Source organism: Sphingobium sp. WR1, from assembly GCF_059693745.1.
This window is the reverse complement of sequence record NZ_JCATID010000012.1, coordinates 55,980-111,484: the sequence shown is the minus strand read 5'-3', so window position 1 is coordinate 111,484 and position 55,505 is coordinate 55,980. Positions and strand designations below refer to the sequence as shown.

The following is a 55,505-nucleotide window of genomic DNA, read 5'->3' as shown; positions in this document are numbered from 1 at the left end:
ACTGCGCTTTGCCGACAGCGGCCTGTCGATACGGGCGGGCGTCGACAATATCACCGATCGGCGCGTCATCACGGCGGGCTATGACGCCTCGACCAGCTTCGGCTTTACCGAAGCCTATTATTCGTCACCCCGGCGCTACAGCATCACGCTGGCCTGGCGTCGCTGACCGGGCAACCCGCCACGCAATTCCGGGGCGCTGCGCATCATGACCGATGATGCCGCCTTCGCCGACCTGCTCGAAACCCTCTATGGCGGACTGACCCGCTCGCCGCCGTGGGACGCATTCCTTCGCGACCTGGCCACCGCGACCGACACCACATTTGCAACGTTGCTCATCGGCAGGGGGTGCGCCGGCATCGACGCCCATGTGACGCCCGGCGCAGATCCCGACCGGACCCAGGAATATCGGGACATTTCAGAAGCCGATCCCTTTGTCGGACTGCCGGAGGGACAGGTCGTTTCCTTCAACGATTTCGTGCGCCATATTCCGGCCCGCTTCCGCCACTGGATGGACGTGGCGCGCACCGGCCAGATATTAGGCGTCGACCTGCATCGGCCGCCCAATACCGCCGTGCGCCTGCGCCTTACGCGCGATGATAGTCGCGAGGATTTCGGCGAGGATGAGAAGGCGTTGCTGACACGCCTCATCCCCCATTTGCGGATCGCGCTCGACCTGCACGCCCGGCTCACCACCACCCAGGCGGAAAGCCAGCTGTTCAGCGGCGCGATGGCCGATCTGGCGGTTGCGACCCTGATCCTGGATCGCGACGGCCGGATCATGCGGCGCAATGCCGTCGCCGCGCGGATGCTGGAGGATGGCGGCATCATCGCCGACCGGAACGGCCGGCTGGAGCCGCGCACCGGCGCGGCCACCGCCACGATCGCCCGTATACTCGCCGCCCCGCCCCCGGCCGGCGAGGAAAGCCTGTTCGAGATCGCTACCTCCGACGGGACCGCCCTGCATGGCCGCGCCCGCGCCGTGCCTTCGCCAGCCTATGGCGACGGCGCCTGGCTGGCGCTGTTTCTCACCGACCCAAGCCGCGCGGCCGGGCCGTCGGGCGAAAGCCTGCGCGACCGTTTTCAACTGACCCGGGCGGAGGCCGCGCTGGCGGTGCAATTGCTTGAGGGCACTGCGCTCGCCGACGCAGCGAGCGCGCTCGACATCGCCTACAACACGGCCCGGTCGCATCTGCGCGCGATCTTCGCCAAGACGGGGACGCATCGGCAGGTCCAGCTCGTGACCCTGCTGCGCAGCCTGGACAGCGACCTGGACAATTAAACGCGCTGCCGCCGCCAGGCCATCGTCAGGCGACGATGGCGGGATGGGGAATGCGCGGTTCGCCCAGCATGGGACGATAGGAGGGCGGAACGCGCCCGCCCGCCTCGGTGATGCCGTAACGTTGGGCGATCTCCGCGGTGATGAGCGTCTGGCCGTTCAGTTCGTCGCGGTCTGGATCGTCATGGATCGCGGCGATGACCCGGCCGTTAAATTCGGGCGTTTCCGCGTCGGCCATGAATTTTTCATATTGGTCGGGATGATCGGCCAGGGTCTGGGCGCTGCGCTCGGTCATCAGCGGCCCCATCCAGAGCGCGATCGCCGCAACCCCCGTCCCCCGGAAATCGACGCCCATGTCCGCGGCGAACTTGTCCACCCCCGCCTTCTGCGCGCCATAGGCCGCGCCGTGCATATAGCAGACGGACCCGAAGGAGGAGGTGAAGGCGACAAGCCCGCTTTTCGCCGGCACCATCATCCGCGCGGCGTGCCAGCTCGCCAGATAATGGGAGCGCAGGCCGACACCCAATATGTCGACCAGCCCGGTCGATTTTTCCCAGAAGGGGCCGGGCTTGACCAGATCGTCATGCAGGGCGGCGACATTGTTGACGAGAATGTCGAGCCGCCCGCTTTCGCTGCGCACCTGGTCGAACAGCGCGGCGATGGCGGCGTCATCGCCATGATCGACCTGCACCGCCCGCCCTTCGCCCCCAGCCGCATCGACCTGCGCCGCGGTGGAGCCGATCGTGCCGGGCAAGGTCGCGTCTCCTTCCCGAACCGAGCGGCCGGTCACATAGACGCGATAGCCCTTTTCCCCCAATGCCACCGCGATTCCACGGCCCGCGCCCCGGCTGGCGCCGGTGACGATCGCCACCGGACGGTCATTCCTGTCCATTCGTCTGTCTCCTTCAGGCGGCGGCGCTGTCGGCCCGCTTGTCGAGCGTCACATGCATCCCATTGGCGCGCTTCTGCATATCCGGCGCCTTGTCGCGCGAATTGTAGAATTGCTTGTACCAGATGCGGACCTTGCCATAGGGACCGTCATTGGGAACGACCATCGGGTTGAGGCAGGCGCGCTTGTTCTGCCAGATTTCGACGTCCTGAGCGAAAGCCAGGCGGCTCCCTTCCTGATATTCGAGCGCGGCGGCGCGCAGATCGTCCGTCACCGGCGTCGACCCGTCATTCACCTGCACCATCAGGCCGTGCCACACCCGGATCTTGCCATCCTCGATCGGCGTATGGGTGATCATGATGAAGCTGTTGAAGGTGCCCTCCATCTCCGACTGGAGGATCGACGGCCCAGTATACCAGGTATCGAGCGTCAGCACGTCTTCAGGGTTCAGCGTCAGCGTGCGATGGCCGGCCGCATAATATTGATGGACGATATGGTCCTTGAACTCATTAGCGAAATATACGAAGTCCTTCGCTCCGTGGATCGGCACGAAATGGCCATAGTCGGCCATGTTGTCGACCACTTCGATCGGATGGATATCGAGATCGCCCATATAGTCGATCTTCCAGTTGACCCAGCCGGGCGCGTCGAAATGGCCGCCGAATTCGGGCAGATCGAAATTCGGCTCCAGACCTTCTGGATCATACCACATCCAGATGGTGCCGGCCCGTTCGATCACCGGAAAGGTCTTGAGCTTCGCCGCCTTGGGCACGAAGTCGGAATAGGGAATATTCTTGCAACCGCCGTCCGGCCCGAATTGCCAGCCGTGGAACGGGCAACGGATCGAATCGCCCTCGATCTGCTCGCCATCGCGGACGATATAGGAGGTCGTGTTCTTCGCCAGATGCGCGCCCATATGCGGGCAATAGGCTTCCACCACATAGGGCGTGCCGCTTTCGCCGCGATACATCACCAGATCCTGGCCGAAATAGCGCATCGACCGGGGCGTCATCGTCGCCTCGGCGCTTTCGCCGACCATGAACCAGCCGCGCGGAAATTCGAACTCACCCAGACGATAGTCCGAAGACGTTGCCATGATATAATCCTCTCGCTTACCGCGACAAACTAGCATGATGGATCGCTCAGCGCCAGCCCGCGCAGATCATTCACGCCAAAAATCTTGCATCCTACTACGCAAATCGTCATTTAAATGGCAATATAATATGAAAATCGCGTGATACATTGAAAAGATTTCGTGCTCTGGCCGAACATGCCGCATGGCCGTGACGACGCCTCCACGTCAGGACAAGACCAGCACACCCCCCTTGTTCAGACTGCATATATGCGTAGATATTTTATAATATTTTACGTTTTTACACATTATATAGTCAATAATAAGCGAATTTACGTATTGATCAAGCTGGTTCGTTATCCTATCAAAGCGCCTTGAAGCCAGAACGCCTCAAAACGGCGCGCAAAACGGCGGTGAAGGCGCGGCATGGCGCCGCCGCCCCCATCGAGGAGAGACGCCATGCTGCTGAAAGACAAGGTCGTGATCGTCAGCGGGGTCGGCCCCGGCATGGGCCAGGCGCTGGCCCGCATTGCCGCGGCCGAAGGCGCGTCGGTCGCGCTCGCGGCCCGCAACCAGGCCTTCATCGAACAGGTCCGCGACGACATTCTGGCCAAGGGCGGCAAGGCCATCGCCGTCCCCTGCGACGTATCCGACGACGCCCAGTGCGTCGCGCTGGCGGAACGGACAGCCGCCGAATTTGGCGGTCGGGTCCATGGCCTGGTCAACAGCGCCTATTATCATGGCGACTGGAGCTTCATCGAGAATAGCGATCCCGCCGACCTCGCCAAGGCGTTCGACGTCAATTGCCTGGGCGCGCTGCGGCTGACCCGCGCCTGCATCCCCTATCTGCGCGACGGCGGGGCGGTGGTGAATGTGTCGACCATGGCCACGGTGCGCCCCTTTGGCGGCGAATATGGCATGGAGATGGGCTATGCGGTCGCGAAGGGCGCGCTCAACACGCTCGGCAAATATATGACGACCGACCTTGGCCGCTTCGGCATCCGCGTCAACACCTGCCGCATGGGCTGGATCCATGGGGAACCGGTGGAGGGGCATATCCAGTCGCAGGTCGACAACGGCATGAAGCGCGAAGACGTCATCGCCGGCATCATCAAGGATATTCCGATCGGCGTCATCCCGCCGGAGGATGACTGCGCCCGCGCGGTATTGATGATGCTGTCCGACTATAGCCGCGTGGTCAGCGGCGCTTTGCTCGACGTCAATGGCGGCCACTGGATGGCGCCATGAACAGGACGGAAAACACTGTCCCGCAGGACCAGATCGCCACCCTGCTGGACGAGCGCGCCATCGTGCGGAACCTGTCGCGCTTCGCCCGCATCCTCGATGGCAAGCAATGGGACGAGCTGAGCGAGATATTCGCGCCTGACATATGTTTCGACTATGGGACGGGGCGGGATGAACAGGGCATGGCCGCGCTGACCCGCAACATGCGCCGCTTTCTCGACCGATGCGGCGGCACCCAGCATCTGATCGGGAGCATCCTGGTCGACATTGACGGCGATCGCGCCACCAGCCGGGCCTATGTTCAGGCCCGGCACCAGCGGATCGATGATCCGGCGGGGCCGATCTTCGATTCCAACGGCGAATATGTCGACCAGTGGGAAAGGCGTTCCGAAGGCTGGCGCATCGTGCGACGCGACGCGATCTGGGCGGCGCATAGCGGCGACCCCGCCATCCTGCCCGCGGGGAACGCCGATCTGGGCTGATCCCCTATTCGACCGCCTGCGCGAAAGGCAGGCATAGGCTGTCGAAGCCCAGCATATGCGCCACCCGGCCCAGCCCGATCCATGCCGCGACGCTGTGCGCCAGGTCGACGATTTCCGCATCGGTAAACAGCGCGTGGGCGCGTGCCCAGAAATCCTCGTCCTCGGCGATGATTTTCGGCTGCTGCGCGAAGCGTTCGGCAAATTCGATCGCCATGCGTTCGCGCGGGCTGAACAGGGGTGACGTGCGCCATTGTTCGACGGCGGCGTAAAAGGCCTCGTCAGGCGCAGGGCCATTGTCGGAAACCAGATGATCGGGCCGCACTCCGGTTGCCGCAAACATCGACGGCGCATCCTTTGCCGCGCGAAATTGCTGGCAAATGATGCAGCCGTTGATCTGCGCGATGCGCGACCGCGCGCCCTCAAACTCCCGCAGCGACAACAGGCTGTGCTGATAGACGGCCTTGGAGAAAAGATCGGCCGCCGCCATGATCTGGCGACCATGCACGCGAGCAGCATAGCCATAGGGGTCGGCGGCGTCCTCGTCGGGAATGTCGATGCGGATCATGACCGTTGCTCCATCACATCCTGTATCGAGGGAATGGGCGGCATGGCGGGCACATTATGGGCATAGCCCATTTCCTCGACCCGTTCGGCAATACGCCAGCCGTCGGGCGTGCGCACCAGCCGGTCGCGATACCAGAGGCCGATGAAGAAGACCTGATCGACACCGTCATCGCCTCGATAGGTCATGGGATTGAACAATATCGTCCGACAGCGCGCAGCGTCCCCGTCCAGCTCCAGCCTGGAGGTTGCGACCATATGCTGATAGACGGGAAAGCGTTCCATCGCGACCGGGAGCCATGCCTTGATCTGGACCACGCCGCCCCTGGCTCCGCCCGTTTCGCTATAGTCGATCACCGCGTCGGACGTGAAGACATCGTCCAGCGCGTCCCAATCCCGCTCGTCGATCGCATGGCTGTAGCGCGACAGAAGATCCTGAATCTCCAGCCGGTCGGATATATGCTGAAGCGACAGCATCATGCGTTCTCCTCTCTTTTTGTCAATTTATAACCTTATTTGATTCGCGATATGGATAATATATCTCATATGATCCTTGAAATGCGTAGCCGTAAACGCAATCATCGATTCAGAATCACGATAGGGAGGAGAGGAACGATGCGTCTGGACGGCAGGATCGCGATCGTGACCGGCGCGGCTTCCGGCATCGGTCAGGCGGTGGCGAAAAGGCTTGCGGCCGAAGGGGCCACCATCGTCATCGGCGATCGCAATGTCGCCGGGGTCGAGAATACAGCCGACGCGATCGGGCCAGTCGCGACCGCGATGGCGCTCGACGTGGCCGACGAAACCTCCTGTCGCGCGCTGGTGGACCGGACGATCAGCCTGCATGGCGGCCTCGACATTCTCTGCAATATCGCGGGCGTGCTCGATTTCGGTCGCTTCGCCGATATCGACCGGAGCCGGTGGGACCGGGTGATCGCGGTCAACCTGACCGGTGTCTATCATATGTGCCACGCGGCGATGCCGCACCTGATCGAACGACGCGGCAATATCGTCAACATGGCGTCCGCCGCGGGCCTGGTCGGCGTACCCTATAATGCGGCCTATAGCGCGTCGAAACATGGCGTGGTCGGCCTGACCCGCGCACTCGCGCTGGAATTTTCCGGGGAAGGCGTGCGGGTCAACGCCGTCTGTCCCGGCGGCGTCGCCACGCCGATGGTGCAGCAGGCCCCGCCCGCCAATATCGACTGGCAGATGGTGATGCGCTCGGCCTCCTGGCTGGACGGCGGGGAGATGGCGGTGCCGGAGGATATCGCCGATATGGTCGCCTTCCTCGCATCGGCCGAAGCGCGACGCATCACCGGCGCGACCTTCGCCGTGGATGGCGGTCTGACGGCGGGCTGAAGCCCGCCGCGGTGTCGGCACGATAAGGCCGGAGGCCTGGTGAAGCCCCCGGCCCTCCGGCCTGCGCCCGCCTGCCCCGATCAGCCGCCGCCGAAGCTATATTTGACGCGCAGGCCATACATGCGCGGTTCGCCATAGAGCGTCGACTGATACAGCAGGGCGCCGGACTGATAGACGTCCGTATTGGAGATGCGATAGAGCTTGCTGGCGAGGTTGGTAGCAAAGAGGCCAATATCGAAGCCCGATCCCCCGACCTTGCGCCAGTCGAGCGAGACGTTGAGCAGGCCGAACGCCTCAAGATAGGCGCCGGGCTGGTTCTCCGGCAGATTGACCGCCTCGGTGAACTGGCGCGAGGTGTGCGAATAATTGGCGTAGAAGGCCAGCGTGCCCATATCATGCGCCAGCGGCTGTTCGGCCGACACATGGAAACTCCATATATAGGGCGAGACATATTGGAAGGGCAGGCAGGAGGCATCAGCCGTTCCGCCCGGCGCCACGACGCCGTTACAGGCGACCCCACCTGTCGCAGTCACATATTGATAGTCTTTATATTTGGCGTCAGTGTAGCTGAAGTTTCCGCCGATTTCGACGCCGGGGAAGGGCCGCATCGATGCTTCGACCTCTATGCCCTTGATCCGCGCATCGGCATTGAGCGTCCGCGCGCCGCTGGCTCCCGTCGCGGCATTGAAGTCGCCGGACGCCCGCTGGATGCCCTTATAGTCGGTGGTATAGCCCGCGACGTTCAGGCGGAAAGGCACCGATCCCAAACGGAAATCGGTCTTCACGCCCGCTTCCCACACCGTCACTTCTTCCGGGCCGAAGGAGCGCGTGTCCGGCTGCCCATTCTGGCCGAAAAACACGGCATAGGGATTGAAACCGCCCGCCTTGTAGCTGTGGCTGAGTTTGCCATAGAGCAAGATGTCGCGCGTGACCTTGTAATCCAGACCGACCAGCCAGGACGGCGAACTGGAACGCTGCGACCCCGAAAAGCGGCAGTCCGCCAGCGCCGTGCCCACCGGCACGATCAGACTGCTGTCCTTGCCGCAGACCACGAACCCGGCCGGCAACAGGCTGCTGAAATTATACTGGGTCGAAAAGCCATAGACATGGTCCCAGGTCTGACGATAGCCGCCAGTTGAAGTCCATCGGGCCGCTGGTCGAAATAGAAGCCGCCGATCGTCCAGGTCAGATTATCGTCGAGCATCTTGCCCTGCAATTGGAGTTCTTCCGACCAGACGCGGAGATTGTCGCGGGGCAGTTCGCTCGACAGGGTGGGGAAACTGTAGGTTACGGGCGTGCCCACGCCGGGCAGTGTGACGACGCCGGGCGCGGGCAGCACGCCGGGGTCGATGTCATGCTGCTGGAGCACGGTCGCGTCGCCATCATAACGATAGCCGACCTTCATCTTCTGATAGCTGACGATATTGCGCAGCGTGATTTCGTCCGACAGTTCGATATCGGTGGTGTTGCTGATGCCCCAGGTCTGGGTCTTGGCAAAGGTATCGGTCGAAAAGCCTGTCTTGCGCGGCCCCCATGCATCGGCCTGCGCGGTGGTGGCGCGATAGACGTCGCAGGAATAGCCACCGACCGTGCCGACCGGCAATTCAGCGCACAGACCCAGCCCGGCCATCGCCGCAACGTTGAAACCTTTGTGAACAAGGCCCGCGCCATTATTCTTCGAATGGGCGCCATAGGCCATGGTGTAGTTGGTAATGCTATCGGTGGGCTTGAAGAGAATGCCGATACGACCCGAATACCAATGTTCGTTGTCGCGATCCTTGTTCCACACGACGTCGCGCGTATAGCCGTCGCGATCGTGATAGGCGCCGACGACGCGGATCGACAGCTTGTCATTGACCGGCAGGTTCAGCGCGCCTTCGACATATTGCCGATCGTAATTGCCATATTCGCCCTTGATCCAGCCGCCAAATTCCTCGCCCGGCTTCCGGGGCACCAGCAGGACCGCCCCGCCGGTGGTGTTGCGGCCGAACAAGGTGCCCTGCGGCCCCGAAAGCACCTGCATATTTTCCAGATCGATGAAATTGCCCGGACCGCCCTGCTGGCTGAGCGTAATCCCGGCCGGCAACGGCACCTCGTTCATATAGACGACGACGCCCGGCGACGCCTGGAAGGTCGCGCCCTGGCCACGAATGGTGAAGGAATTGGAATCGCGCGAACCCTGCCCATTGGGGCCGACGACCATCGACGGCACGCTCGCTTGCAGATCCTGTTCCTTGTTGACACCCTGTTGCTCCAGGCGCTGGGGCGACAGCGCGGTGATAGCGATCGGCACGTCCTGGCCGCGCTCGGCGCGCCGGTTGGCCGTGACGATGATCTCGGTCATGCCGACCTGACCGGCCTGGCCCGCGGTCTGATCGGGCGCCGGATCGGCCGCCTGCGCCATGGCCGCACCGGGGAACAGCAGCGCCGATGGGGCGACCCCGGCGAGAAACCATAAGCCGTGGCACAAAGCCCGCCATGATGTGTCAGAATGCATGTCTCTCTCCCAATGTGCCCGATCTGCCGGACCGGATCGTTATGGGGTTCGCATATCATTGGCGGAGAAGGACGCGCCGGGCAGCGGAACGGTGCGCGAAAACGCCCGCCCGCCATGCCGATCGCGAATGCCGTCAGCCCTCTCACCATTTATTTTTATACGCGATGCAAACCGCTTCCTGAGAGATGCCGCATATGCAGCCCCTTGTCAAAGCCAATATTAAAAAATAAGGCGCAAAATACGGAATTTTACATTATAAGGTTGCCATATGCATATAATATTACGTAAGTTGATACGCAATAAGCCGATCGGGCAGGGTGAACTGGGAGAAGGACATATTCATGCTTGACCGCGAAACCCTGCTGCAACAGGCACGGGACCGGGCGGGGCTCGACGATTTCGGCGACCTCTGGTTTCTCGAACCGATGGATCGCTATCTGGAATCGTCCAATGGCGAAGGCCGGTTGACGCCGGCCGGTCGCGATTCCACCACCGAAGTGATCGTCAAGGGGCTGGTCAGCCGCCTGCGGATGGTCGATGACATCAAGCGTCACCCTGAGATACTGGACGAACAGGTCGAGGTCGCGGGCATCATCCTGGGCCTGCCGCGCACCGGCAGCACGATTTTTCAGCGGCTGCTGGCCAGCGCGCCGGGCATGACCGGCTTGCGTTGGTATGAGGCGCAAAATTTTGCGCCCTTCCCCGGAGAGGAACGCGGCAATCCGGTCGAGCGTCGCGCCTATGCGCAGGCGATGATCGACGGCTGGCTGCAACTGGCGCCCGAACTCGCCTCCATCCACCCGCTCGATCCCGACGCGCCGGATGAGGAAATATTGGTGCTGGGCCAAATGTTCGTCAGCACCATGGTGGAGGGGATGAACTTCGTGCCCGGTTTCACCCGCTGGCTGAACGGCTACGACCAGTCGCGGGGCCATGAGGATTTGAAAACGATCCTCCAATATCTGCAATGGCAGGACCCGTCACGGCGCGGCGCGAAATGGATCCTCAAAAGCCCGTCCAACATGCCCTATGCGGAACTGGCTGCAAACGCCTTTCCCGATGCGCTGCTGATCATGACGCATCGCGATCCGTTGCAAACGGTGCCGTCCTATGTGTCCATGCAGGCGGCGCTCTACAAGTTGAGCGCGACGGTGAGCGATAGCGATGTCGGCGCATTCTGGCTGTCACGCCTCACCGAATGGATGCAGATGTTCGAAGCCGCTCGCGCGCGCATCGGCGAGCATCGCTTCATCGACATCGACTATCGTGAAGTCGGCCGCGATCCAATGGCGCAGGCGCAAAGGGTTTTGTCCCGCATCGGCATTGCAATCGACGACCGGCTGGAAGCGGCCCTGACCGAATTTCTCGCGGGCAACGGACGTGAACAGCGTCCGATGCACGACTATGCGCCGGAACGGTTCGGGCTGGACGAGGAAGCGATCAAGCGCGCCTTCGCCGGTTATCGGGAACGCTACATCCTCTGAGGCGCGTCAATGAAAGCCCTGCCGGAACTGGCGCGGAGTGAGGCCGGTCGCGCGGCGAAAGGCCGCGCTGAAGGCGCTGGCGGTCGCAAAGCCCAGCGTCTGCGCAATCCGGTTCATCGGCAAGGCGCCCGCGCGGATCATGTCCTGCGCCCGTTCGAGCCGAATGGTCGCGGCATGATCGGACAGGGCCGCCCCGGTCGTCGTCGCGAAGGAGCGGGAAAGATGCGAACGGCTGATTCCGCATAGCGCCGCCAGCGCCTGCGTCGTCGGCCATTCCCCGTCGCTGGTGCGCAATGCGTTCTCAATCCGCGCCAGTTGCCACGGAGCAAGCCCGCCCTGCGCCGTATCGGCCGGTCGCGTGCGCCGGAACATGCGCCCCAGATCCACCATGAGCAAGTGAATCAGCGCGTCGATCGCCATGGCCGATCCGAAACCGGGCGACACGGTTTCCTGCTTCAGCCGATCCGCCAGCACCATGATGGCCGGTGAGGTGATCGCGGCGCAGCGACTGAGCCGCCGGCTGTCCCATTCGGACAGGCCGGTCGCGCACGCGAAGCGCACCGGATCGAAGCGACAGGTCAATATTTCCAGCACGCCGCCATCCCCGCGCGAATGCATGGCAATGCCGCCCGGCCGCAACATCAGGCGGCCGACCCGATGCCGTCGCCGGTCGCCCAGGTCGAACATGATCTCGCCTTGCGTCCCTTCCGCGCGGGGCATGGTGACGGACAGGATCGGCGCATCGTCCAGTTCCCACATCTCATTGGGACGCGGCAATTCATAGCGGCGCAGTTCGACGCGCGCAGCGGAACTGTCCGCCGCCGCCAGCACCGTCCAGCGCGGGACAGGGGACGAAGGCGCCGTGCGCAGATCGGTCGGGATATTTTGCGTCACATCCAAACGATAATCACACGGGGACGACAGAACAAGCTCTGGATTTGCGTAATATATACCGCCATCAACAACGCAATAATTGAAGGATGGAGAGGATGGAAAGCGGCACGATGCGGCTGGCCCGCATATATGGTCCGGGCGATGTCCGACTGGACGAGGTGGCGATACCCCGTCCCGGCGCGGGCGAGGTGCTGGTCCGGATCGCAGCCTGCGGCATTTGCGGCAGCGATCTTGGCTATATCGCGCAGGGCGGTCTGGGCGGGGTCGAACCGTTGCGGGAACCCCTGCCGATCGGCCATGAATTTGCCGGCACCATAGAAGCGATCGGCGGCGGCGTCGAAGGGCTGGCGATCGGCCTGCGTGTCGCGGTCAATCCCGACCATGGCTTTATCGGCGGCGGCGGCCCGGACGGCGCGATGGCGCCCTTCATCCTGGTGCGGGACGCGCGCATCGGTGAAACCCTCTTTCCCCTGCCCGAAACCGTCGGCTTTGCACAGGCCGCACTGGCCGAGCCGCTGTCGGTCGGCCTCCACGCGCTGAAGATCATGCATGTCGGACCAGGGGACAAGGTCGCGATACTGGGCGCGGGACCGATCGGCCTCTGCACCGTCGCGATGCTGCGCCATAGGGGCGTGACCGACATCGCGATTTTTGATCGGGCGGACAGCCGGCTGGAGCGCGCCCGCGCGCTGGGCGCCACCCTGGCCTGCAATGTCGCGACGGAAAGCATGACCGACGCGCTCAGCCGCAGCCATGGCGGCGGCGAGCGGTTCGGCGCGCGCTTTGTCGGCACCAATGTCTTTGTCGACTGCGCCGGCGCGCCCGCGGCGCTGACCGAAGCGCTGGGCATCGCGCCCTATCGCGCGCGCATCGCCATCGTCGCCCTGTATAAAAAGCCCGTCCCGATCGATCTGTGGCGAATAATGGCCAACGAAATCCAGTTGTGCGGGTCGATCGCCGTCGACCGAGCGGCCGAATTTGCCGAGGCGCTGGCCATGATCGCCCAGCCCAGCGCCGATCTGGCCCCGCTCGTCAACCATCAGTTCGCCTTCAGCGACTTTCATACCGCGCTGGCGGTCGCGGCTGACCCGGACCGGTCGGCCAAGGTCATGCTGACATTTGCAGAGGAGGCCGCATGAGCGCGCCGCAGGACATCATCATCGACGATCTCGCGCAACCGCGCCTGACGCCCGCCATCATCGCAGCGCGCCGGGGACCAGCGGATTTTGACGAGCATATGGGCGTGGACGCCATTCTTTCCCGCGCCACCGATCTGACCGGCGGCCTCACCGATTTCGGCGAGGATACTGGCTTTCGCGAGCGGCTGGCCGTGGTGCTACACGCGCTGACGGAGGATGACGGGCTGACGCGCGGCGGGCGCATCACCATCATCGATCATGCCATCCGGGTGATGGCCAATCGGCTGCGCATCGAGGATCTGGTGAAGCGGCATCCCGAAATTCTGGATATCCCGATCAAAAAGCCGCTCATCATCGCCGGACTGCCGCGATCGGGGACGACCCATCTGGTCAACTGGCTGGCGCGCGACGAACGGCTGCGATCGCTCAGCCTGTGGGAATCGGAGGAGCCGGTGCCGAGTGCGCCGCCCGCCGCGCCGGGGGAGATGGACCCCCGCGTCCGGCGCAGCGCCGAATTCTGGGGCCATTTCGAATCCATGCTGCCGCACATGACGGCGATGCACGGCATGGAAGCCAGTTCGATCCATGAGGATAATGAACTGCTCTACATGGATATCAATTGCTATAGCTGGGAATTCCAGACACGCCTGCCGCGCTGGATCGACCATTATTTCGCGCATGATCGCACTCGAAGCTATCTGTACGAAAAAAAGGTGCTCCAGGTGCTGACCTGGTTCCGCGGCCCCAATCGCTGGATCCTGAAATCGCCGCAGCATATGGAGAATCTGGCGCCGTTGAAGGCGGCCTTCCCGGACGCCACGCTGGTCATAACCCATCGCGACCCGGTGGCGGTGTTGCGATCGCTGACCACGATGCTGAGCTATGGCGACCGCATCCGCCGCGATCCGGTCGACCCGCCGGGGCTGGCGCGGCACTGGATCGCGCGGATCGAACGGCTGCTGCGCGCCTGCATCGAACAGCGCGCGGCATGGGGACCGGACCAGTCGATCGACCTGCCGTTCCACGATTATATGGCCGATCAGACCGGCACGATGCGGCGCATCTACGACCTCGCCGGCCTGCCGCTGACGACGGAGGCCGAAAGCGCCCTGCTCGGCTATCTCGCGCATAATCCGCGCCATGCCCAAGGCCGGGTGATCTACGATCTGGAAGGCGTGTTCGACGTCGATGTAGCGGCGCTGCGCGACCGCTTCGCCTTTTATTACGACCGCTTCCCCGTCAGACAGGAGAAGGACGCATGACCGCGCGCGACAAGGCCGCTCAGCGCCTGCTTTCCGGCACGGCATGGGAGGATTTCTGCGAGACGCTGAAAATCGCGGGCCGCATGATCGACCATTATGGCGACCAGCCCTCCGACCTCGACCGCGCCGAATTCTACCGCTTTCTCAGCCGCCTGACACGGTCCGGGCTGGAACGGCTGGTGGAAAATGCCGAGCCGACCCGGCCCCGGCTGCGCGACATGGTCTGGCGCCAGTCGATCAATTTCCAGACGGTCGATCAGGACCATCTGATGTGCCAGTTCGACGAGGCCCGCGATTACCGCATCACCGGCACGCGCGGGACCATCCCCTATTTCGTGACGGCGGTGCTGACCGCGCCCGCGCCTGCCGAACCGGGCGCGCAGGACTGGGCATCGCTGGGGCGGGATGGCCTCAAGGATTTCGATCCGTCGAACCTCAAGACCACGGGCTTCCTGGCCAGCCAGCAGATGGTCATCGCGGACGATGGCCGGTTCGAGATCATCCTGTCACAGGACGATCCCGGACCGGGCAAGAACTGGCTGAAGCTGGCGCCCGACACCAACTGCATCCTCATCCGCCTTGTATGGAGCGACCGCGCCACCCAGACCGCGCCCATCCTGACAATCGAACGGATGGACGGCGCGGCGCCCGAACCGATCACGCCGGCACTGATGGCGAACAACCTCGCCTGGGCGGCGCAGGGCGTGCTGGGTTATGCGGAGCTGGTCCGCAACTGGTGGCAGGGCACGCAGGGCAATTTTTCCGCCAGGATCAACCGGCTGGATTATAGCCGCGCGCAATATCTCTCCAACGGCGGCGTGCCCGATCGCCATGTCGCCTTTGGCGGTTGGGCAAAGAGGCTGGACGAGGCGCTGGTGCTGGAGTTCACGCCCCCGCCCTGCGAATATTGGAACTTCCAGATCTGCAACATCTGGCAGGAAAATCTCGACACGTTCGAAGACGGCAATGGCTGGGTGAACAACAGCCGCTTCGTCGCCGAACCGGATGGCCGGGTCCGCATCCTGATCGCCGAGCGCGATCCCGGTGCGGGCGGCAACTGGGTCAACAGCTTCGGCCATGACAAGGGGCAATGGGGGCTGCGCTTCATCCAGACGCAGGCGACGCCGCCGGTCCGGTTGTGGCGTCTGTCCCTCGACCAGCTGGAGCGGGAGGGCGTCGCCGCGCTCGATCCGGCCGACGCGATCGATACCGGTCGGTTCGTGGACTGATGCTTTCCACCGATCTTGGGCTGTCCAGCGCGCCCTTCCTCCATGTGCCGCTGCTCGACCGGCTTGCGCCCGCGCGCGATACGGGGTTCCGCGGTCTGTCGCTGACGCCTGATGACGTCGACGCCCTGGCGGCGACGGGAATGCTCGCCGCCGACATCGGCGCGCGCATCAGGGATGAGGGCCTGGCCATCATGGAAGTCGATTGCATCGGCTGTTGGCTGCCCTCGCACCGAAGGGCGGACAACGACAAGCCCATGGCCGCGCTGCTGCGATCGCTCACCCCCGAACGCGCGATCGAGACGGCGGCGCGCATCGGCGCGCCATCCGTCACAGTGGTCGAGATGATGGGCGTCACGTCTTCGCTAGACGAGTTGGCGGAAGGCTTCGCCCGCCTCTGTGATCTGGCGGCGGATTGGGGCATCAAGGCCCATATCGAGTTCCTGCCCTTTGGCGGCATTCCCGATCTGGCGAGCGCCTGGGCGGTCGTGCAGGCGGCGGACAGGCCCAATGGCGGCCTTACCCTCGACAGCTGGCATTTCTTTCGCAGCGGGTCATCGCTGGACCTGCTGGCCACCATAGCGGGGGATCGGGTCCATAGCGTGCAGATCAACGACGCCCCGGTAACGCCCGGCGCCGATCTGATGCAGGAGACGATGAGCGCGCGGTTACTGCCCGGAGAAGGCGATCTCGACCTGATCGGCTGGCTGCGCACGCTGGACGCCATCGGTTGCACTGCGCCGGTGTCGGTCGAGATTTTCTCCGGCGAAACTGCAACGAAACCGATGGCGGAGGTCATCCGGCACTGGCCCGGCGCGACCCATGCCATCATCCAGCAGGCAAGGATGCAAGTATGAGCAAGGAAGGACACCCCATGGGCGCTGCGGTCGTGGGAACGGGCTTCGGCCTCTTCACCCATGTTCGCGCACTGCGCGACGCCGGGATAGAGGTGCGCGCGATCGTGGGCCGCAACCGCGAACGCACGGCCCGGCGTGCCGCGCCCCTGAACATCCCGGTCGCATCGGACAATCTGGAACAGGTGCTGGCCGATGATCCGGCCATCCGGCTCGTCACCGTCGCCACCCCGCCCCACGCCCATTATGCGCCGGTCATGCAGGCCATCGCCGCCGGTCGCGCGGTGATGTGCGAAAAGCCCTTTGCCAAGGATCTGGCGCAGGCCCGCGATATGCTGACGGCGGCGGAGAAGGCAGGCGTCGTCCATGCGCTGGGCGCCGAATTCCGCTTCGACAGCGCGCAGGCGCTGCTGCGCCGTGTGGTGAAGGATGGGATGATCGGCGATCCGCTGATGTTCAGTCGCCTCTATCAGCAGCCCGGCGAGGACGAAGAGGAACCGCTGGCCGACTGGTGGATCGATGCGGCGCAGGGCGGCGGCTTTCTGGGCGCCTTCGGCACGCACATGATCGATCAGGTCCACTCGACCGTGGGAGAGATTGTGGCCGTCAGCGCCATCCTGCGCAAATTGTCCACCAGCCGCCCGGCCATGACGTCGGATGACTATTATAATGTCCAGTTCGTCACCGAAACCGGCTGCCGCGGCGTGATCGAGGCGGCGATGGCCTTCCCCGGCCCTTTCATCATGGCGACCAAGGTGGCGGGCACGCAAGGCGCGGCCTGGATTCAGTCCGGCGCAGCCTTTGGCGATCCCGAACAAGTCTGGGTCAAGAATGCAGACGGCACGCGACAAATCGCCATGCCGCCTGAACTGGTCAATCGCGCGCCCGAACCCTTCGGGATCACGGAGCTGATCCAGACCGAAATGGACCGCTGGCATACGCAGGGCTTCGACGTCGCGCCCTATGCCAAGCTGTTCGCGCAGATGAAGGCAAAGATCGAGGGACGCCCGCCGCCCCTGCCCGATCCGGCGGGCGATTTCCATGACGCCGCGGCCGGACAGGCGGTGCTGGACGCAGCATACCGATCTGCCGCGCAAGGATGCTGGGTGAAGGTCGAAAAGCCATGAACCGCATCACCCACGACTATGCCGGTGCCCATGTGCTGGTGACGGGCGGAACCAGCGGCATCGGCGCCGCGACCGCCGCCGCCTATCGCGATGCCGGCGCCATCGTGACCGTGACCGGCACGCGCGGGAGCGCGTCCGATTATGATGCCGACCTTGGTGGCTATCGCTATCTGCGCATGGATATGGAGGATGGCGCCAGCATCGATGCGGTGGCGGCCGCCCTCCCTCGGCTCGACATCCTCGTCAACAATGCGGGGCTGGCGCTGCCCAGCCTGGGTCTCGACGAATATGAGCCGGATGTCTTCGCCCGCGCGGTCAACATGCTGCTGGTCGGCGCATTCCGCATGGCGCGGCGCACCGTCGACCTGCTGGCGGCCAGCACGATCGAGGGCGGCGCATCGGTGATCGGCATCGCGTCGATGAGCAGCTTCTTCGGCATCCCGATCGTGCCCGGCTATGGCGCGGCCAAGACCGGCCTGCTCGGCCTCACGCGCACGCTGGCGGTGGAATGGGGACCGCGCAATGTCCGGGTCAACGCCGTCGCGGCGGGCGTCACCCGCAGCCGGATGACGACGGGCACCTTTGCGCAGGAAGAATGGACCGCGCCGACCCTGGCGCGAACCCCGCTCGGCCGGCTGGGCGAGCCGGAGGATATAGCCGGCGCGATCCTGTTCCTGTCCAGCCCCGCCGCCGCCTGGATCACCGGCCAGACATTGGCGGTCGATGGGGGCTATACGGTGTCGGGATAGATCAGGGAGTTTGCCGAAACATGGGGGGAGAGGGCACATTCCCTTCTCCCCCCTTTTTGCGTTCCGGTCAGGCGTTGCCGCCGGTCATGTGCCGCGCCGCGACATAGCCGAAGGTCATGGCCGGCCCGATCGTCACACCCGCGCCGGGGTAGCTTTCGCCCATCGCCGATGCGGCATTATTGCCCACGGCGTAGAGGCCGGCAATGGCTTCACCCTCTGCATCGACCACCTGCGCATGGGCGTTGGTCCGCAGCCCTCCATTGGTCCCGATGTCGCCCGGATAGATCGGCATCGCATAATATGGCCCCTTGTCGAGCGGGCGCAGACAGGGGTTGGGGCCATGGCGCGGATCGCCATACATTTTGTCATAGGCGGCCTCGCCCCGATGAAATTCGGGGTCCTCCCCCCTTGCCGCATGACTGTTGAAGCGGGCCACGGTCGCCGCCAGCGCCGCCGGGTCCATGCCGATCCGCTGCGCCAGAGCCTCGATCGAGCGGCCCTGTTTCACGATGCCGCGCACCGCCCTGTTATGGAGAAAGGTCGGCATCAGTGGATAGAGCGGCCCCATCGGGAAATTATGCCGATAGTCATGGTCGAAGATCATCCAGCTCGGCCCGGCGTCGCCATGCTCGGCCTGACGCCGGGCCATCTGTTGCCCGACGATATGATAGGAGGCCGCTTCATTGAGATAGCGCTCGCCCCGCTGGTTCACCATGATGCAGCCCGGCAGCGCGCGCTCAACGGTGCAGAGCCGCCCGCGATCCTCGCCCGGCACGTAAAAGACCGGCGCGGCCCAGGCTGACTGCATGTTCATTGTCCCCGCGCCGACGCCCTCGCCCGCGCGGATGCTGTCGCCGGTATTGCTGGTCACGCCGCCCGAATAGCGCGCCGCAGGATAGAGCGGTGCGTTGCCGTCCCGCATCGCCTGATTCTTGTCAAAGCCGCCGGCCGCCAGCACCACGCCCTGGCGCACGCCGATGCGATAGGGCTTGCCGTCCTTCTCCACGACCGCGCCGATGACCGCGCCGCCTTCACGCACCAGTTCCTTGAGCGGCGTTTCCAGCCAGAGCGGCACGCCCTGCCGGTTGAGCGACATCCGCAATCCGCCGGTCAGCGCATTGCCCAGCGTCAGCCGCCGGTCCTTGCGTGATGTCAGGCGGAAGGGCAGGTCCAGCCAATATCTGCCCATGTTGACGACCAGATTCCTGATCCACCCCTTGCTTCGGTAGAGCAGCTCATAAGTCTCGCTGAAATGCCAGTTCAGATAGCCGAACAGGCTGGCCGCGGGGGAGGCAAAGCGCAGCGTGCGAATGTCGGCGCCCAGCGGCTTGCCGTCGAGCGGCATCGGCAGGTGCGTGCGGAATCCTTGCGCCGACCCGCCCGGATTTTCGGCATGATAGTCGGGATAAGGGAAGGCCAGATATTGCACCGGCGTATTCGCCATCACCCAGCGCAGCATCGGCGCGGCGTTATCGACATAGGCGCGGATATTCGCATCGGGCACATTGTCGGCCGACAGCGCGCGCAGATAGGTAAAGGCGTCGTCCAGATCATCCTCAAACCCCGCGGCCTTCGCCGGATCGCTGCCCGGAATCCAGATGCCGCCGCCCGACGTCGCCGACGTGCCGCCCCACAGATCGGCCTTTTCCACGATCAGCACGTCGGCGCGGTTATGGGCGCCGACCAGTGCCGATACCATGCCGCCCGCGCCCGATCCCACCACGAGTATGTCGACTTGCTTGTCCCAGTTGTTCATGCGTATTCGTTTCCAAATCCTGTCCTGCCGCGCGGGATCGAGGACAGGCACGCACCCCATTCCCCTCGCATAATATAAACGCAGAATGATATCATACTTGCCGAAAAGTCAACTTCATGCGTAGGATGATGCCAAATATTCTACGATGAATGAAAAGGGGCGAGTGATGTCGGCATTGAAAGGCAAGGTTGCCCTGATTACCGGGGCGGGGCAAGGCATTGGACAGGGAATCGCGCTCGCGCTGGCCAGCGAGGGTGTCGATCTGCTGCTGGCCGGACGCACATTGGACAAGGTGGAACAGACGGCGCGACTGGCGACGGAACGCGGCGTGCGCGCCATCCCGGTCGCCTGCAACGTCAAGGACGCCGGTGATCTCGCCCGGGCGGTCGATATTGCCGTGCGCGATCTGGGCGGTGTCGACATCCTCGTCAACAATGCGCAGGAAGTGCCGCTGGGCCTGATCGACGAGGTATCGGACGATGCTTTTACCGCAGGCTTCGAATCCGGCCCGCTTGCCGCCTTCCGCCTGATGAAACTGGTTCATCCCCATATGACGCAGCGCGGCGGCGGCACCATCTTCAACTTCGCCTCTTCCGCAGGCATTCGGTGGGACATGGCGACTTATGGCTGCTATGGCGCGATCAAGCAGGCGACCCGCGCGCTCACCCGCGCCGCCGCATCCGAATGGGGGCGGGAGAATATCCGCGTTCTCACCATCGCCCCGCACGCCGAATCGCCCGGCCTGAAATGGTGGATCGAGAATAATCCGGATGAGGCGGAAGCCTTTTTCCGCACCATTCCGCTGGGCCGCGTCGGCCGGCTGGAGGAGGATATCGGCCGCGCCATCGTCGCGCTGTGCGGGGCGGACCTTTTCTATCTGACCGGCGCGACCATCCCGCTCGATGGCGGACAGGCCAATTTCGGCTGAAGAAGGCAAGGAAAAATGGAAAAAATTGTCGCCGCCCTGTGGGCGCCCGAAGGAGAGAGTCACAAAGCCTATGGCGCGCGCATCCTCGCCAGCCTGCCGCAAGCATTGCGAGCGGCGGGCGCGCACCATGTCCGGCTCAACCTGCGCGATGATATGGTCGCGCCAGCTGAACAGCTCAACCAGCGTTGGCAGGCGCCGCAGCAAGCGGCAGTGGCGCAGTTCTGGATGCCTTCGAGCAACCGGCACTTCCGGGGAGAAGTGGATGCGGCGCTGGCTTCCCACAGCGCGCGCTTCGCCGCATGGCTGGTGTGCGAGTCGACCATCATCGCCCCAGAGGCCCGTTCCGCATCCGCCCAACCCGGCCGCAGTCCCGGCTGGAGCCAGGCCAGTTTCATCAGCTTCCGCCCCGACATGACACACGACGCGGCGATCAGCCACTGGCATTCCCACCATACCCGCATAGCCATCGAGACGCAGGCCAATTTCGAATATGTCCAGAACCTGATCGTCAAGCCGCTGACAGACTATGCCCCCACCTATGACGCATTCGTGGAAGAATGTTTCGCACTGGAGGCCATAACGGACCAAAGCGCCTTCTTCGATGCGGTAGGCGATACGGAGAAGCTAGCCGCCAATCTGGAGGCGATGATGGACAGCTGCGCGGGCTTTATCGACTTCGCACGCATCGACATCATTCCTACGTCGCAGTTCGATTTCCACCATCTCGATTGAAGGAGGATCACCGCTCCAAAATGCTGTCGCGGTGCTCGCGCTGGAAGCATGGTCCTCGATATGCATCGTTCGATTGCCCGTTCAAACGTGAACAATGCGCTTTAGCCAGGATATCTCGCCCGCTTCTCATTTTGCTTGTCTGATTACGAAGGTGCGCAAAGCCGCTTGCCAAGCACGGCTTCCGCTTGGAAGACGCTCCAGACCGCCAAGATATCCTAAAATGCACCGTCGGGACCATCCGAAGCGCATTTCGGCAGCCAAGACCCGGCGACCCCTCTGATCCTTCTTCGGGCTCAATTCAAATTGTCGGCATTGGCCGCGCACCACAAATAATTGATTCACTGCATAAATTGACCGGAGAAAATATTCGGGGCGATTCTCGCGCCAGGGTCAACGTGCGTCCGCATCATCATATTCTCGATATGTCGCCGCGCTTGACGCCGCTTCTCTCTACATAATCGACTATTCCTATATGTTGAATAATTGGAGGCCGAATACGGCCGAAAGATATGGGGACTAAGTCACCAATTGGGGAGAGGTATTGAAATGCGCGTTCATTCAGCATTGCTTTCGTCGTGCCTGATTTCCACGGCCATATGGGGCCAACATGCGTGGGCTCAACAAATGCCTGCCGATACTGCGGCAGCGACGCCTTCGGACATCATCGTCACGGCTCGCCGTCGAGAAGAATCGATTCAGGATGTGCCGATTTCGGTCTCGGCCTTGTCCGGCGATCAGCTCACCAAATCGGGGGTCACGGATGTTCAGGGGCTTCAATATCGCACGCCGTCGCTGTCGATCACGAGCGCGCAGAGCCAGCGCAACACCGTTGCCTTCTCGCTGCGCGGCCAGCGCACGCAGGAAACCCAGCTGTTCACCGATCCGCCCGTCGGCACCTATTTCGCTGAAGTCGTGCAGCCCCGTCCCTATGGTTTCGGCAAGGCCTTTTTCGACCTGGAATCGGTTCAGGTTCTCAAGGGCGTCCAGGGCACGCTGTTCGGCCGCAACATGACCGGCGGCGCCGTGCTGGTCGAGCCGGCCCACCCCAAGTTGGGAGAGTTCGCCGGCGAAGTGCGCGGCCAATATGGCAATTACAATATGTGGGATGTGTACGGCATGGTCAATGTGCCGCTGGGCGACAAGGTTGCGTTGCGCTTCGCCGGCAGAACCCATGAGCGCGATGGCTGGGCGCATGAAATCACCACGGGCCGCGACTATGACGACCAAAATTACGACACGTTCCGTATTTCCGCTCTGATCCAGCCATTTGACGGTTTCGAATCGCTTACCATGTATGACTGGTATAAATCGAAGGAGAGTGGAACGGCGGCGTTTCTGACGGCCACCAGCTTTCCGTCGGTATTGTCCAATTACGTCAATCTGCGGAATGCCGGATTGATCGACGCCAATATTCCCGCCCAGATCGCCGAAGCGCAGCAACTGTTTCGCAGCAAGCGCTTCACCTTCAACCTGGGGGCTGGCGAAGGCGGCAACCTCGATTTTTTTGGCGCTCCTTATGAAAACATCAAAAACTGGGGGATAACGAACAAGACGACCTGGGATCTGAGCGATAACCTCACACTGAAGAATATATTCGGCTATCGCAAGGTTCGGCGCGATCAGGTTCAGGATTATGACGGTATTCCGGCATTTCTGATCACGCCCTATCAATTTTCGCGTTCGCGCAACATCAGCGAAGAATTGCAGCTTCAGGGCAAGGCGATCGATAACAAGCTGGAATATATTATCGGCGCCTATTATTTCGAGGAAAAGGGTATCGACGGATCGCTTGCCAATACCTTGCCGGAGTTGAATATTATCGGTGCGGGCATGAATGCACGCACGACCAGCGCCGGTCTGTTCGTGACGGCCAATCCGGGCGAGGGCTATTCACGCACGGCCGCCGGCTTTGTCGCAGGCACGTTCCACATCACGGACCAGCTCAGCCTGTCGGGCGGCCTGCGCTACAATTATGACAAGCGCAAGATCACGGTGTCCCCGTCCCAGCCCAATCGCCCCAATGCCGACGGCACAGTGGGCCGCTGCTCGTTCGATATCGACGCTGCAACGGCGGGAATGCAGACGGTTCCACTCAGCCAATGCTCCTTCACCAACAGCAAGTCGTTCAAGGAATGGACCTATGACGCGACGGTCCAATATGAACCCAACCAGCATGTCACGGCCTATGCATCCTATCGTCACGGTTTTCGCGCCGGCGGTTTTTCGACGCGTGCCACCAGCTATGTGACGCTGGCGCCTTTCCTGCCGGAATTTGTCGACGAATATGAAATCGGCCTGAAAACGAACACGCCTCTGGGGGCAGGCCGGCTGACCACGAGCACCGCATTGTTCCGTCAGGACGGCAGCGATGTTCAGAAACAGCGTGCGACTTTCGTGAACGGAAACGTCTTCACCGTCATCGACAATACGGCAAAGCAGCGCAACACCGGTGGCGAATTCGAGGCGACATTCAGCGGCGACAACTTTTCGCTGACCGGCTTCTATTCCTACACGAAGGTCAAGATACTGGAAGGCGCAGCGACCTCCACCATCGGGCCGGAAATCGCCCAGCGCGGCGTTCCCAAGCATCAATTGGGCGCGACGGCGACCATTTCGCCGCCGGTCAGCGACAAGTTGGGCGAACTCAACTTCGTGCTGAACTATACCTGGCGCAGTAAAATATTTCTCGACGACTTCGAATTGGAAGGGATGCAGCCAGCTTATTCGTTGGTCAATCTGCGCGCCGAACTCAATAATATAGGCGGCTCGCGCGCCTCGGTGGCGGCGTTCGTCAACAACGCGCTCAACGAAACCTATCGGATCGGCGTCCTTGGCCTGATCGCCGAAGGCCTGGGTTTCCAGTCGAGCGTCTATGGCGAACCGCGCATGTATGGCGTGGAAGTCGGCTATAAATTCTGACAGCAGACCATCTGCCTGGGGAGGAGCCGGGGCGCCATAAGGCGCCCCGGCTCTTTGCTTGTCGTGAAGCCGAAAGTTTCAGTCGACCAGCCGCTTGACATGCCTGTCGCGATCGAGCGCCGGATCGAGATAACGGCCGACCTTGTAGTCGCCAGCGATCGTCGTCCGGCGGGCGCTGCGCGGGCAGTCGAGCGGCACGCCATTGGCAGAATGGATAATCCGCCAATTATCCCAGACCAGCATGTCGTTCCTCTGCCATTTGTGGAAATAGGCGAAGGCGGGATCGGTCAGATGCGCCGCCAGTTCCGTCAACAGGGAGTCGCTTTCACGCCCGTCCAGCCCCAGCACATAGCGCGCGTGCATGGGCGAGAGCTTCAGCACCTTTCGCCCCGTTTCGCGTTGCGTGATGACGAGTGGATGGACGACCGGCGGAAAATCATATTGGGCGCCCGCCCCCTTGCCCATGTCAAGCCGATGGATGTCCCGGGGAAAGCCGAACTGCCCCGAACAGAAATCGGGGTTGAATTCATAGACGACCTCCAGATCGGCGATGCGCGCCTTCATGGCATCGGGCAGGCGGTCATAGGCCTGGATCGCGTCGATGAAGCCGGTTTCCCCCATGGTACGCGCCGGCAGCGTCATCCGCAGCACCGCGCCGCGCACGATCGTCGGCATGAAAGCCTGATCCCAGTGCCATCCCAGCCATCCGGCACGATCGATCCCGTCGACCTTGTAGAAGGGGTTGGGCTTGGCCGTGGGATTTTCCGGGTCATAGGCCAGCGTCATCATGAATTTGTTGACCGGATCGTTGAGATCGGCGGTGGCGGCCGGCTCCATCTCGCCGAAGACGGTGCTGAGGCGCATCTGCGCTTCGTCATCCTGATCCTCGCCGCGCAAGAGCAGGATGCCATGCTCGATCCATGCGTCATGAATGAAGCGCGTCGTCGCCTCATCCAGCGGCTTGCCCAGATCGGCGCCGACAATTTCGGCGCCGAAGGGCGCATCGAGACGACGGGCTTCCAGAGTGGTTTTGGTCAACATGCGATAGGCTCCGGCTGAATGGTAAGGCGTTGCAGGTCATGGACTGCGCGATAGGCATCACGCACCGCTTCCCCGATTCTGGCAACCTGGACGGCGTCCCCGATCGAAAGCATCGGAATGTCGATGCCCGACAGCGCCTCCGCCAGCGCGGTGTCGGGCACCAGGCCGTGCGCGAGCAGGACGGCCGCGGCGGGATGTTCGATCATCCGGTCGCCCTGGACCAGCGTGACATGCTCGCCATCGATCGCGTGCAGCCGGCTATGGTCCATGATGCGGATGGCGGGGTTGCTGTGCAATCGCCGCAGCAGCGCTCCGCGATACAGCGCTTCGGCATTGCGCGCGAGGAATCGCTTGTCCGACCGCGTGACCAGCAGAATCTGGTGACCGGCCCTGGCGAGATATTCCGCAGTTTCGGCGCCGGTTTCGCCGCCGCCATAGATGACGATCGGCCGTTCGGCCGAGGATGCGGGCATGACGGCTTCGCCGATCAGCACTTCGAAGGCTGGGACGGTCGGCAGATTGCCCCAGCCCGCGAGGTCCAAGGGCGCCGGCCGCGATCCCCCCGCCAGGATGATGGCGTCGGGCCGCTCCGACAGGATCAGATCGCGCGTGACCAGCCTCCCCCTATGGACCCTGACCCTGCTCCTTTCGATCCGATTCACCAGGAAGCGATGATACCAGAACAGCTTTTCCTTGCCGGGCGGGACAGCGGACGTAATCAGATTGCCGCCAAGCTGCGTCCGCTTTTCGTAGAGCGAGACTACATAGCCGGCCTGGTCAAGCAGCAACGCGGCAGCCATGCCGCCCGGCCCCGATCCCACCACCATCGCGCGCAGGCCGCTCGCGAAGCGCTCGATCTCCGGTTCGCTTTCCTTGCCGCAGCGCGGATTTTCAGCGCAGGCGACCGACCGGCTCTGCGCCAGTTCGCGGATGCACCAGTTGCAGGAGGTGCAAGGGCGAATGTCATCCACCTGACCGCGCTGTGCCTTGATCGGCCACATCGGGTCGGCGAGCAGCGCCCGCCCCATGGACACGATGTCGGTGTCGCCGTCGATCACCGCCCGCTCGCATTTGTCCGGCCAGCGCATCACGCCCGCGCAGATGACGGGCCTGCCCGTTACCCGACGGATGCGCCGCGCATAGGGCAGGCGATCGCCCTCATCCACCGACATGGGTTCCAGGATGAGGTGCGCGCTTTCGAGAAAGCCCCAGCTAATGTCGATCGCATCGACCCCTGCCTCGCACAGCAGCGGCGCGATCCTTTCGCTGTCCTCGATGGTGAGGCCGCCTTCGACGCCGTCCATCACCGCGAGACGGTAGAGCAGCGGCTTGCCGCCGAGTTGGGCCTTGACCGCCTTGATCACCTCCAGCGGGAAGCGCAGCCGTCGTTCGAAATCCCCGCCCCATTCATCCTCGCGATGATTCATCAGCGGCGACATGAATTGTTGCAGCAGATAGCCATGGGCGCCGTGAAGCATCACTCCGTCATAATCGGCCAGCATGGCCAGTCGCGCGGCATTGGCATAGCTGGCGATGATTCGGCGAATCTCATGATCCTCCAGCGGCCGCGGCGTCGTGCTCATATAGACGCTGTTGAGCGGGATGGCGCTCGCCGATACCGGCGTCGTCCCGATCACGCTTTCCTTGGTCTGGCGCCCGGCATGGGACAGCTGGATGACCGCCCTTGCACCCGCTGCGTGGATCGCTGCCACCAGCCGGGCGTGGCCAGCCTTGTATCGTTCATGGTCGAGCCGCAATTGCGGGACATTGGAACTGAAACCGTCGGTTCCATCGACGCAGGTGAACTCGGTGATGATAAGTCCCGCGCCGCCCCTTGCCCGCTCCCGATAATAAGCGATGACCTCTGCGTTGATCGAACCGTCGGGACTGCCAAGATGGGTTTCCATCGGCGCCATCGCGATGCGGTTCTTGAGATGCATATTGCCGATCCGAAACGGATCGAACAGGCGCGGATAGGCCATATATTCTCTCGATTGGAATATTTTGCATCCTTATAGCATCGCTGGGACGCCGAATAATCCGCCTATCATTAAATTGACCATATCATATTGCTGAATAATCGATGGGATCAGGCGGCTATCGACTGCAATATCTCTTCGCCTTTCCCTTCATCATCATCGCCGAAGAGGCCCAGCATCCGGCTGGATTGCATGAGCGCGTTGGGATTGCCCTTCTCCATAGGATCAGATGACGCCCTGGCGCCGAGCGGCCTTTGCGACGGCCGTGAATTCGTCATAGACGGTGAGCGGCTCATGCCACACCGTCGCGTCGCAGATCTTACCGAACTGGCTTGCGATGTCCTCAGCCGTGGGTGGTGTCGGTCCGATCGGCGCAACCCAGCCATCGGCAGCGCAGATGCGCACCTTCGCATAACGGCCGCTGTTCGCGGCGAAGATGCCGTGGGTCGATGTGCATTGCTCGCTCACCAGATAGACGGCCAGCGGCGTGTTGAACGGCACCTCGATCCGATCGGCGCTGGCGGCATAGTCGGCCGATTGCACAGCTTGGGCGAAGGCGGGAATCTCCATGAAACCCGCGTCCATTTCCTGCGCCAGCCGCGACTGCGCGGTCGGCAACAGCAGGTTGGAGGTGATGCCATAGGCCGACCCTTCGATGGCGACGATATGGCTGAGGCCCATGAGGCCGCCCTTGGCCGCGGCATAGTTGGCCTGCCAGGCATGGCCGAACATGGCGGAGGCCGAGCCAGTGAAGAGGAAGCGGCCATAGCCATTCGCCCGCATCACTCGATAGGCGGGCTGGGCGACGTAGAAGGCGCCCTTGAGATGCACGTCGATGATGCTGTCAATCTGGTCGTCGGAAAGATCCTCGAACCGGTTGTTGCGTAGGAAGCCGGCATTGTTGATGCAGATATCGACCTTGCCGAAGGCGTCGAGCGCGGCCTGGACGATCGCCTCGCCCCCTGCGCGGGTGGAGACGCTGTCATAATTGGCCACCGCTTCGCTGCCCGCGTCGCGGATTTCCTCCACCACCAGGTCAGCGGCATTGTGCGACGCGCCCTGTCCTGAGCCGCTACCGCCCAGATCGTTGACCACAACCTTTGCGCCCCTACGCGCCAGTTCCAGCGCATAGTCCCTGCCAAGGCCGTTGCCCGCCCCGGTGATGATCGCGACGCGCCCGTCGAAACGAATTTTCGTCATGCTGCCTGCTCCTAATTGACGCTTTGCACCTGACCGCCATCCACACGGATATTGGCGCCCGTCATGAAGCCGGCCGCAGGGCTGGCGATCATGCCCACGATATGGGCGATTTCCTCGACCCGCCCGGCCCGGCCGACGGGAATAGGCGTCAGTTCCCTGGCGGCGCGCTTTTCAGCCTCCTCCAGCGATATCTCCCCCCAGCCCATGGCCGGACCGAGACGCGACAGCCAGGCCGCGACCGCAGGGGTCAGGACCATGCCGGGACTGACGCTGTTGGCGGTGACGCCGCAGGAGCCGAGCGATTTCGCGAGGCTTACAGTCATGTTGAGCATAGCCGCCTTGGCCGCACCATAGTCCGGCCCGAAGGCAAGAGGTTGCGCCCCCGCCGCACTGGCCACATTGATGATCCGCCCCCAGCCTTTCGTCTGCATCGCGGGCAACAGGCGGCGGATCATCCGGGCAGCAGCGATGGTGTTGAGCTGATATGTCGCCTCCCAGCCGGCCTCGTCCACTTGCGTCCAGTGCATCGCGGACGTGCCCGTCGCGCCGCCGGCATTGTTGACCAGAATGTCGATCTCGCCCGCTGCCGCCGCCACGGCGTCGGCCCCGGCGTCGGTCGACAGGTCGCCCGCGGCCACCTCCGCATTGCCGATCGCATCGGCCACGGCCTGGGCCTTGGCGCGGTCGCGGCCGTGCACGACGACCGCGCAACCCTCCACCGCCAACAGCCGCGCGATGCCCGCACCTATGCCGGAACTGCTGCCCGTCACCAGCGCCCGCTTGCCCTTCAGACCCAGATCCATTGCCCTAACCCTTCACGACCTGTTCGATCGCCAGCATCGTTGCATGGGCCGACACAAATTCGGCCACGTCGGCGGTGATCGCTTCCACGTCCCCCGGCGTGCGGAACAGCCCGTCGCGCAGCGCTGCCGCATCAGGGAAATGAAGATTAGCCATCCCGAACCAGGGTTCCGCACCCACAGCCGCGTCCGATAGCCTGTCCTGCACATAGCGTTCCATCCCCACATGGATCGCGCAGGCCAGCGGGATATGTTCGCTCCAGTGCCGTTCCGCCTCGGTGCGCGGCATGGTGTCGATCTTCCGTATGAAGGACAGTTGGGACAGGCCCGGCGTGGTGCCCGTCGGCGCGTAGCCCCCACCCTCCTTGCCGACGATTTCCTGCGAGGTGCGAACATCAATCTCCCAACACTCCGCCAATATCGGATCGGCGGCGGCGACATCGCCCAGCGGACCATCCGACCATGTTTCCAATATCGCATCGTAAAGGGGCGGCACCGGATCGCCCCCTGTCTCTATGGGTGCATTAATGCCCCGTTGCACGACCATCCGTGATGCCGACGACGCCCACGGACGATCAGCCAGCAGCGCGGGGAGGGATGATTTCTCCTGCTCCCCTCGCGCGCGCAGGAAAATGACTGTTTTCACCGGCAGCCTCCCATTAGCTTTCGGTCCCATGTCTAAGGCCGACGGAGAGGAAGGCGGAACCGGCGCGGCCCAACCATCACAGATGCGTTTCTTTGCCGCTGCAGGCCGGGGCGTTCCTGAGGGATTCAGGGCGTCAGGATGACCTTGCCCCCCTGCCCGCCTTGCTCAACCAGTCGCTGGGCCTCGGCCGCCTTCTCCAGCGGCAGGATATGCGCGACCGGCACGGCGATTGCGCCCGATGCGACCGCTTCGCCAAGGCGCGCCAAACCCGCGCCGTCGGGGGTAAAGGCGAAAAATTCGGGCGCTGCGGGCAGCCCTTCGGCCGGGATCGGGTTGGTCGCCGCCGTCACGATGCGGCCGCCCGGCTTGAGATGGCGACACAGGCGCGCGGCTGCTTCACCCCCGACCGTATCGATCGCATGATCGAACGCAGCGCCCCGCCAGTCATCGCCGCCCAGTTCGACCACATCATCGGCACCCAGCGCCAACATGGCGGCGCGATGGCTTGCGCGCACTGCTGCAACGACATGGGCGCCGCGTGCCCTGGCCGCATGGAGCGCGAAGCGGCCGACAGCCCCCAGCGCGCCGGTGATGAGGATATTCTGGCCTGGCTGCGCGTTCACCGCCTGCTCCACCAGTTGGAGGCCCGTCAGGCCCGCCGTGGGTATGGCAGCCGCGGTAGGGAAGTCCAATGCGTCCGGCATCGGCGCGAGAAAGGCTGCGGACACAGCCACATATTGGGCATAGCCGCCCTTGCGCAGCGGGTCGAGCACGCCGAAAACGCGCGTGCCGGAGGGAAAGCCTTCCCCTCCCACCACCTCGCCGGCGATGTCATAACCCAGCACATGCGGGAAGCTGACGGGCATGAAGGCGGCGAACATGCCCGCGCGCCATTTATGGTCGGCGGGATTGACGGCGGCGGCGGCAATACGGACCAGCGCCTCGCCCGGCTGCGGCATCGGCTTTGCGATGGCCGCGACCTCCAGCACCTCCGGCCCACCATGGCGATTGATGATGATGGCCTTCATTCTGCTCTCCCTTAGATGCAGTCCCATCCTATCCCGGCCGGCAGCGCAGCCAAATCGTAACGGAAAGGCATCACGGTCGTGATTGGGGGCGATCTCCGCCTCCCGCTATGATGGCGCCTCAGCAAAAAAGGAGCGTGGAATGGAGAGGTTGAAGGGCAAGGTCGCGGTCGTCACCGGCGCTGGCCGCAATATCGGGCGGGCGGAAGCGATGCTGCTGGCGGAGCAGGGCGCGAAGGTGGTGGTCAATGATCTGGGCGGCGGGCCTTATGGCACGGAAGCAGGCGATGCCTCACTTGCCGAGAGAATGGCGCAGGAGATACGCAACGCAGGCGGTGAGGCGGTCGGCCAATGTTCGACCGTCGCCACGCGGGAGGGGGGGCGGAGGCTTCCCTCAGGCTGAAGAACCGACCTCTTTGACCTCATCTGACAGCTTCTTTGTGATTCGATTGATGAAGAGATCGTCGAAATCGTTGCCACCCAGTCGATTATCGCCAGCAGACGCTCTCACCTCGATGATGTCGTCGAATATCTCGACTATGGAGACATTGAAGGTTCACCGCCCAGATCGAAAATCAAGAACGGCTCTTCGTTGCCCAGATTTCGGATGCCGTGAGCCAGAGCCGCGGCCGTCGGCTCATTGATGGGGCGACGAACCGGCAATCCGGCGAGTTTTCCGGCACATCGGGTAGCCTTATCTCTGCTTATCGCTAAAGTAGGCCGGCACCGTGATGATCGCGGCCTGTTACCTCTGTCTCGAGCAGGCGTCCAGCATCTTCGCGCAATGATCGCAGCACTAATGCGAAAAGCTCTTCCGGCTTAAAATCCTTCCCATCCAGCTGAACCGACCGTCCGGTTCCCATCAGTCGCTTGAAACTTGTCGCGGTAAGCTGAGGATGTGTGACCTGCCGGTCACGGGCAGCAGCACCGACCAGAAGCGCGCCATCATCTCCCAGACCGACGGCCGATGGCGTGAGAAGATCGCCGAGAGCCTTGTCCGCTAGCGGGATGATGCTGTTAACACCGCAATGACCGATTGTGGGTGCACAGCGGACAATTTGCCGGTGCTTGCGGGAGATTGATCATGCGCGCACGCGAGAATGGCCGCGCGAACCGCGCATCGTCCCCGCGACCGCGTCTATCGAGTAGGCGCCGCCGCCGCGCGCAACGAGCAACAGGAGAATGGCTGCCCAGCTGAGATGCGTCGGCCATGCGTCGGGATAGACGAAGACCTGGATGACGAGCGTCATGATCAGCAGTCCCAGCGCCGAGACGCGTGTCATCAGGCCGGCGACCAGCAGCGCCGGGAGCAGATGTTCCGACCATGTCGCGGCGGTCGCGGCGAGGTGGGGTGGGATGAGCGGCAGCGCATATTCGGTGCGGAACAATTCATAGGTGCTGTCGGTGATGTGAAGGATACCATCCACTTTGGTGCGGCCCGACATGAAGAACACCGCGGCAATGCCGAGCCGGGCGATCAGCAGCAGCAGCGCATCAGGAATCAGCATCGTGATCTGCCGCGCGAGGCGGTCATGGATTGCGAGAAGCGAGGTCATGGCAAACTCCGGCAAGGCGCGGCCGGGGGCCAGGGGCCGCCCGGCCGGCAATGGTCAGGCCTTGGGCGTCAACGAGCCATTGCCCTTGGGTGTCTTGATCTTGGTGCAGGTGCCGGCCTTGACCAGCTTCCAGGCATTGCCCTGATAGTCGACCTTGGAGGTGCCGGCGCAGCTGGTGCCGGCCCCCGCCTTGCAGTCGTTCATGCCGGCCAGGGAGACGCCGTAGCATTTTTCCATCGCCGGCTTGGTCTGGGCGGCCGCTGGAGCGGCGAGCGTGGCGGCGGTGGCGATGGCCAGGGTCGCAGCGAGCGTCGCATGAGTCGTACGCATAAGTCTTTCCTTCAAAAATCGGATGCCTCTGCGCGCGGCCCGGACGGGGGTGCCAGGCCGCGCGGTGACCGGGGAGGAGGCGGAAGGCCCGTGTCACGCAAGCCAGTTCGGCCGGCGGGCGACAAGCGTTACATCAAAGGGGAGGAAAATATTCCGATATGCCTGTAACCTTCCGCCCGGCTTCGCCGAACAAGCGGTCGAGGAGCACGAATGCGGGCGAACGAGGACGTCTTGCGCGGACTGATGATCGATGGGCTCGACGGCGACGCCGGAGCGCACGCGGCGTTGCTGCGCCTGCTCGTTCCGCTGCTGCGGGGCTTCTACCGGCGGCGCGCGAACGGCGCCGATGACGATATCGAGGATCTGGTGCAGGAAACGTTGATCGCGGTCCATACCCGCCGCGCGACCTATGATCGGGAGCGCGCCTTTGCCGCCTGGCTGTTCGCGATCGCCCGCTACAAGATGATCGACCATTTCCGGCGCGCCGGCCGCCTGCGCCCGATCGAGGGACTGGAGGAAGTGCTGGTCGCCGAGGACTTCGAAAGCGGCACGATCGCGCGGCTGGATATCGATCAGCTTCTCGCCGAACTGCCGCCCAAACAGGCGCGGGCGATCCGTGCCACGCGGATCGAGGGACTGAGCGTCGCCGAGGCGGCACAGGCCGGTGGCATCGGCCAGTCCGACGTCAAGGTATCCGTGCATCGCGGCCTGAAGGCGCTGGCGGCGCTCGTTCAGGGGGGCACGCGGTGAACACCGACGATCTTATCGACCAGCTCACGCGTGACGCCCGGCCCGTGCGGCGCGGTGCGGTGGGACGGCGGATCGCGATCGGCCTCGCCCTCGGTGCCCTCGTCTCCGGCGGTCTGGTGATTTTCTGGATGGGCGTGCGCCCGGACCTCGGCAGCGCGATGCACGGTTTCTCCTTCTGGATGAAGTGGGGCTACACTCTCTCGCTCTCGGCGGCCGCGCTGATTCTGATCGTGCAGCTCGCGCGGCCCGACAGCAGCTCGCTGCGTGGCCTTTGGCTGGCGGCCATCCCGGTCGTGCTGCTCGCGGGTCTCGGCCTGTTCGAGCTGGCGCGGACGCCGCCCGCCGAGTGGCTGGCGATGTGGCTGGGGCATAGCTGGATGAGTTGCCCGTGGCGCGTGCTCTCGCTCGCGGCGCCGATTTTCGTCGGATTGCTGTGGTCCTTCCGCCGGCTCGCGCCGACGCGGCTGCGCGCGGCCGGAGCAGCGGCGGGCCTTACGGCCGGCGCGTTCGCCGCGACCGTCTATTGCCTCCACTGCCCGGAGGTGTCGGCGATCTTCGTGCTCACCTGGTATTCGCTCGGCATCCTGCTGGCGACGCTGCTCGGCGCGCTGCTGGGGCCGCGCCTGCTGCGCTGGTGATCCCGCAGCGCCTGTAACCGGATGCCGGGCTGGCGCGAACTGGGGAAGCCATTCCGGCTGAACCTTTTCGGAGATCCACCCATGACCATCGCCACCACCGGCCTCAGCATCGCCGCCTCGGCCGCCGTCATCGCCGTTGCGGCGGCGTCCGCGCCTACCGCCGCCTTCGCTCAGGAAGACGCGAGCGCCAAGCTCGTCCATTGCTACGGCATCAACACCTGCAAGGGCACCTCGGACTGCAAGACAGCCGAGAACGAATGCAAGGGACAGAACGAGTGCAAGGGCCATGGCTTCAAGACTCTGACCGCCAAGGCGTGCAAGGCGGCCGGCGGCAGCCTGACCGAACCGAAGTGATCGCCGCCGGCCCGGTGCGCCTGTGCCGCCGGGCCGGCCCCACGGGGAACATCCCATGCCCATTGAGTTCGCCGGCTTCGGCCTCGGCCTGCGCAAGCCGCACTATGCCGACTTCCTCGAGCACCGCGTCGCGGTCGATTTCCTCGAGGTGATCTCGGAGAATTTCATGATCGAAGGGGGCCGCCCCCGCCGAATCCTGCGCGACATCCGCGCGCGCTATCCGGTAGCACTGCACGGCGTTTCGATGTCGATCGGTTCGGCCGACGGCCTCGACGGCGCCTATCTCGCGCGGCTCCGGGCACTTGTCGACGAAATCGAGCCGCTGTTCGTTTCCGATCATCTGAGCTGGACGCGGATCGAGGGCTTCAGCTCGCACGACCTGCTGCCGCTTCCCTACACCAGCGAGGCGTTCGACATCGTCTGCGCCAATATCGATCGGGCGCAGGACGCGCTCGGCCGCGCTATGCTGATCGAGAACCCCTCGACCTATATCGACTTTACGTGCGCGGACATGACCGAATGGGAATTTCTTTCCGCGATGTGCGCGCGGACTGGCTGCGGCCTGCTGCTCGACGTCAACAATGTGTTCGTCAGCGCCAGCAACCACGGCTTCGATCCCATCGCCTACCTCGACGGCCTATCGCACGACCGGGTTCGCCAGATTCACCTCGCCGGGCACAGCCAGGGCAAGGAGCTTCTGGTCGACACCCATGACCGCCCCGTTCCCGCATCGGTCTGGGACCTCTACGCGCACGTTCTGCCGCGGCTGGGGCCCGTCGCCACGATGATCGAGCGCGACGATGACATCCCGCCGCTCGCCGACCTCCTCGCCGAACTGACCCTCGCCCGGCAGATCGCGGCCGCTGCCGTCGTGGAAGCGGCATGACGCTGCTGGACCTTCAGCGCGACCTGCGCGCCTGGCTGGTGCACGAGGATGCCGAAGCGGCCCGACGGGTGGGGAGTGCCGCGGCGCCGGGTCTTCGCGTCTACCAGAACAACTATCGCGCGCAGCTTATGGACTGCCTGGAAGCGAGCTTCCCACGCGTCCGCGCGTGGATCGGCGACGAGGCGTTCCTCGCCGCCGCCACGTTCCATATCGACCGCATGCCTCCGAGCAGCTGGACTCTCGACGCCTATGCCCGCGACCTGCCGGATACGCTGGCGCTGCTCCAACCCGGCGATCCCGAAATCGCCGAGCTCGCATGGCTCGAACTCGCGCTCGAGCAGGTCTTTGTCGGCCCGGACGCGCGCATCGTTACCGTGGCGGAGCTTGCGCAGGTCGATTGGGACCGCGCTGTGCTGCGCATGATCCCAGCGCTCGATATCGGCGATCTGACGACGAACGCGCCGGCGATCTGGTCCGCGCTGGCCGCAGGCGAGGTCCCACCGTCGGTCGAGCGCCTTGACGAACCGGGCGGAATCCTCGTCTGGCGGCAGGGCGAGCTCTCGCGCTTTCGCGTGGTCGATCAATTTGAACATCAGGCGCTTGTCCACGCGCGTGCGGGCCGCTCCTACGCCGCGCTATGCGAGGCGGCGGCCGAGGCATTCGGCGAACAGCAAGGCATCGCCCGCGCCGGGCAGTGGCTTGGCCGTTGGGTGCATGATGGCCTGATCGGCGAGATCGAGGATGGCGGCCGCGCGGCATAGGAAATCGGTGGCCGCTCTTTTTGATTCCCGCTTGAATGCCGTCCGCACCTCGAAGGGGACTGGTACTTGGCCAAGCCTTCACACGGCCCTGCTTGCTCGAAGCGCCTCCTTGAACAGTTCGAAGGCCGTCGTGCCCTGCCGATCGGCGTAATAGAGATGGTAGCCGGCGAACGGCTCGCACCACGGCTCCAGCAAGCGGATGAGGCGGCCATCGGCAATCGGCGCCGCCACCAGATCTTCCAGGATGTAGAGGATGCCGAAACCCTCAAGGGCGGCGGCCACCAGCAGGTCGCCGTCGTTGAACACCGGTCCGCGTCCTGGCGTGACCGTCACCGCATGACCGTCGCGCTCGAATGACCAGGGGGACAGGTCGCCATTCGTGTCGCCATAGGAGATACAGCGATGCGCGGTGAGGTCGGCGGGCTTCATCGGCGCCGGATGGTCACGCAGATAGCCAGGAGCGGCCACCACCGCGACGCGAAGCGGCGGCCCGACCGCCAGCGCGATCATGTCCTTCTCCAATCGCTCGCCGAGCCGGATGCCCGCATCGTAGCGACCCGCCACGATATCGGTCATTCCGCCCTCCACGCACACCTCCACCTCGATGCCGGGGTGACGGCGCATGAAGGACGGGAGCATCGGCCATAGCAACGTGTCCGCGGCGTGCTTGCCCGTGGTGATCCGGACGGTGCCGATCGCTGCCCCTTGCGCCTGGGACAGCGCCTCGATTTCGCCGTCCAACTCGGCCAGCGCCGGCGCCAGGGTGGCGAGCAGACGCTCGCCGGCAGCGGTTGGGGCGACGCTGCGCGTCGTGCGGGAGAGCAACCGAAAACCGAACTGACCCTCCAGCCGCTTCATGGTCTGGCTCAACGCCGACTGCGTGACTCCGAGTCGCCGCGCGGCACGCGTAAAGCTGCGGTCGGCGGCGATCGCCGCGAAGACGGCGAGGTCGCCGAGCTGATCCGGACGCATTGATGATCCCCGCTACTGGGCCCCATTACTGATTAGGCGATTATCACAATTAATTAGCATGACTACCTAATTAGCGACAATGGCAGCAATGAGGAACCAACGATGGGCAAGGTTTGGCTAGTGACGGGCGCAAGCCGGGGACTTGGACGCGAGATCGCGCGCGCGGCGATCGATGCGGGTGAAATGGTCGTGGCAACGGCGCGATCCGCCGACGCGGTCCGCGATGCCTTCGGCGGCGAGCATGATCGCCTGCACGCCCTCGCGCTCGATATCACCGACACCAAAGCCGCGAACTCGGTCGCCGCCGAGACCGTCGACAGGTTTGGTGCGATCGACGTGCTGGTCAACAATGCCGGCTATGCCGAGCTGGGTTTCTTCGAGACCTTCACCGATGATGCGGTGCGGCGCCAGTTCGAGGTCAATCTGTTCGGTACGATGAACGTCGCGCGCGCGGTTGCCCCTCACATGCGTGCGCGTCGCTCGGGCCTCATCGTTACCATCTCGTCGGTCAGCGGGCTGGTCTCCAATCCCGGGGGGGCTGTCTATTCGGCGTCGAAGTTCGCAATCGAGGGGTGGATGGAGGGCTTTGCGCAGGAGCTGGCACCGTTGGGCGTCCGCTCGCTCCTGGTCGAACCGGGGATGCTGCGCACCGATTTCATGGACGGCAAGTCGGCGCGCTTCGGCAGCATCGACATTCCAGACTATGCCGAGTCGGTGGCGCAGTATCGCGCGTTTGTGGACGGAGCCAACGGCAGCCAGCCGAACGATCCTAAGCTGCTCGCCGCACGGATCGTGACGCTCGCTTCGGAGGACGAGGCGCCCGCGCGGCTCGTGTTCGGCGACGATGCGCTGCAATGGGCCGGCGCGAAGCTCGACCAATTACGGGAGGAGATCGCCTGGTCCGCCGATCTCGGCTGACATGACCACCGAGGCGCTGATAAGGGAGGTGATTGCTCTGCCCGCGCAATCACCTTCGCCAGCGCCCTCTTGGGCTCAAGCGTGCTGCAATGGCGAGCGGGCGCCGCTCCGTCGGAGCTGCTTAGGTCGTCGCCTGTAACCGCTGGAGCCCAGGATGCGAACTACCCGAGGTGGGTAATGCAATATCATCCGGCTCGGACTTCGGGAGCGAACCGCAGGTCCTCTACCGGGCGCAGGCAACGTTCAGACACACAAAGGACTTGACCATGACGGTTACCACATCCTCTTTCCCTGTGATCAAAATGGTCCAGTTGGCCCTGCAGGGCCTTGTCGCATGCGTCTTTCTTGTCACCGGCGCACTCAATCTGGCAGGTATGATGACTGAGGAAATGGCACGCCTTGGCTATCCGAGCCATTTCATGACCATAATCGGCGTGGCCTATATCATCGGTGTAATCTGCCTCTGTCAGCCGCGCTTTGTTTTCCTGCAAGACTGGGCCTTTGGCGCCATGGCGGCCACGCTTGCGGGCGCCGCTGGCACGCATATCCTTGTCGGTGACCCAATCAGCAACGCGGCGCCGGCGATCGCAACCCTAGTTGTGCTCGTGGTCGCCTATGCCATGCGCGGGCGGCCTCGCGAAAGCTGACTGAATTTGAGGGTTTCCGCCGCGCTTGACGGCCTGACCCTATCGAAGATCGTGGGCCGCGCCAAAGCGGCGCAACAACGGCAGTGGAGTCAGACGCGAATAGTCGATGCCCGCCTTCGTTTTGCCATGTCCAGATGCCGCCAGTCCGCACACGGCTCAACCTCAGTCAATCGACGAAGGCATCCATCCAAGGCTGGAGTCTGCTCTCGCCCAAAGCTGTCATTCAAGCGGCGAGCCGCGCATCTCGCGCTCGACCAGGAAGATGAGCGCGAATAGACAGAACTGGTCAAAAAGGGAACGTCAACTTGGCAGGCAACAAGGCTGCCATCCAGTTTCCGGTTATCACTGCCTTCCGTCTGTTGCGATCAAACGATATCCGGCATCTGATCTAAATATTTGTCGAGCGTTAAAGGATAGTGGCGCACGCGAATACCGGTCGCGTTATAAATGGCGTTGGCAATCGCCGAGCCAGGCCCGCAGATGCCCAGCTCTCCTACTCCTTTGGCCTTCAGAGGCGAAACCACGGGGTCCAGCGTATCGAGGAATATGCACTCTTGATGCGGAATATCCGCATGGACCGGTACTTCATATCCGGCCAGGTCGTGGTTGACGAAGAAACCGAACCGGGTGTCGACCGCCAGTTCCTCCATCAAGGCGGAACCGGCTGACATCACCATGGCGCCGATCACCTGGCTGCGCGCGGAAAGCGGGTTGAGGATGCGGCCCGCGTCGCAGACCCCCAGCATCCGGCGAATGCGGGTCTCACCGGTATACGCATTGACCGCGACCTCGGCGAAATGACCAGCATAGGTGCCGACATCATAGCCCTGCTTGAAGTCGCCGAAGGTCATCTCATCCTGTGCCGAAAGAACGCCGGCATCCGTCAACGCTATGCGACGTCCGTCCACTTGAATCTGGCTATTGGCAAAGATCGCGCTGTCGGCATCAAAGCCCAGCTGCTCGCCGATCGCACGGCGCAAGGCGACACAGGCGGCGTAGACACCGGCGGTGGAGCTCGCCGCGCCCCACTGGCCGCCAGATCCTGACGAGGCCGGGAAGTCGGAATCCCCCAGCCTCACTTCGACCCGATCCAAGGGCACGCCCATAGTTTCGGCAGCGGTCTGCGCAATGATCGTGTAACTTCCAGTTCCAATGTCGGTCATGTCAGTTTCGATAGTAATGCGACCGTCGGCACCAAGACGCGCCCTTGCTCCCGACGTTGCCGTCGGCCCGCCGCGATAGCCCGCCGCCACCCCCATGCCGATCAGCCAGGCGCCTTCGCGTCGCTGCCCCGGCTTCGCACTGCGCTGCGCCCAGCCGAACCGTTCCGCCCCCTCGCGCAGACAGCGGACCAAGTTACGGTCGGAAAAGCGGCGCGCGCCGTTCGACGGAACCGTCCCATCGGGCTCGTTGCGGATACGCAACTCGATCGGGTCCATGCCGAGCTTCTCGGCCAGCTCGTCCATCGCAACTTCCAGCGCGAGATGGCCGGGCGCCTCGCCAGGCGCCCGCATGGCATTGCTTTCCGGTAGATCGAGCGCAGCGATGTAGTTGGCGGTCATTCGGTTTACGCCGGCGTATAGCTTCGGCGTCTGCCGGGTTCCGTCCTCACCGTCCTCGCCATTGATGTTGCCCGACCAGTTCTCATGACCGATGGCGGTGATCCGACCATCGCGCTCCGCACCAATCCGGATCCGTTGGATTGTTGCATGGCGATGAGTCGCGTTGTTCGTCATGAGCGGGCGCTGCATGGCGATTTTGACCGGTCGACCTACGGCCTTCGCGCCGAGCGCCGCCAGGACTGCATCTGCGCGGATGAACAGCTTCCCGCCAAATCCCCCGCCGATATAAGGTGAGTCCACGTGCACATTGGCAGGGTCGATCCCCAGGATCATACCCATGCTCCGCTTGGCCCAGGCGATCATCTGGTTTGATGTCCACAGGGTCAGCTTTTCGCCTTCCCACGCGGCAATGGTCGCGAACGGCTCCATCATCGAATGGCTCTCGTTCGCGGTGTGGTAGCGCTCGTCGAGCTTGACGGGCGCAGCGGCATAGGCTGCAGCGAAATCACCCTGCGCTGTGGTGTCCGGCTTGCCGCCTCGTCCCTTGGCCAGCGGCGCGGCCGATGCAACGGCCGGAAAATCGAACAGGCCCTTGTCGCGCGCATAGTCTGTGCGGATCAGCGCGGCAGCGGCGCGTGCCTGCTCGAACGTCTCCGCCACCACGCAGGCGATTGCCTGATGATAATGATGGATATCGCTTCCGCCGAAGAGATGGGCATTGTTCATCATGCCCTTGCCCACCGGCTTGGTATCGGGCGCGGTGACGATGGCGATCACGCCTGGTGCGGCGCGCGCCAGGCTGGTGTCCATGGCGGCGATCCGCCCCTTGGCAATGGCCGATCCGACGACGAAGCCATAGGCCTGGTTGGCGATGACATCATGGCGTTCGGCGGCATAGGGCGCCTGGCCCGTGGTCTTGAGCGGGCCGTCGATCCGGGGCGTCGACTTGCCGACGATCTTCGCCTGATCGAACAGATTGGCCTGAGCGGGGGCATCGAATTTCATGGGATCAGCTCCTCGCCTGGGCCATGAGCGACGCCAGCGTGCGCTCAGCCAGTTTCAGCTTGAACCGGTTGTCCTCGGTCGGACGCGCATCGGCAAAGACCCGCTCCGTCACGGCGCGCGCGCCGTTCCGAAAGGCCGCTTCCGCGGCTTCCACCCGCCAGGGCCGGTGGGCGACGCCACCAAATGCCACGCGTCCGCTGCCATCCTTCTGGATGACCGCCGCGACCGAGACCAGTGCGAAGGCATAGGAGGCCCGGTCGCGCACCTTGTAATAGAGGTGCATGCCACCGATCGGCCGGGGCAAAGTGACGGCGGTGATCAGTTCGCCCGCCTCCAGCACATTGTCGCGCTGGGGTTCGTCGCCAGGCAGGCGGTGAAAGTTGGCAAAATCGATCGCGCGCTTTGCGCCATCGGCCTTCACCGTCTCAACCTTGGCATCCAGCAGGCGCAGCGCGACGCCCATGTCGCCGGGATAGGTGGCGATGCAATGGTCCGACGAACCGATGACGGCAAGCTGGCGGGAAAAACCGCCAATCGCCGCGCAGCCAGCGCCGGGCCGACGCTTGTTGCAGGGCATGTTGGTGTCGTAGAAATAGGGGCAGCGGGTTCGTTGGAGCAGATTGCCCGCCGTCGTCGCCTTGTTGCGCAATTGGCCGCTGGCACCGGCGACGATCGCTCGAGTGAGGACTCCATAGTCGCGGCGGACCGCCATGTCCGATGCCAGCGCCGTGTTGGTGACCAGCGCGCCGATGCGCAGCCCGCCTTCCGGCGTCTTCTCGACCCGGTCGAGCTTCAGATCCTGGACGTCAACCAGATGGGTCGGCGTCTCGATCTCCAGCTTCATCAGGTCGAGCAGATTGGTGCCGCCGGCCAGATATTTGGCCCCTGGCCGGGCGACTACGGCAGCAGCAGCCTGCTCGGGCGTTTTGGCCCGTTCATAAGTAAAGCTCTTCATGCCTTGGCTCCCGCGACCTGCGCTATGGCCTGCGCGATGTTGGAATAGGCGCCGCAACGGCAGAGATTGCCGCTCATTCGCTCGCGCATCTCAATATTGGAATAGTCCGGCGCGCGGGTGATGTCGGCCTGGACATGGCTGGGTACGCCCTGTTCGATTTCCTTGAGCACGGCGACGGCGGAACAGATCTGCCCCGGTGTGCAATAGCCGCATTGGTAGCCGTCATGGGCGATGAAGGCGGCCTGCATCGGATGGAGATTGTCAGGCATGCCCAGCCCTTCGATCGTGGTGATCTCGTCACCCTGATGTTGCAGCGCCAGGCTGAGGCAGCTGTTGATGCGGGTGCCGTTGACCATCACGGTGCAGGCGCCGCACTGACCATGATCGCAGCCCTTCTTGGTGCCGGTTAGCTTCAGATGCTCGCGCAGCGCGTCGAGCAGTGTCGTGCGGGTGTCGAGCTTGAGCTGCTGCCGCTTGCCGTTGACCATGAAGTCGACCGCCATCATCGGCGGCGGCGCAGAGGGAGCCGGCTGTGCCTGCATTGGCGCGGGAACGACCGCAACCGCCGCAGACGCGGCGCCACCGGCCAAGATGCCGCGTCGCGAGACGCTTAGATCCGGAAAGTCGGCCATGAAAACTCCCCTGCAGACGCTTTTTACGTCCCCTATCGAGAAAAAATATGGCGGCCTGCTCCCGACCTGCCATCTACCCAGAAGAAGGATAACATAGGGAATGCCAATCCGGTTCATGCAATGATCAGCATGGTCCTATGATCCAGCATCATGAATGGTGCGGAACGCCCCTGCTTCAACGATCAGATCCGGCGCTACGCCTGCGGTCGCCACGCGTTGCGCCAGGATCGATACCGCCAGCATATCGGGATCGCGGACGGCCTGGATCAGCCCGACCGGGCCGATGATCCGATCCACGTCTATTGCCGAAGCCCCCGGCGGCGCAGCCCTTCGCAGCGCAGGGCATGGGTACTGTGACTGCGCATCGCGCCGATGAAATAGGCCCACGTGGAAAGCGCCTTCATCATGAGGTCCGCTTCCCAATCATGGTTATGGAACAGGAAGATGATCGCAGTGAAGAGGTCAGCCATCACCGCGTCGGTCGATCTTGGGGAAAGGAGCGTATCGGCGGTGGACCCGATCTGACGGGAGTAATCGACGATGGACCGGTTTGGGCTGAGAACGCCGACATCAGCCGGATAGGCCAGGACGAAACGGGCCAGTGCCAATGTTTCTTCGCCATGCCCGATGATCGGCAATGCGGGGTCAGGATCGGGCGTGAACAGCAGGTCGATGCCTCCGCCGCACGGCAGGCGAATGTCGATATAGCGCGATCCCGCGCCGAAACGGACCGGCCGTACATGCCCCGTTTCCAACACGTCCAATGCTTCAGCGACAACCGCCGCTTCGACACATCCGCCCGAGAAAGACTCCATGCTCGCGCCCGACTGGCTGATCGCCATGTGCGCGCCCGGCGCCCGGGACGAGCGTCCGACAAGGCCCGTCAGGGTAACCAGCACCGTGCGCTCGCCCCGCGCATCGATTATTCTCGGTCTGCCGACGATGCGCGATATTGGGCTTCGGTGACCGGTTCCTGCCAAACGACATCGCCGCGATCGACGATCGCAACATGGGTCATTGCCATGTCCAGGCCGCCGCCATGCCAGTGGCGCACGCCTGCCGGCGTCCAGACGACGTCGCCTGTCCGCATCACCCGCACCGGGCCGCCCTCGCTCTGTATCCGCCCCTCGCCCTGGGTGACGACCAGCAATTGCCCCCTGGCGTGGCTGTGCCAGTTGCTGCGCGCACCAGCCTCGAAGCGCACCGTCGCGCCGGACGCTCCGCCATCGGTCGTGAAGGGCGAACTGATCGTCACCTTGCCGGTGAAGCGGTCGGCAGGCGCCTGAACTGGGGCCTGGCCAGCCTGTGCGACGATCATCTCCATGCGCGCCGCCGGTGCTGCCCCGCCCGGCGCGGCGGATCCCAATTTGCCCACCGCGCTGATCGCCCGGGGCCACCCCGCATAAAAGGCCAGATGGGTGATCGCTTCAGCCAGTTCCGTGCGCGTCAGTCCGTTGCGGAGCCCAAGCGGAATATGAAAATCCAGTTGGTCGACCGACCCCGTCGCCGCCAGCGAGGCAATGGTGACCAGGCTGCGATCGCGCGGTGTCAGGTCGGGCCGTCGCCACAAGTCGGCGAACAGGACATCGTTGGTCAGGTCGCCCAGGGCCGGCGCAGAGCCCGCCATGGCCTTCTCGACGGCGGCGGCACGTTCCGCATCACCGGCCGGCACCGGCAGCAGGGTGGCGTCGAACGGTTTGAGCGTGGTGAGATCGACCTTGCGCGCGGCAAAGGCCTCGCGCGCCGGTTCCAGCGCCGCGACCGCGCTCGGCCAACCCATATAGAAGGCGAGATGAGTGATCAGTCCGGAAATGGCGGACGGCGGCACGCCATTGTCCAGCGCGCGGCCGATATGACCGGCCAGCGGCCCGGTCCGACCTGTCGCGATCAGGGTCGCGACGACGACAAGGCTGCGGTCGCGTTTGGCAAGGCCGGGCCGCTCCCAGACATCACCGAACAGGACGCGGTCGGTATAGTCGGCCAATTGCGGCGCCACCTCCTGCATGACCGGCGGCGAGACCGAAGTCCTTGCTCCGTCTTGCGCGCTTGCGGCTTCCCCGCCGGCGCTCGCCGCAAGCGCCATCATGCCACCGATCATCGACGATCTGGCCATCTCATCCTCCTGTTCTTGCAATGAAGGTCGGCGGGACGGCACGCACCCCACCGGCCGATGATCAGGCCGCAGCTTCAAGCGAGACCATGTCGATCACGAACCGATAGCGGACGTCGCTGCGGTCGAGCCGGTCGAAGGCCTCGTTGATCTGGTCCATGCGGATCATCTCCACATCCGGCAGGACGTTATGCTGGCAACTGTCGACCAGGCAGCCGACCGCGACGATGTCGCCGACCTTGTGACGCATCACGTCAGGCCCGATTTCGATAACGCGACCAACAATCTCATGCCCCGGCACGACCGGATAGATGGTCCCGCCCCAATCATTGCGGGCCATGTGCAGGTCCGAATGGCACACGCCACAGTAGAGGACTTCGAACGCGACATCGTTGCCACGCACGGCGCGATATTCGAACTCGAACGGCGCCAGGCCCGAATGGGCATCCTTGGCGGCATAGGCGATTGTCTTCATGACGGCTCCCGATAGAGGGTGATAGAATGATGGTCGGCAGCAGACCGGCGGCATCCGCGCCGGCCCACATGCACAAGGCAACGGCCAGGATCAGGGCGCACGGGACTGACAGGCATCGACGCTATCGCGCCGCACACCCTTGTTCCTCCACCGATCTTGTCGTCTTGACGGAAAGATAGATCGACATCCGACCCATGATTAGCCGGTCAATCCCGCATAAACCTATGCATGGCGATCATGAAACCGGATCGGGAGTGGCTAATCGCCCCGATAACGCAGCGCCTCGACCAGCAGCGAAAAGGCCGTCTTGGGCTGCCGACGGTTGGGATAATAAAGATAATAGCCGGGAAATGGCGGACACCAGTCCTCCAGCACCCGCTGCAACCGGCCGGCGGACAGATGCTCTGCAATATAATCTTCGGGCACGAAGGCGATCCCCATCCCCTCGACCGCTGCCATGATGATCATCTCGACATTGTTCGATGTGAACTGGCCATCGACCCGGACATTGAGTTCTCGCCCGGCCTTGTCGAACTCCCAGGCATAGAGGCCGCCGCCGGTGGTGAAGCGCAGATTGACGCATCGATGATCGGCCAGATCCTGCGGCGTCCGGGGTATGCCGGCAGCAGCCAGATAATCCGGGCTTGCCACCGCCGCCATGCGCAGTTCGGGCCCGATCCGGACGGCGATCATGTCCCGGGCCACCTGCTCGCCCAGCCGGACGCCGGCGTCGAACCGGTCGGTCACGATGTCGCGCATGCCGGAATCCACACTCAGTTCAACACAGACGTCGGGATAATCGCGCATCAGTTTCAGTGCGGCCGGCCAGATGATGGTCATGGCGGCATGAAGGGGCACGGTCAGCCTGATCGTGCCCGCCGGCCGCTCGCGCAATTCGCCCAGCGATTCAAGATGATCGGTTATCTGTTCGAAAGCCGGAACGAGGCCGCCAAGCAGCCGCTCTCCAGCATCGGTCGGCGAGACGCTACGCGTCGTGCGCGATAGCAGGCGCACGCCCAGCCGGGATTCCAGCCGCCTGATCTTGTGGCTCAGCGCGGACTGCGACACGCCCATCTTGGACGCGGCACGGGTAAAGCTACGCTCCTCCGCGATCGCAATGAAGGCGTTGAGATCGATCAGGTCGTCGCGGTTCATTCATGCCCTTTCGGAACAAGCACTACATCGATCATGATCGATACGCCAAGTTGCTGCAATCGCCGCCTCATCCCGCCCCGGTCCCATGGGAGGATATAGCTAGGCCAAGCCCGCCCAGCCACTGAACGACCGCCCCCAGGGTGCGTCGCTCCTGGTCGCATTCCAGCGTGAAGGGCGCGAGTTGCCGGGCCTGCGGCACATGACGTGCCAGCACCGACAGACTGTCGCCAATGCCATAGCCCCCATGGGTGATGAAGGGCGCGAGCCGCTTGCCGGAGAGATCATGGGTGCCGAGGAAGGTGCGGATGACCGCCGGTGCCGTCATGCCCCAGATCGGAAAGCCGAGAAAGATGAGGTCATGATCGGCCTGGTTCAGGTCCAGCGCCCGTAGCGCCGGCAAGGCGCCAGCGCGCCTTTCCCTTTCCGCCTGGGCGACATTGGCTTCATAATCGTCGGGATAGGGATTGGCGGGGATGAGTTCGGCCAGCGGCGCTCCCAGCGTGTGCGCCAGGCCTTTGGCGATGACCCGCGTATTGCCTGACCGAGTGAAATAGATCACCAGGGGTTTAGCATCGCCGCCCACACTGCCCGACGTCTGGGCGCAGGCCGTCGCCGCTGACAGCGCGGCCCCGGCAAAGCCCGCGACCATCAGGTCGCGCCGGCTAAGTGGTCCATCGAAGCCCTGCCGTTCCTTCTCTTTGCCCATGGCAAAATCCTTTCCCGGTCACCCAATAGGCCGGGATGGACCGAGCAACGCTCCGCCCATCCCACCACGCTTAGAGGATCAGTGGCCGGTCTTTTCCGGTGCATCGAGGCCCGCCATGGCCGCCTGGGCCGGAGCGTAGCGTGCCCCCTCCACCTGGATGTCGGCAAGCGCGCTCTTGATCCGGCCCAGATCGGCATCGGTCAGATCCACGGCATCCGCACCGATATTCTCCTCCAGCCGGTGCAGCTTCGTGGTGCCCGGGATCGGTACGATATAGGGACGCTGGGCCAGCAGCCACGCCAGCGCGATCTGCGCCGGGGTCGCGCCCTTGTCCTGCGCGATCTGCTTCAGCAACTCGACGAAGGCAGCATTTTTGGCCAGCGCCTCGGGCTGGAAACGCGGCGTGTTGGCGCGGAAGTCGTTCGCGCCCAGTTGCGTGTCCTTGTCGATCGCGCCGGTCAGGAAACCCTTGCCGAGCGGGCTATAGGGCACGAAGCCGATACCCAGTTCATCGCAGGCGTCCAGGATGCCGTTGGTTTCCGGCTCGCGCCACCAGAGCGAATATTCATTCTGCACCGCCGCCACCGGCAGCACCGCATGAGCCCGACGCAAGGTCCGCGCACCCGGCTCGGACAAGCCGAAGTGCCGCACCTTGCCCTCCTCGACCAGCGCCTTGACCGCGCCGGCGACGTCCTCGATCGGCACATTGGGGTCTACGCGATGCTGGTAGAGAAGATCGATCGTCTCGATCCCCAGCCGCTGGAGCGAGTGTTCGACGATCGCCTTGATTCCTTCCGGTCGGCTGGAAACACCATTGACCTGTGCGGTGGCAGGATCGATGTCGAAACCGAATTTGGTGGCGATCACCACCTGGTCGCGGACCGGCGCCAGCGCTTCGCCGACCATTTCCTCATTGCTGAAGGGACCATAGATTTCGGCGGTGTCGAAGAAGGTGACGCCGCGATCCACCGACTGGCGAATGAGAGCGATGCCCTCATCCCGGCTGAGTTTGTGGCCATAGCTGAAGTCCAGTCCCATACAGCCGAAGCCGAGCGCGGAAACATCCGGTCCGCCGCTGCCCAATTGACGCGCTTTCATGTGCCTGTTCCTTTCATCAAACGTTGAAATTATCCCCTGATTCCGGAAATATGTTCAGCCTCTGGGCAGAAGGCGCGTGCAGGCGAAGCTGCCGATGCCGGCAAGGCCGATGACCAGACCCAGCGGCCAGGGCGTGCCGTCGGCGAGCAATCCGACCAGCGCAGAACCCAATATGCCGCTGCCATATTGGATCGCCCCGACCAGCGCCGATGCGGCGCCGGCCCGTTCGGGCCAGGCCGCCAGCGCACCGGCAAGCGAATTGGCGACGATCAGGCCATTCAATGCGCTGAAGCCGAGAACGGGGATCAGCAGGCCGATCAGGCCACCCCAGCCCGTCCAGCCGGCGAGTGCCGCCAGCAATCCGGTAACCGCCGCCATCAAGGCGCCGGCGCGCAGCAACTGATCGCTGCCGAAGCGGGCGACCAGCCGCGAATTGAGCATGTTCATGGCCATGATGCCCAGGATCGCCGCGCCGAACAGCAGCCCGTAGACGCTGGCCGGGACATGATAATAGCTGATATAGGCGAAGGGGCTGCCCGCGATATAGGCGAAGGCGCCGGCGTAGAAAAAGCCGCCAATGCCGGCATAGGCCAAGATGCGCCGGTCGGCGAGCAGTTCGCCATAACGCGACAAGGCGTGCCGGACGGCGTCGGAATCGCGCTGCGCCGGTGCCAGCGTTTCGGGCACGGTGAACAGCGCCGCCAGCGTCATCCCGCCGATGCCGACGAGCAGCCAGAATATCCAGTGCCAGGACGCAAGGCGCAGCACCTGTCCCCCCAGCAGCGGCCCAGCGAGCGGGGCGATCGCCATGATGACGATCAGGGTGGAGAGCATCTGCGCGGCGCGATCGCGCGAAAAGAGGTCACGGACCATGGCGCGCGACAGCACCACCCCGGCACAGGCGCCGATCGCCTGGACAATGCGCCAGCAGATCACCTCGGCGGCGCTTCCCGACAGGGCACAGCCTGCCGAGCCGATGAGAAACAGGATGATCCCGATCGCGACCGGTAGCCTGCGACCGATCCGATCGCTGACCGCGCCCCAGAGCAACTGGCCCAGGCTGAAGCCGATGAGATAGCCCGAGATGGTGAATTCCATCGCGCCCGTATCCGCGCCCAGGTCGCTGGCCATGGCGGGCATGGCCGGCAGATAGAGGTCGGTGGAAATGGAGCCGAACGCCATCAGCGTCGCGAGCACCGCCATGATGCGCATGGGATGGCGGTTTGCTTGTTCGGCGGGCACGGCATCGCGCGCCAATGTCAGGGTGGGCATCGTGTGTTCTCGTTCAAAGATATGTTGCTTGACCGCAATTTAGCGCTTCGTGAGGCGGCCGATTAGATCATGATTCATGCACGATCTTATGAGGGTGATTCATGAAACATATTGGTTGCGCCCCTACGCTGCTTCAGTCGGAAAGAAGGGAAGATATTCGCCATCTTCATCACAAGCAGCCTCATCGACAAAGACGCCTGAAGACGGGATCGGCGCCGCCGTCGCATGGCGGTTGGTCACGAAGGGCCATTCCACCGCCATTTCTGCAACTGGCTTGCGGATGGCCTCGGTCATCCTGCCCGGCTGCAGAATCGGCAGCGCCAGCAGGGCCTCCGCCGGCGGCGTCGCCGGCGCGTCATCCTACTGCGGCGTCAGCGCAGGCAGGCAATGGCCGGACTGGGACGCGATCACCACGCGCGATCCGCCGGGCGATAGCCAGGGCCGCTTCCGACAGGCGTGCGCCCGCCAGTTGCAGCTTGCCGGCTTCCGCATCAATCGCAGCCTGCACTACCGACATACTGCTCCGGCGGGCAGACCGGCCAGAAAGTTGGTTTGCAAATGGACGAGAGTGAAAAGCAGTTTCTGCGGCTGAGAGCCGTGATCGCGAAGACGGGTAAGTCCAAGGTGTCGATCTATCGCGACATCCACCCTGGCACCTCTCCGGCGCCCGAGAAGACAGGCGCCAAGGTGGTGGCCTGGCGCCTGTCGCGTATCTTGCGCTGGATGCAGCGATCCGGACTACCATCCATCCGGGTAGCTGGAGACTCTATGCGTTCGATGAGGACGCGAACCGCAGCTTCCTTTTCGGAGATATCGTCAATCGCTTCGTCCGCAACGGCTGAACTGGCCTCACGGGCGGGCGCATCGGTTCAGCAATGCGCGACACCCGACACGATGATATCGACGATCTGTTCGACGGGCGCGTTGCCCTCCGATGCGCCCAGCAACGCGCGATGGCCGGGCGCGAGTACGACCAGATCGTAAATGAGCCGTCCCGCCGCTGCCGAGTCCGCCACCCCGAGCCGCTCCAATGGACCGGCCATCAACGCGAGCGATTGCGCGAGACCTTGCCGGTTCGCGCGATCGGCCAGCGCGGGCAAATGATGAGCCTCCCCGATCAGCAGCCGGAACATGGCGCTCGCCTCGTCGTCAAGGGCGGCATCGGCGAGTCCCTGCGCGATGGCGATCAACGTTTCCCGGTCGTCATGCGAGCGGCGGCTGAGGTTGGCGATGATCTGGAACCGTCGGGCGATGAAGCGGTCCAACACCGCCTCGAGAATGGCGCGCTTGTCGGTGAATTCGGCATAGAGCGTCCGCTTGGAAATGCGCGCGAGCGCCGCGATCGCGTCCATGCTGGTGCGGGCAAAGCCGCGCTCCCTGAACAGCGATTCACCGGCGTTCAAAATGCGGGAGCGGGCATCACCGGCTCCCATCACCGCATCGCCGATACCGGCCGCCCCATATGTTTCGCGCGTCGCAACCATGGGCCGGCCCTAGAGGAAGAACTCGGCCTATGGAACCCGCATGGCCCAGCGATGCTGCCTGACCCCGGCGCAAACGCTTTCGCAAGGGCTGGCCGACTGATCATATGCCTGAAATCGTCGGCAGCGGGATTGGGGTTCATTGACCGTCCGAGGCCGCTCTGCCAGCCCTTGGCCCACATTTGAAAAAGGAGCGGAGAGTGACGGAAAAGGCGGGCAGCCTGTCTGCACAGGCAGGAGCGGTTTCGCACGCCGCCACACCATCTCCTTCGGCATCGGGACATGGCTGGCGCGACGCGGCGGAGGAATGGCGCAACCATTGGCGGATCGGCCTCGCCGCCTTCCTGGCGATCGGCCTTTCGCAGGGCGCCTTCCAGGCCTTGTCCAGCCTGTTCGTGCTGCCACTCCAGGCAGCGTTCGGCTGGTCGCGCGGCGAGATCGCCTTTGCCTATAACGCTTCGCTGGTCACGGCGCTTGCCGCGCCCTTCATTGGGCGCGCCATCGACCGCCTCGGCACGCGTCGGATCATGCTGATCGGCATGGCGATGACGGCGATGCTCTATGGCGCGCTGGGGGCGATGAACGGCTCCCTTTTCCTCTTCTATCTGCTGAGCGTGCTGGTGTCGGTCATCGGCCTTTCGGCGAGCGGTCTCACCTGCTCGCGTGTCATCAGCCAGTCGTTCGTCCGTTCGCGCGGCCTGTCGCTTGCAATTGCGCGCAGTGGCCTTGCTTTGGCCAGCGCGGCCTTCCCGATCATCCTGTTCGCCATCATCGCGCATCTGGGGTGGCGCGCGGGCTATTGGGCACAGGGCCTGCTGATCCTTTGTATCTCTCTGCCGGCAGTCTATTTCTGGATCGGCAATGGCCGTTCACCATCGCCGAGGCACGCGGCGCAAGCGGACAGTGAATTACCCGGCTGGCTGCACCTGCTGCAGAGCCGCCGCGTGTGGTTCCTGTGCCTGGGCGCGGGTCTGGGCTACGCCCCGGCCACCGCGATCATGAGCCAGCTTCAACCCATGCTGGTAAGCAAGGGCATCGGGGGCGCCGATGCGGCCGCGCTGGTCGGACTGGCGGGCATTGCAAGCTTCGCGGGGGCGCTGGTCACAGGGTCGCTAGTCGACCGCTTCTGGGCGCCCGCCATCGCCTTTCTGTTCGCCTGCGGATCGGCGGCGGGCGCCTGCCTGCTGGCGTTCAACGGCACTCTCGAAGGGCCTATCGCTGCCTTGGCCATCCTGCTGGTGGGGCTGGGCCTGGGCGCCGAGATCGACGTCGTCGCCTTCATGGTCGCGCGCTATTTCGGGGTACGGAGCTTCTCGACCCTTTATGGGCTGGCGGTCTTCTTCATCGCCTTTGGCGGCGCGGTCGGCGCGTCGCTGCTGGGCGTCGCCTTCGACCGCTTCGGCAATTATGACGCCGCGCTGTTGGTGATCGCCGCTTCCTTTATTGCGGCCGGCTGCTCTTATCTGATGCTCGGCCGCTATCCCCGCCCCGGCGAGGTCGACTGATGTTTAGGGCCCTAAATGCTTGATCGTTCAACCTAGGGCGCTGATCACCTAAAAGTGGCCGGGTAAGGAGGACAGGATGCCCGAAACGACGACCGACACCGCTACGCCCGCGCCCGAGGAGCGACGCCTCATGACCTGCGCGGATCATGCTTTTGATCCGCTTGCGCCAGAAACGATCAAGAATCCTGGCCCCGCCTATTCCGAACTTGCGGCTAAATGCCCCTTCTACCATTATGAAGGCGACGAATATCAGTTCTACATCACCAGCGATTACAAGGAAATTCGCGACAAGATATTGTCGGATAACCCCGTCTGGTCCTTCAAATGGGGCGACGCGCCCATGGATTGGGAGACGTTCAGCGACTTCGGCATCTTGACCGACCCGCCCTTCCACCTTGAATATATCACCGCGCTGCGGAAGGGCATGACGCCGTCGCGGATGAAATATTATCGGCCGGAGGTCGAGGCGATCGCCGACGATCTGCTCGCGAAGATGGGCACGACGGCGGAAAAGACCGGCAATTTCCACGACCTTTTCGCCCTGCCCCTCCCCGCCCGGACGATGTGCTTCATGCTGGGCGCCGATCAGTCGCTCTACGCCGACTATAAGCGCTGGGCCGACGAGTTGCAGTCACTGCTGTTCAACGACAAGAATCCGAGCGCAGAACAGACGCTGATCGCGGAAATCCAGCCGCATTTCATGGGGTTGATCGAAGAACGTAAGCAGATGCTGCGCGACGCCGGGATTGAAGAGCCGACGCTCGAATATTGGGGCACGGTCCTGCCCTTTGACTATATTTCTTTGGGTCTGGTCAGCCGGGTCGAGGGCCGCCGGTTCAACGACATGGAACTGTTCCAGATTTGCACCGCCTTTCTGACCGGCGGGCAGGAAACCACCACCAGCCTTCTCACCAACGTGGTCTGGCGCCTGCTGGAGGTGCCGGAACGGTGGGAACGGTTGAAGGCCCATCCTGAACTGGTCGAAAACGCGATCGAGGAAAGCCTGCGCTTCGATCCGCCTATCAACTCGCATTTCCGCACCAGCCTCTGCCCGGTCAAAATGCACGGCGCGGATTTGCCGGAACGGTCCAAGCTCATGTTCTCGATGATGGGCGCCAATCGCGACCCGTCCATCTTCCCCGATCCCGACAGCTTCATTATCGACCGTCCGCTCAATCAGGTAAAGCGGCACCTGTCCTTCGGCTATGGCGTCCATTTCTGCCTCGGCTCGCCCATCGCAAGGCTGGAAGCGCAGGTCGGGCTGGCGAAGCTGTTGAAGGCGCTGCCCAATCTGCGCCTCACCGGCGAACCGGCACGAATCAACAGCTGGATCTATTATGGTCAGCGCGAACTTCCGGTGGCCTGGGACTGATCCGGGACATATTGTTCAAAGCATCGCTTATCTGAATTGTGGCCTGGTTCGCGCCCGGCAGCTTGGCCGCAACGGCACTTTGAGTCACGATCTTCGAAGAAGGATGGCACGGGATGGCCTTTTCGCGCCCCGTCGCCGCATATGCAAAGACCCAGAGAGAGGAACGTCCATGGCCGACTATGATCTCATCATTCGGGGAGGGCAGATTGTCGACGGCAGCGGTGGCGAACCCTATGTCGCGGACGTGGCGGTTCAGGACGGCGTTATCGCGGCGGTCGGCGTGGTGGAGGGCAGCGCCACCGAAGAGATCGAAGCCCATGGCCGCATCATCACCCCCGGCTTTGTCGACGTGCACACCCATTATGACGGCCAGATCACATGGGAAAATCGGCTTGCGCCTTCGTCCGACCATGGCGTGACGACGGTCGTCATGGGCAATTGCGGCGTTGGCTTCGCGCCCTCGCGGCCCGAACATCGCCAGTTGATGATCAAGTTGATGGAGGGCGTGGAGGATATCCCCGAAGTCGTGATGACCAACGGCGTGCCCTTCGACTGGGAAACCTTCCCCGATTATCTCGATGCGTTGGAAAAACGCGAAAGCGACATCGACTTCGCCGCCCAACTGCCGCACAGCCCGCTGCGCGTCTATGTGATGGGTGAGCGGGGCGCCAATCTGGAACCGCCGACGGACGAGGATCTCCAGGCAATGCGCCGCCTGACCAGGGAGGCGATCGAGGCGGGCGCGCTGGGCGTTTCCACCTCGCGCAGCTATGCGCACCAGTTTCGTGACGGCCGCCCCGCGCCTTCCGTCAAGACTGAGGATCAGGAGGTTCTGGCGCTGGCCGAGGGGCTGCGCGACGCCGGCAAGGGCGTGTTCCAGATGGTGCCGAGCTATGACGTCCCCGCCAGCGAGCGCATGAGCCTGCTGCGCGACATCGCCGCAACGTCCGGCCGTCCGGTGTCCTTCACCTTCATGCAGTCGCCACGCGGGCCGGACGACTGGAAGGAAATGCTGAGCGGCCTCGACAGTGCGAACCGGGACGGGCTGGAAATTCGCGGACAGATTATTCCGCGTCCGACCGGCGCCCTGCTGGGTCTTGAACTGTCGATGCATCCCTTCTCGTTCAATCCCAGCTTTCGCGACATCGAGCATCTGCCGCTGGAGGCAAAGGTCGCCAGGATGCGCGATCCAGAATTTCGTAAACGCCTCATATCGGAGA

Annotated in this window: 60 protein-coding genes and 1 pseudogene (2 of these 61 cut by a window edge); 28 read left to right on the top strand and 33 right to left on the bottom strand. The window is 63.7% G+C overall.

The features are described 5' to 3' along the window. Together AC58EF_RS15310 and AC58EF_RS15305 are read left to right on the top strand one after the other, a co-directional pair. Positions 1-166, top strand: partial view of a TonB-dependent receptor gene (locus AC58EF_RS15310; protein WP_497277229.1) — the 3' end only. It extends 2,105 nt beyond the left edge of the window; 166 of the gene's 2,271 nt are visible here — the last part of the coding sequence; its start codon lies off the left edge, out of view; it ends in the stop codon at positions 164-166. Positions 167-205: 39 nt separating this feature from the next. Continuing rightward, positions 206-1,279 (top strand): helix-turn-helix transcriptional regulator, encoded by a 1,074-nt coding sequence (locus AC58EF_RS15305; RefSeq protein ID WP_497277228.1) that lies wholly within the window; start codon positions 206-208, stop codon positions 1,277-1,279. Between the two features lie 25 nt (positions 1,280-1,304). Here the strand turns inward: AC58EF_RS15305 and AC58EF_RS15300 are convergent, their stop codons facing one another. Both AC58EF_RS15300 and AC58EF_RS15295 read right to left on the bottom strand, forming a co-directional pair. Then, the gene (locus AC58EF_RS15300) at positions 1,305-2,168 is read right to left on the bottom strand and encodes an SDR family NAD(P)-dependent oxidoreductase (protein ID WP_497277227.1); all 864 of its coding nucleotides are present in this window, start codon (positions 2,166-2,168) and stop codon (positions 1,305-1,307) included. A gap of 13 nt (positions 2,169-2,181) precedes the next feature. Next, the gene (locus AC58EF_RS15295) at positions 2,182-3,261 is read right to left on the bottom strand and encodes an aromatic ring-hydroxylating dioxygenase subunit alpha (protein ID WP_497277226.1); all 1,080 of its coding nucleotides are present in this window, start codon (positions 3,259-3,261) and stop codon (positions 2,182-2,184) included. Between the two features lie 435 nt (positions 3,262-3,696). On the opposite strand from AC58EF_RS15295, the gene AC58EF_RS15290 reads away from it, so the two are divergent. Further along, positions 3,697-4,485 (top strand): SDR family oxidoreductase, encoded by a 789-nt coding sequence (locus AC58EF_RS15290; protein WP_497277225.1) that lies wholly within the window; start codon positions 3,697-3,699, stop codon positions 4,483-4,485. After that, positions 4,482-4,964 carry a nuclear transport factor 2 family protein gene (locus AC58EF_RS15285; protein WP_497277224.1) on the top strand — a complete coding sequence of 161 codons (483 nt, stop codon included), beginning with the start codon at positions 4,482-4,484 and terminating at the stop codon, positions 4,962-4,964. Before AC58EF_RS15290 ends, AC58EF_RS15285 begins: the two co-directional genes overlap by 4 nt. Before the next feature lie 4 nt (positions 4,965-4,968). Here the strand turns inward: AC58EF_RS15285 and AC58EF_RS15280 are convergent, their stop codons facing one another. After that, positions 4,969-5,529, bottom strand: coding sequence for a carboxymuconolactone decarboxylase family protein (locus tag AC58EF_RS15280; RefSeq protein WP_497277223.1), 561 nt, complete (start codon positions 5,527-5,529; stop codon positions 4,969-4,971). Continuing rightward, positions 5,526-6,005, bottom strand: a complete 480-nt coding sequence (locus tag AC58EF_RS15275; RefSeq protein WP_497277222.1) for a nuclear transport factor 2 family protein — start codon at positions 6,003-6,005, stop codon at positions 5,526-5,528. The genes AC58EF_RS15280 and AC58EF_RS15275 overlap by 4 nt, the downstream gene beginning before the upstream one ends. A 135-nt stretch (positions 6,006-6,140) precedes the next feature. On the opposite strand from AC58EF_RS15275, the gene AC58EF_RS15270 reads away from it, so the two are divergent. Further along, positions 6,141-6,887 carry an SDR family NAD(P)-dependent oxidoreductase gene (locus AC58EF_RS15270; RefSeq protein ID WP_497277221.1) on the top strand — a complete coding sequence of 249 codons (747 nt, stop codon included), beginning with the start codon at positions 6,141-6,143 and terminating at the stop codon, positions 6,885-6,887. A gap of 80 nt (positions 6,888-6,967) precedes the next feature. On the opposite strand, the gene AC58EF_RS15265 is transcribed toward AC58EF_RS15270, so the two are convergent. Together AC58EF_RS15265 and AC58EF_RS15260 are read right to left on the bottom strand one after the other, a co-directional pair. Continuing rightward, on the bottom strand, positions 6,968-8,071 hold the full coding sequence (locus AC58EF_RS15265) for a TonB-dependent receptor domain-containing protein (RefSeq protein WP_497277281.1): 1,104 nt from the start codon (positions 8,069-8,071) through the stop codon (positions 6,968-6,970). An 839-nt stretch (positions 8,072-8,910) separates the two neighbouring features. Next, positions 8,911-9,231 (bottom strand): annotated as a pseudogene (locus tag AC58EF_RS15260) (TonB-dependent receptor plug domain-containing protein); the annotation flags it as partial. Positions 9,232-9,725: 494 nt separating this feature from the next. Between AC58EF_RS15260 and AC58EF_RS15255 the strand changes: the two are divergent. Beyond that, complete coding sequence (locus AC58EF_RS15255; RefSeq protein WP_497277220.1) at positions 9,726-10,868, top strand: sulfotransferase family protein; 1,143 nt, start codon at positions 9,726-9,728, stop codon at positions 10,866-10,868. Positions 10,869-10,874: 6 nt separating this feature from the next. On the opposite strand, the gene AC58EF_RS15250 is transcribed toward AC58EF_RS15255, so the two are convergent. Further along, the gene (locus AC58EF_RS15250) at positions 10,875-11,762 is read right to left on the bottom strand and encodes a helix-turn-helix transcriptional regulator (protein WP_497277219.1); all 888 of its coding nucleotides are present in this window, start codon (positions 11,760-11,762) and stop codon (positions 10,875-10,877) included. A 95-nt stretch (positions 11,763-11,857) separates the two neighbouring features. Here AC58EF_RS15250 and AC58EF_RS15245 point away from each other — a divergent pair, with 95 nt between their 5' ends. From AC58EF_RS15245 to AC58EF_RS15220, 6 genes are read left to right on the top strand one after another with little or no spacing between them, the layout of a single operon-like run. Continuing rightward, positions 11,858-12,901: a zinc-dependent alcohol dehydrogenase gene (locus AC58EF_RS15245; protein WP_497277218.1), complete on the top strand. Its 1,044-nt coding sequence runs from the start codon at positions 11,858-11,860 to the stop codon at positions 12,899-12,901. Then, a complete protein-coding gene (locus AC58EF_RS15240; RefSeq protein WP_497277216.1) occupies positions 12,898-14,163 on the top strand; it encodes a sulfotransferase family protein in 1,266 nt (421 codons plus the stop codon). The genes AC58EF_RS15245 and AC58EF_RS15240 overlap by 4 nt, the downstream gene beginning before the upstream one ends. Beyond that, positions 14,160-15,392, top strand: a complete 1,233-nt coding sequence (locus AC58EF_RS15235; RefSeq protein WP_497277214.1) for a DUF1214 domain-containing protein — start codon at positions 14,160-14,162, stop codon at positions 15,390-15,392. The genes AC58EF_RS15240 and AC58EF_RS15235 overlap by 4 nt, the downstream gene beginning before the upstream one ends. Next, positions 15,392-16,246, top strand: a complete 855-nt coding sequence (locus AC58EF_RS15230) for a sugar phosphate isomerase/epimerase family protein (protein ID WP_497277212.1) — start codon at positions 15,392-15,394, stop codon at positions 16,244-16,246. The genes AC58EF_RS15235 and AC58EF_RS15230 overlap by 1 nt, the downstream gene beginning before the upstream one ends. After that, complete coding sequence (locus AC58EF_RS15225; RefSeq protein ID WP_497277211.1) at positions 16,243-17,370, top strand: Gfo/Idh/MocA family protein; 1,128 nt, start codon at positions 16,243-16,245, stop codon at positions 17,368-17,370. Before AC58EF_RS15230 ends, AC58EF_RS15225 begins: the two co-directional genes overlap by 4 nt. After that, the gene (locus AC58EF_RS15220) at positions 17,367-18,119 is read left to right on the top strand and encodes an SDR family NAD(P)-dependent oxidoreductase (protein WP_497277210.1); all 753 of its coding nucleotides are present in this window, start codon (positions 17,367-17,369) and stop codon (positions 18,117-18,119) included. The genes AC58EF_RS15225 and AC58EF_RS15220 overlap by 4 nt, the downstream gene beginning before the upstream one ends. A gap of 67 nt (positions 18,120-18,186) precedes the next feature. On the opposite strand, the gene AC58EF_RS15215 is transcribed toward AC58EF_RS15220, so the two are convergent. Beyond that, complete coding sequence (locus AC58EF_RS15215; RefSeq protein WP_497277209.1) at positions 18,187-19,875, bottom strand: FAD-binding protein; 1,689 nt, start codon at positions 19,873-19,875, stop codon at positions 18,187-18,189. A gap of 166 nt (positions 19,876-20,041) precedes the next feature. On the opposite strand from AC58EF_RS15215, the gene AC58EF_RS15210 reads away from it, so the two are divergent. The 3 genes from AC58EF_RS15210 to AC58EF_RS15200 all read left to right on the top strand — a co-directional run bounded on the left by AC58EF_RS15210 (position 20,042) and on the right by AC58EF_RS15200 (position 24,454). After that, entirely contained in the window at positions 20,042-20,803 is a 762-nt protein-coding gene (locus AC58EF_RS15210; RefSeq protein WP_497277208.1) for an SDR family NAD(P)-dependent oxidoreductase, read from the top strand. A gap of 15 nt (positions 20,804-20,818) precedes the next feature. Then, positions 20,819-21,535 (top strand): EthD domain-containing protein, encoded by a 717-nt coding sequence (locus AC58EF_RS15205; RefSeq protein WP_497277207.1) that lies wholly within the window; start codon positions 20,819-20,821, stop codon positions 21,533-21,535. Positions 21,536-22,159: 624 nt separating this feature from the next. Then, a complete protein-coding gene (locus AC58EF_RS15200; protein WP_497277206.1) occupies positions 22,160-24,454 on the top strand; it encodes a TonB-dependent receptor in 2,295 nt (764 codons plus the stop codon). A gap of 78 nt (positions 24,455-24,532) precedes the next feature. Here AC58EF_RS15200 and AC58EF_RS15195 read toward each other — a convergent pair whose 3' ends face one another. The 6 genes from AC58EF_RS15195 to AC58EF_RS15170 all read right to left on the bottom strand — a co-directional run bounded on the left by AC58EF_RS15195 (position 24,533) and on the right by AC58EF_RS15170 (position 31,148). After that, positions 24,533-25,495, bottom strand: coding sequence for a TauD/TfdA dioxygenase family protein (locus AC58EF_RS15195; protein WP_497277205.1), 963 nt, complete (start codon positions 25,493-25,495; stop codon positions 24,533-24,535). After that, the gene (locus AC58EF_RS15190) at positions 25,489-27,477 is read right to left on the bottom strand and encodes an oxidoreductase (RefSeq protein ID WP_497277204.1); all 1,989 of its coding nucleotides are present in this window, start codon (positions 27,475-27,477) and stop codon (positions 25,489-25,491) included. The genes AC58EF_RS15195 and AC58EF_RS15190 overlap by 7 nt, the downstream gene beginning before the upstream one ends. Positions 27,478-27,699: 222 nt before the next feature. Beyond that, the gene (locus tag AC58EF_RS15185; protein ID WP_497277203.1) at positions 27,700-28,674 is read right to left on the bottom strand and encodes an SDR family NAD(P)-dependent oxidoreductase; all 975 of its coding nucleotides are present in this window, start codon (positions 28,672-28,674) and stop codon (positions 27,700-27,702) included. Between the two features lie 11 nt (positions 28,675-28,685). Further along, positions 28,686-29,477 (bottom strand): SDR family NAD(P)-dependent oxidoreductase, encoded by a 792-nt coding sequence (locus AC58EF_RS15180; RefSeq protein ID WP_497277202.1) that lies wholly within the window; start codon positions 29,475-29,477, stop codon positions 28,686-28,688. Between the two features lie 4 nt (positions 29,478-29,481). Then, positions 29,482-30,120, bottom strand: coding sequence for an EthD family reductase (locus tag AC58EF_RS15175; RefSeq protein WP_497277201.1), 639 nt, complete (start codon positions 30,118-30,120; stop codon positions 29,482-29,484). 125 nt (positions 30,121-30,245) lie between these two features. Then, positions 30,246-31,148 (bottom strand): NADP-dependent oxidoreductase, encoded by a 903-nt coding sequence (locus AC58EF_RS15170; RefSeq protein ID WP_497277200.1) that lies wholly within the window; start codon positions 31,146-31,148, stop codon positions 30,246-30,248. A 139-nt stretch (positions 31,149-31,287) separates the two neighbouring features. Here AC58EF_RS15170 and AC58EF_RS15165 point away from each other — a divergent pair, with 139 nt between their 5' ends. After that, complete coding sequence (locus tag AC58EF_RS15165) at positions 31,288-31,548, top strand: SDR family NAD(P)-dependent oxidoreductase (protein WP_497277199.1); 261 nt, start codon at positions 31,288-31,290, stop codon at positions 31,546-31,548. Here the strand turns inward: AC58EF_RS15165 and AC58EF_RS15160 are convergent. The 5 genes from AC58EF_RS15160 to AC58EF_RS15140 all read right to left on the bottom strand — a co-directional run bounded on the left by AC58EF_RS15160 (position 31,540) and on the right by AC58EF_RS15140 (position 33,031). Then, positions 31,540-31,656, bottom strand: coding sequence for a hypothetical protein (locus AC58EF_RS15160; RefSeq protein WP_497277198.1), 117 nt, complete (start codon positions 31,654-31,656; stop codon positions 31,540-31,542). The two genes, AC58EF_RS15165 and AC58EF_RS15160, sit on opposite strands and share 9 nt — an antisense overlap. Before the next feature lie 26 nt (positions 31,657-31,682). Next, positions 31,683-31,808 carry an Hsp70 family protein gene (locus AC58EF_RS15155; RefSeq protein ID WP_497277197.1) on the bottom strand — a complete coding sequence of 42 codons (126 nt, stop codon included), beginning with the start codon at positions 31,806-31,808 and terminating at the stop codon, positions 31,683-31,685. Positions 31,809-31,855: 47 nt separating this feature from the next. Further along, positions 31,856-32,080, bottom strand: a complete 225-nt coding sequence (locus AC58EF_RS15150) for a hypothetical protein (protein ID WP_497277280.1) — start codon at positions 32,078-32,080, stop codon at positions 31,856-31,858. 147 nt (positions 32,081-32,227) lie between these two features. Next, positions 32,228-32,701, bottom strand: coding sequence for a DoxX family protein (locus tag AC58EF_RS15145; RefSeq protein WP_497277196.1), 474 nt, complete (start codon positions 32,699-32,701; stop codon positions 32,228-32,230). Positions 32,702-32,755: 54 nt separating this feature from the next. After that, a complete protein-coding gene (locus AC58EF_RS15140; RefSeq protein WP_497277195.1) occupies positions 32,756-33,031 on the bottom strand; it encodes a BufA1 family periplasmic bufferin-type metallophore in 276 nt (91 codons plus the stop codon). Positions 33,032-33,241: 210 nt separating this feature from the next. Here AC58EF_RS15140 and AC58EF_RS15135 point away from each other — a divergent pair, with 210 nt between their 5' ends. The 5 genes from AC58EF_RS15135 (at position 33,242) to AC58EF_RS15115 (ending at position 36,420) form a co-directional block, all read left to right on the top strand. After that, a complete protein-coding gene (locus AC58EF_RS15135) occupies positions 33,242-33,781 on the top strand; it encodes a sigma-70 family RNA polymerase sigma factor (RefSeq protein WP_497277194.1) in 540 nt (179 codons plus the stop codon). Further along, a complete protein-coding gene (locus AC58EF_RS15130; protein WP_497277193.1) occupies positions 33,778-34,419 on the top strand; it encodes a DUF1109 domain-containing protein in 642 nt (213 codons plus the stop codon). The genes AC58EF_RS15135 and AC58EF_RS15130 overlap by 4 nt, the downstream gene beginning before the upstream one ends. Before the next feature lie 81 nt (positions 34,420-34,500). Continuing rightward, a complete protein-coding gene (gene bufA2 / locus AC58EF_RS15125) occupies positions 34,501-34,773 on the top strand; it encodes a BufA2 family periplasmic bufferin-type metallophore (RefSeq protein WP_497277192.1) in 273 nt (90 codons plus the stop codon). 55 nt (positions 34,774-34,828) lie between these two features. Continuing rightward, the gene (bufB, locus tag AC58EF_RS15120; protein WP_497277279.1) at positions 34,829-35,659 is read left to right on the top strand and encodes an MNIO family bufferin maturase; all 831 of its coding nucleotides are present in this window, start codon (positions 34,829-34,831) and stop codon (positions 35,657-35,659) included. Beyond that, entirely contained in the window at positions 35,656-36,420 is a 765-nt protein-coding gene (locus tag AC58EF_RS15115; RefSeq protein ID WP_497277191.1) for an HvfC/BufC family peptide modification chaperone, read from the top strand. Before bufB ends, AC58EF_RS15115 begins: the two co-directional genes overlap by 4 nt. A gap of 78 nt (positions 36,421-36,498) precedes the next feature. On the opposite strand, the gene AC58EF_RS15110 is transcribed toward AC58EF_RS15115, so the two are convergent. Then, entirely contained in the window at positions 36,499-37,392 is an 894-nt protein-coding gene (locus AC58EF_RS15110; protein ID WP_497277190.1) for a LysR family transcriptional regulator, read from the bottom strand. Positions 37,393-37,494: 102 nt separating this feature from the next. Between AC58EF_RS15110 and AC58EF_RS15105 the strand changes: the two genes are divergently transcribed. Continuing rightward, a complete protein-coding gene (locus tag AC58EF_RS15105) occupies positions 37,495-38,310 on the top strand; it encodes an SDR family NAD(P)-dependent oxidoreductase (protein ID WP_497277189.1) in 816 nt (271 codons plus the stop codon). A gap of 266 nt (positions 38,311-38,576) precedes the next feature. Then, on the top strand, positions 38,577-38,957 hold the full coding sequence (locus AC58EF_RS15100) for a DoxX family protein (protein WP_497277188.1): 381 nt from the start codon (positions 38,577-38,579) through the stop codon (positions 38,955-38,957). A gap of 365 nt (positions 38,958-39,322) precedes the next feature. Here AC58EF_RS15100 and paoC read toward each other — a convergent pair whose 3' ends face one another. The 12 genes from paoC to AC58EF_RS15040 form a co-directional block, all read right to left on the bottom strand. Beyond that, positions 39,323-41,524 (bottom strand): aldehyde oxidoreductase molybdenum-binding subunit PaoC, encoded by a 2,202-nt coding sequence (gene paoC / locus AC58EF_RS15095; protein ID WP_497277187.1) that lies wholly within the window; start codon positions 41,522-41,524, stop codon positions 39,323-39,325. A gap of 4 nt (positions 41,525-41,528) precedes the next feature. Continuing rightward, positions 41,529-42,479: an FAD binding domain-containing protein gene (locus AC58EF_RS15090; protein ID WP_497277186.1), complete on the bottom strand. Its 951-nt coding sequence runs from the start codon at positions 42,477-42,479 to the stop codon at positions 41,529-41,531. After that, the gene (paoA, locus tag AC58EF_RS15085; protein ID WP_497277185.1) at positions 42,476-43,111 is read right to left on the bottom strand and encodes an aldehyde dehydrogenase iron-sulfur subunit PaoA; all 636 of its coding nucleotides are present in this window, start codon (positions 43,109-43,111) and stop codon (positions 42,476-42,478) included. The genes AC58EF_RS15090 and paoA overlap by 4 nt, the downstream gene beginning before the upstream one ends. Before the next feature lie 135 nt (positions 43,112-43,246). Continuing rightward, complete coding sequence (locus tag AC58EF_RS15080; protein WP_497277184.1) at positions 43,247-43,408, bottom strand: hypothetical protein; 162 nt, start codon at positions 43,406-43,408, stop codon at positions 43,247-43,249. Positions 43,409-43,410: 2 nt separating this feature from the next. Further along, complete coding sequence (locus AC58EF_RS15075; RefSeq protein ID WP_497277183.1) at positions 43,411-44,091, bottom strand: XdhC family protein; 681 nt, start codon at positions 44,089-44,091, stop codon at positions 43,411-43,413. Continuing rightward, positions 44,034-45,224, bottom strand: a complete 1,191-nt coding sequence (locus tag AC58EF_RS15070) for a carboxymuconolactone decarboxylase family protein (protein WP_497277182.1) — start codon at positions 45,222-45,224, stop codon at positions 44,034-44,036. The genes AC58EF_RS15075 and AC58EF_RS15070 overlap by 58 nt, the downstream gene beginning before the upstream one ends. Before the next feature lie 61 nt (positions 45,225-45,285). Further along, entirely contained in the window at positions 45,286-45,696 is a 411-nt protein-coding gene (locus AC58EF_RS15065) for an alcohol dehydrogenase catalytic domain-containing protein (RefSeq protein WP_497277181.1), read from the bottom strand. A 258-nt stretch (positions 45,697-45,954) separates the two neighbouring features. Beyond that, the gene (locus tag AC58EF_RS15060; protein ID WP_497277180.1) at positions 45,955-46,851 is read right to left on the bottom strand and encodes a LysR family transcriptional regulator; all 897 of its coding nucleotides are present in this window, start codon (positions 46,849-46,851) and stop codon (positions 45,955-45,957) included. Between the two features lie 67 nt (positions 46,852-46,918). Then, positions 46,919-47,557: a flavodoxin gene (locus tag AC58EF_RS15055; protein ID WP_497277179.1), complete on the bottom strand. Its 639-nt coding sequence runs from the start codon at positions 47,555-47,557 to the stop codon at positions 46,919-46,921. Positions 47,558-47,635: 78 nt separating this feature from the next. Then, positions 47,636-48,655 (bottom strand): aldo/keto reductase, encoded by a 1,020-nt coding sequence (locus AC58EF_RS15050; RefSeq protein WP_497277178.1) that lies wholly within the window; start codon positions 48,653-48,655, stop codon positions 47,636-47,638. Between the two features lie 54 nt (positions 48,656-48,709). Next, complete coding sequence (locus AC58EF_RS15045) at positions 48,710-49,927, bottom strand: multidrug effflux MFS transporter (RefSeq protein ID WP_497277177.1); 1,218 nt, start codon at positions 49,925-49,927, stop codon at positions 48,710-48,712. Positions 49,928-50,050: 123 nt separating this feature from the next. Further along, on the bottom strand, positions 50,051-50,221 hold the full coding sequence (locus AC58EF_RS15040; protein WP_497277176.1) for a hypothetical protein: 171 nt from the start codon (positions 50,219-50,221) through the stop codon (positions 50,051-50,053). Here AC58EF_RS15040 and AC58EF_RS15035 point away from each other — a divergent pair. Together AC58EF_RS15035 and AC58EF_RS15030 are read left to right on the top strand one after the other, a co-directional pair. Next, a complete protein-coding gene (locus AC58EF_RS15035; protein ID WP_497277175.1) occupies positions 50,208-50,519 on the top strand; it encodes a hypothetical protein in 312 nt (103 codons plus the stop codon). The two genes, AC58EF_RS15040 and AC58EF_RS15035, sit on opposite strands and share 14 nt — an antisense overlap. Then, positions 50,486-50,911: a helix-turn-helix transcriptional regulator gene (locus AC58EF_RS15030; RefSeq protein ID WP_497277174.1), complete on the top strand. Its 426-nt coding sequence runs from the start codon at positions 50,486-50,488 to the stop codon at positions 50,909-50,911. Before AC58EF_RS15035 ends, AC58EF_RS15030 begins: the two co-directional genes overlap by 34 nt. Here the strand turns inward: AC58EF_RS15030 and AC58EF_RS15025 are convergent. After that, entirely contained in the window at positions 50,797-51,411 is a 615-nt protein-coding gene (locus tag AC58EF_RS15025; protein ID WP_497277173.1) for a TetR/AcrR family transcriptional regulator, read from the bottom strand. The two genes, AC58EF_RS15030 and AC58EF_RS15025, sit on opposite strands and share 115 nt — an antisense overlap. 197 nt (positions 51,412-51,608) lie before the next feature. On the opposite strand from AC58EF_RS15025, the gene AC58EF_RS15020 reads away from it, so the two are divergent. From AC58EF_RS15020 to AC58EF_RS15010, 3 genes are all read left to right on the top strand, one after another. After that, entirely contained in the window at positions 51,609-52,913 is a 1,305-nt protein-coding gene (locus tag AC58EF_RS15020; protein ID WP_497277172.1) for an MFS transporter, read from the top strand. Positions 52,914-52,989: 76 nt separating this feature from the next. After that, complete coding sequence (locus AC58EF_RS15015) at positions 52,990-54,285, top strand: cytochrome P450 (RefSeq protein ID WP_497277171.1); 1,296 nt, start codon at positions 52,990-52,992, stop codon at positions 54,283-54,285. Between the two features lie 169 nt (positions 54,286-54,454). Then, a protein-coding gene (locus AC58EF_RS15010) for an N-acyl-D-amino-acid deacylase family protein (RefSeq protein ID WP_497277170.1) crosses the window boundary here: on the top strand, positions 54,455-55,505 show its 5' portion. Its footprint extends 707 nt past the window's final position; 1,051 of the gene's 1,758 nt are visible here — the first part of the coding sequence; it begins with the start codon at positions 54,455-54,457; the stop codon falls past the right edge of the window.

Coding starts and splice junctions, on each gene's coding strand:
- AC58EF_RS15210 (WP_497277208.1), top strand. CDS start 20,042: ATGTCGGCATTGAAAGGCAAGGTTGCCCTGATTACCGGGGCGGGGCAA.
- AC58EF_RS15180 (WP_497277202.1), bottom strand. CDS start 29,477: ATGGATCTGGGTCTGAAGGGCAAGCGGGCGCTGGTGACGGGCAGCAGT.
- AC58EF_RS15220 (WP_497277210.1), top strand. CDS start 17,367: ATGAACCGCATCACCCACGACTATGCCGGTGCCCATGTGCTGGTGACG.
- AC58EF_RS15295 (WP_497277226.1), bottom strand. CDS start 3,261: ATGGCAACGTCTTCGGACTATCGTCTGGGTGAGTTCGAATTTCCGCGC.
- AC58EF_RS15110 (WP_497277190.1), bottom strand. CDS start 37,392: ATGCGTCCGGATCAGCTCGGCGACCTCGCCGTCTTCGCGGCGATCGCC.
- AC58EF_RS15025 (WP_497277173.1), bottom strand. CDS start 51,411: ATGGTTGCGACGCGCGAAACATATGGGGCGGCCGGTATCGGCGATGCG.
- AC58EF_RS15135 (WP_497277194.1), top strand. CDS start 33,242: ATGCGGGCGAACGAGGACGTCTTGCGCGGACTGATGATCGATGGGCTC.
- AC58EF_RS15230 (WP_497277212.1), top strand. CDS start 15,392: ATGCTTTCCACCGATCTTGGGCTGTCCAGCGCGCCCTTCCTCCATGTG.
- AC58EF_RS15270 (WP_497277221.1), top strand. CDS start 6,141: ATGCGTCTGGACGGCAGGATCGCGATCGTGACCGGCGCGGCTTCCGGC.
- AC58EF_RS15050 (WP_497277178.1), bottom strand. CDS start 48,655: ATGAAAGCGCGTCAATTGGGCAGCGGCGGACCGGATGTTTCCGCGCTC.
- AC58EF_RS15045 (WP_497277177.1), bottom strand. CDS start 49,927: ATGCCCACCCTGACATTGGCGCGCGATGCCGTGCCCGCCGAACAAGCA.
- paoC (WP_497277187.1), bottom strand. CDS start 41,524: ATGAAATTCGATGCCCCCGCTCAGGCCAATCTGTTCGATCAGGCGAAG.
- bufA2 (WP_497277192.1), top strand. CDS start 34,501: ATGACCATCGCCACCACCGGCCTCAGCATCGCCGCCTCGGCCGCCGTC.
- AC58EF_RS15290 (WP_497277225.1), top strand. CDS start 3,697: ATGCTGCTGAAAGACAAGGTCGTGATCGTCAGCGGGGTCGGCCCCGGC.
- AC58EF_RS15205 (WP_497277207.1), top strand. CDS start 20,819: ATGGAAAAAATTGTCGCCGCCCTGTGGGCGCCCGAAGGAGAGAGTCAC.
- AC58EF_RS15225 (WP_497277211.1), top strand. CDS start 16,243: ATGAGCAAGGAAGGACACCCCATGGGCGCTGCGGTCGTGGGAACGGGC.
- AC58EF_RS15030 (WP_497277174.1), top strand. CDS start 50,486: ATGGACGAGAGTGAAAAGCAGTTTCTGCGGCTGAGAGCCGTGATCGCG.
- AC58EF_RS15255 (WP_497277220.1), top strand. CDS start 9,726: ATGCTTGACCGCGAAACCCTGCTGCAACAGGCACGGGACCGGGCGGGG.
- AC58EF_RS15035 (WP_497277175.1), top strand. CDS start 50,208: ATGGCCTCGGTCATCCTGCCCGGCTGCAGAATCGGCAGCGCCAGCAGG.
- AC58EF_RS15200 (WP_497277206.1), top strand. CDS start 22,160: ATGCCTGCCGATACTGCGGCAGCGACGCCTTCGGACATCATCGTCACG.
- AC58EF_RS15235 (WP_497277214.1), top strand. CDS start 14,160: ATGACCGCGCGCGACAAGGCCGCTCAGCGCCTGCTTTCCGGCACGGCA.
- AC58EF_RS15190 (WP_497277204.1), bottom strand. CDS start 27,477: ATGGCCTATCCGCGCCTGTTCGATCCGTTTCGGATCGGCAATATGCAT.
- AC58EF_RS15165 (WP_497277199.1), top strand. CDS start 31,288: ATGGAGAGGTTGAAGGGCAAGGTCGCGGTCGTCACCGGCGCTGGCCGC.
- AC58EF_RS15185 (WP_497277203.1), bottom strand. CDS start 28,674: ATGACGAAAATTCGTTTCGACGGGCGCGTCGCGATCATCACCGGGGCG.
- AC58EF_RS15300 (WP_497277227.1), bottom strand. CDS start 2,168: ATGGACAGGAATGACCGTCCGGTGGCGATCGTCACCGGCGCCAGCCGG.
- AC58EF_RS15115 (WP_497277191.1), top strand. CDS start 35,656: ATGACGCTGCTGGACCTTCAGCGCGACCTGCGCGCCTGGCTGGTGCAC.
- AC58EF_RS15215 (WP_497277209.1), bottom strand. CDS start 19,875: ATGAACAACTGGGACAAGCAAGTCGACATACTCGTGGTGGGATCGGGC.
- AC58EF_RS15275 (WP_497277222.1), bottom strand. CDS start 6,005: ATGATGCTGTCGCTTCAGCATATATCCGACCGGCTGGAGATTCAGGAT.
- AC58EF_RS15065 (WP_497277181.1), bottom strand. CDS start 45,696: ATGAAGACAATCGCCTATGCCGCCAAGGATGCCCATTCGGGCCTGGCG.
- AC58EF_RS15170 (WP_497277200.1), bottom strand. CDS start 31,148: ATGAAGGCCATCATCATCAATCGCCATGGTGGGCCGGAGGTGCTGGAG.
- bufB (WP_497277279.1), top strand. CDS start 34,829: ATGCCCATTGAGTTCGCCGGCTTCGGCCTCGGCCTGCGCAAGCCGCAC.
- AC58EF_RS15245 (WP_497277218.1), top strand. CDS start 11,858: ATGGAAAGCGGCACGATGCGGCTGGCCCGCATATATGGTCCGGGCGAT.
- AC58EF_RS15280 (WP_497277223.1), bottom strand. CDS start 5,529: ATGATCCGCATCGACATTCCCGACGAGGACGCCGCCGACCCCTATGGC.
- AC58EF_RS15195 (WP_497277205.1), bottom strand. CDS start 25,495: ATGTTGACCAAAACCACTCTGGAAGCCCGTCGTCTCGATGCGCCCTTC.
- AC58EF_RS15145 (WP_497277196.1), bottom strand. CDS start 32,701: ATGACCTCGCTTCTCGCAATCCATGACCGCCTCGCGCGGCAGATCACG.
- AC58EF_RS15240 (WP_497277216.1), top strand. CDS start 12,898: ATGAGCGCGCCGCAGGACATCATCATCGACGATCTCGCGCAACCGCGC.
- AC58EF_RS15100 (WP_497277188.1), top strand. CDS start 38,577: ATGACGGTTACCACATCCTCTTTCCCTGTGATCAAAATGGTCCAGTTG.
- AC58EF_RS15070 (WP_497277182.1), bottom strand. CDS start 45,224: ATGGCCAGATCGTCGATGATCGGTGGCATGATGGCGCTTGCGGCGAGC.
- paoA (WP_497277185.1), bottom strand. CDS start 43,111: ATGGCCGACTTTCCGGATCTAAGCGTCTCGCGACGCGGCATCTTGGCC.
- AC58EF_RS15040 (WP_497277176.1), bottom strand. CDS start 50,221: ATGACCGAGGCCATCCGCAAGCCAGTTGCAGAAATGGCGGTGGAATGG.
- AC58EF_RS15055 (WP_497277179.1), bottom strand. CDS start 47,557: ATGGGCAAAGAGAAGGAACGGCAGGGCTTCGATGGACCACTTAGCCGG.
- AC58EF_RS15090 (WP_497277186.1), bottom strand. CDS start 42,479: ATGAAGAGCTTTACTTATGAACGGGCCAAAACGCCCGAGCAGGCTGCT.
- AC58EF_RS15015 (WP_497277171.1), top strand. CDS start 52,990: ATGCCCGAAACGACGACCGACACCGCTACGCCCGCGCCCGAGGAGCGA.
- AC58EF_RS15285 (WP_497277224.1), top strand. CDS start 4,482: ATGAACAGGACGGAAAACACTGTCCCGCAGGACCAGATCGCCACCCTG.
- AC58EF_RS15140 (WP_497277195.1), bottom strand. CDS start 33,031: ATGCGTACGACTCATGCGACGCTCGCTGCGACCCTGGCCATCGCCACC.
- AC58EF_RS15105 (WP_497277189.1), top strand. CDS start 37,495: ATGGGCAAGGTTTGGCTAGTGACGGGCGCAAGCCGGGGACTTGGACGC.
- AC58EF_RS15060 (WP_497277180.1), bottom strand. CDS start 46,851: ATGAACCGCGACGACCTGATCGATCTCAACGCCTTCATTGCGATCGCG.
- AC58EF_RS15305 (WP_497277228.1), top strand. CDS start 206: ATGACCGATGATGCCGCCTTCGCCGACCTGCTCGAAACCCTCTATGGC.